The organism is Nocardiopsis ansamitocini, from assembly GCF_030268225.1.
Lineage (GTDB): Bacteria > Actinomycetota > Actinomycetes > Streptosporangiales > Streptosporangiaceae > Nocardiopsis_D > Nocardiopsis_D ansamitocini.
This window is the reverse complement of record NZ_BSQG01000012.1, coordinates 1-57,671: the sequence shown is the minus strand read 5'-3', so window position 1 is coordinate 57,671 and position 57,671 is coordinate 1. Positions and strand designations below refer to the sequence as shown.

General features: G+C 67.0%; 42 protein-coding genes (1 of these 42 running past the window's edge). 29 read left to right on the top strand and 13 right to left on the bottom strand.

Annotation, left to right across the window (positions count from 1 at the left end; translation table 11 throughout):
• The 6 genes from QSJ59_RS22435 to QSJ59_RS22410 form a co-directional block, all read left to right on the top strand.
• Positions 1-738, top strand: the 3' portion of a protein-coding gene (locus QSJ59_RS22435; protein WP_285761729.1) for an aldo/keto reductase. 144 nt of this gene lie to the left of the window's left edge; 738 of the gene's 882 nt are visible here — the last part of the coding sequence; the start codon falls outside the window, past its left edge; it ends in the stop codon at positions 736-738.
• 186 nt (positions 739-924) lie between these two features.
• Entirely contained in the window at positions 925-2,436 is a 1,512-nt protein-coding gene (locus QSJ59_RS22430; protein ID WP_285761728.1) for a flavin-containing monooxygenase, read from the top strand.
• 217 nt (positions 2,437-2,653) lie between these two features.
• Positions 2,654-3,460, top strand: a complete 807-nt coding sequence (locus tag QSJ59_RS22425) for an SDR family NAD(P)-dependent oxidoreductase (protein WP_285761727.1) — start codon at positions 2,654-2,656, stop codon at positions 3,458-3,460.
• 382 nt (positions 3,461-3,842) lie between these two features.
• The gene (locus tag QSJ59_RS22420) at positions 3,843-4,739 is read left to right on the top strand and encodes an ABC transporter ATP-binding protein (RefSeq protein WP_285761726.1); all 897 of its coding nucleotides are present in this window, start codon (positions 3,843-3,845) and stop codon (positions 4,737-4,739) included.
• A 25-nt stretch (positions 4,740-4,764) separates the two neighbouring features.
• Entirely contained in the window at positions 4,765-5,481 is a 717-nt protein-coding gene (locus QSJ59_RS22415) for an ABC transporter permease (RefSeq protein WP_285761725.1), read from the top strand.
• 199 nt (positions 5,482-5,680) lie between these two features.
• Positions 5,681-6,328, top strand: coding sequence for a GOLPH3/VPS74 family protein (locus QSJ59_RS22410; RefSeq protein ID WP_285761724.1), 648 nt, complete (start codon positions 5,681-5,683; stop codon positions 6,326-6,328).
• Between the two features lie 271 nt (positions 6,329-6,599).
• Here the strand turns inward: QSJ59_RS22410 and QSJ59_RS22405 are convergent, their stop codons facing one another.
• From QSJ59_RS22405 to QSJ59_RS22390, 4 genes are all read right to left on the bottom strand, one after another.
• Positions 6,600-7,103: a hypothetical protein gene (locus tag QSJ59_RS22405; protein WP_285761723.1), complete on the bottom strand. Its 504-nt coding sequence runs from the start codon at positions 7,101-7,103 to the stop codon at positions 6,600-6,602.
• Between the two features lie 177 nt (positions 7,104-7,280).
• Positions 7,281-7,823, bottom strand: a complete 543-nt coding sequence (locus QSJ59_RS22400) for a hypothetical protein (RefSeq protein ID WP_285761722.1) — start codon at positions 7,821-7,823, stop codon at positions 7,281-7,283.
• A 198-nt stretch (positions 7,824-8,021) separates the two neighbouring features.
• Positions 8,022-8,408: a hypothetical protein gene (locus tag QSJ59_RS22395; RefSeq protein ID WP_285761721.1), complete on the bottom strand. Its 387-nt coding sequence runs from the start codon at positions 8,406-8,408 to the stop codon at positions 8,022-8,024.
• A gap of 317 nt (positions 8,409-8,725) precedes the next feature.
• Positions 8,726-9,268 (bottom strand): copper chaperone PCu(A)C, encoded by a 543-nt coding sequence (locus QSJ59_RS22390; protein WP_285761720.1) that lies wholly within the window; start codon positions 9,266-9,268, stop codon positions 8,726-8,728.
• 644 nt (positions 9,269-9,912) lie between these two features.
• Here QSJ59_RS22390 and QSJ59_RS22385 point away from each other — a divergent pair.
• Genes QSJ59_RS22385 through QSJ59_RS22375 form a run of 3 tightly spaced genes read left to right on the top strand, consistent with a single transcriptional unit; the run spans position 9,913 to position 12,408 of the window.
• On the top strand, positions 9,913-10,542 hold the full coding sequence (locus QSJ59_RS22385; RefSeq protein ID WP_285761719.1) for a copper resistance CopC family protein: 630 nt from the start codon (positions 9,913-9,915) through the stop codon (positions 10,540-10,542).
• A gap of 56 nt (positions 10,543-10,598) precedes the next feature.
• Complete coding sequence (locus QSJ59_RS22380) at positions 10,599-11,147, top strand: copper chaperone PCu(A)C (RefSeq protein ID WP_285761718.1); 549 nt, start codon at positions 10,599-10,601, stop codon at positions 11,145-11,147.
• Positions 11,148-11,151: 4 nt separating this feature from the next.
• Positions 11,152-12,408 (top strand): Dyp-type peroxidase, encoded by a 1,257-nt coding sequence (locus QSJ59_RS22375; RefSeq protein ID WP_285761717.1) that lies wholly within the window; start codon positions 11,152-11,154, stop codon positions 12,406-12,408.
• 81 nt (positions 12,409-12,489) lie between these two features.
• On the opposite strand, the gene QSJ59_RS22370 is transcribed toward QSJ59_RS22375, so the two are convergent.
• Together QSJ59_RS22370 and QSJ59_RS22365 are read right to left on the bottom strand one after the other, a co-directional pair.
• A complete protein-coding gene (locus tag QSJ59_RS22370) occupies positions 12,490-13,932 on the bottom strand; it encodes a PepSY-associated TM helix domain-containing protein (RefSeq protein ID WP_285761716.1) in 1,443 nt (480 codons plus the stop codon).
• A 289-nt stretch (positions 13,933-14,221) separates the two neighbouring features.
• A complete protein-coding gene (locus tag QSJ59_RS22365; RefSeq protein ID WP_285761715.1) occupies positions 14,222-15,433 on the bottom strand; it encodes a hypothetical protein in 1,212 nt (403 codons plus the stop codon).
• Between QSJ59_RS22365 and QSJ59_RS22360 the strand changes: the two genes are divergently transcribed.
• Positions 15,423-15,800 carry a hypothetical protein gene (locus QSJ59_RS22360; protein WP_285761714.1) on the top strand — a complete coding sequence of 126 codons (378 nt, stop codon included), beginning with the start codon at positions 15,423-15,425 and terminating at the stop codon, positions 15,798-15,800. The two genes, QSJ59_RS22365 and QSJ59_RS22360, sit on opposite strands and share 11 nt — an antisense overlap.
• 411 nt (positions 15,801-16,211) lie before the next feature.
• Positions 16,212-16,514, top strand: coding sequence for a tetratricopeptide repeat protein (locus QSJ59_RS22355; protein WP_285761713.1), 303 nt, complete (start codon positions 16,212-16,214; stop codon positions 16,512-16,514).
• Between the two features lie 330 nt (positions 16,515-16,844).
• On the opposite strand, the gene QSJ59_RS22350 is transcribed toward QSJ59_RS22355, so the two are convergent.
• The 7 genes from QSJ59_RS22350 to QSJ59_RS22320 are packed head-to-tail and all read right to left on the bottom strand — an operon-like array spanning position 16,845 to position 25,251.
• A complete protein-coding gene (locus tag QSJ59_RS22350) occupies positions 16,845-18,269 on the bottom strand; it encodes a xylulokinase (protein WP_285761712.1) in 1,425 nt (474 codons plus the stop codon).
• Entirely contained in the window at positions 18,266-18,982 is a 717-nt protein-coding gene (locus QSJ59_RS22345; RefSeq protein ID WP_285761711.1) for a GntR family transcriptional regulator, read from the bottom strand. The genes QSJ59_RS22350 and QSJ59_RS22345 overlap by 4 nt, the downstream gene beginning before the upstream one ends.
• A complete protein-coding gene (locus QSJ59_RS22340; protein ID WP_285761710.1) occupies positions 18,982-20,190 on the bottom strand; it encodes a CaiB/BaiF CoA transferase family protein in 1,209 nt (402 codons plus the stop codon). Before QSJ59_RS22340 ends, QSJ59_RS22345 begins: the two co-directional genes overlap by 1 nt.
• 16 nt (positions 20,191-20,206) lie before the next feature.
• Complete coding sequence (locus tag QSJ59_RS22335) at positions 20,207-21,895, bottom strand: thiamine pyrophosphate-binding protein (RefSeq protein WP_285761709.1); 1,689 nt, start codon at positions 21,893-21,895, stop codon at positions 20,207-20,209.
• On the bottom strand, positions 21,895-22,902 hold the full coding sequence (locus QSJ59_RS22330) for a MaoC family dehydratase (RefSeq protein WP_285761708.1): 1,008 nt from the start codon (positions 22,900-22,902) through the stop codon (positions 21,895-21,897). Before QSJ59_RS22330 ends, QSJ59_RS22335 begins: the two co-directional genes overlap by 1 nt.
• Complete coding sequence (locus QSJ59_RS22325; RefSeq protein ID WP_285761707.1) at positions 22,899-24,257, bottom strand: MFS transporter; 1,359 nt, start codon at positions 24,255-24,257, stop codon at positions 22,899-22,901. The genes QSJ59_RS22330 and QSJ59_RS22325 overlap by 4 nt, the downstream gene beginning before the upstream one ends.
• 43 nt (positions 24,258-24,300) lie before the next feature.
• Positions 24,301-25,251, bottom strand: a complete 951-nt coding sequence (locus QSJ59_RS22320) for a MaoC family dehydratase (protein ID WP_285761706.1) — start codon at positions 25,249-25,251, stop codon at positions 24,301-24,303.
• 617 nt (positions 25,252-25,868) lie between these two features.
• On the opposite strand from QSJ59_RS22320, the gene QSJ59_RS22315 reads away from it, so the two are divergent.
• The 18 genes from QSJ59_RS22315 to QSJ59_RS22230 all read left to right on the top strand — a co-directional run bounded on the left by QSJ59_RS22315 (position 25,869) and on the right by QSJ59_RS22230 (position 57,408).
• A complete protein-coding gene (locus QSJ59_RS22315; RefSeq protein WP_285761705.1) occupies positions 25,869-27,785 on the top strand; it encodes a condensation domain-containing protein in 1,917 nt (638 codons plus the stop codon).
• A 113-nt stretch (positions 27,786-27,898) separates the two neighbouring features.
• Positions 27,899-29,962 carry a non-ribosomal peptide synthetase gene (locus QSJ59_RS22310; RefSeq protein ID WP_285761704.1) on the top strand — a complete coding sequence of 688 codons (2,064 nt, stop codon included), beginning with the start codon at positions 27,899-27,901 and terminating at the stop codon, positions 29,960-29,962.
• Between the two features lie 2 nt (positions 29,963-29,964).
• On the top strand, positions 29,965-31,197 hold the full coding sequence (locus QSJ59_RS22305) for a cytochrome P450 (RefSeq protein ID WP_285761703.1): 1,233 nt from the start codon (positions 29,965-29,967) through the stop codon (positions 31,195-31,197).
• Positions 31,194-31,967: a thioesterase II family protein gene (locus tag QSJ59_RS22300; protein ID WP_285761702.1), complete on the top strand. Its 774-nt coding sequence runs from the start codon at positions 31,194-31,196 to the stop codon at positions 31,965-31,967. The genes QSJ59_RS22305 and QSJ59_RS22300 overlap by 4 nt, the downstream gene beginning before the upstream one ends.
• A 152-nt stretch (positions 31,968-32,119) precedes the next feature.
• Positions 32,120-33,370 (top strand): condensation domain-containing protein, encoded by a 1,251-nt coding sequence (locus QSJ59_RS22295; RefSeq protein ID WP_349497232.1) that lies wholly within the window; start codon positions 32,120-32,122, stop codon positions 33,368-33,370.
• Positions 33,371-33,476: 106 nt separating this feature from the next.
• Positions 33,477-34,061: a cysteine hydrolase family protein gene (locus QSJ59_RS22290; RefSeq protein WP_285761700.1), complete on the top strand. Its 585-nt coding sequence runs from the start codon at positions 33,477-33,479 to the stop codon at positions 34,059-34,061.
• Positions 34,062-34,090: 29 nt separating this feature from the next.
• Positions 34,091-35,137 carry a hydrogenase expression/formation protein HypE gene (hypE, locus tag QSJ59_RS22285; protein ID WP_285761699.1) on the top strand — a complete coding sequence of 349 codons (1,047 nt, stop codon included), beginning with the start codon at positions 34,091-34,093 and terminating at the stop codon, positions 35,135-35,137.
• A 13-nt stretch (positions 35,138-35,150) separates the two neighbouring features.
• A complete protein-coding gene (hypF, locus tag QSJ59_RS22280; protein WP_285761698.1) occupies positions 35,151-37,526 on the top strand; it encodes a carbamoyltransferase HypF in 2,376 nt (791 codons plus the stop codon).
• Positions 37,523-38,929 (top strand): PLP-dependent aminotransferase family protein, encoded by a 1,407-nt coding sequence (locus tag QSJ59_RS22275; protein WP_285761697.1) that lies wholly within the window; start codon positions 37,523-37,525, stop codon positions 38,927-38,929. Before hypF ends, QSJ59_RS22275 begins: the two co-directional genes overlap by 4 nt.
• A gap of 23 nt (positions 38,930-38,952) precedes the next feature.
• Positions 38,953-39,660, top strand: coding sequence for a gamma-glutamyl-gamma-aminobutyrate hydrolase family protein (locus QSJ59_RS22270; protein WP_285761696.1), 708 nt, complete (start codon positions 38,953-38,955; stop codon positions 39,658-39,660).
• Between the two features lie 415 nt (positions 39,661-40,075).
• On the top strand, positions 40,076-44,797 hold the full coding sequence (locus QSJ59_RS22265; protein ID WP_285761695.1) for an AMP-binding protein: 4,722 nt from the start codon (positions 40,076-40,078) through the stop codon (positions 44,795-44,797).
• 402 nt (positions 44,798-45,199) lie between these two features.
• A complete protein-coding gene (locus QSJ59_RS22260) occupies positions 45,200-47,674 on the top strand; it encodes an ATP-binding protein (protein ID WP_285761694.1) in 2,475 nt (824 codons plus the stop codon).
• 38 nt (positions 47,675-47,712) lie between these two features.
• Positions 47,713-47,919 carry an MbtH family protein gene (locus QSJ59_RS22255; RefSeq protein ID WP_285761693.1) on the top strand — a complete coding sequence of 69 codons (207 nt, stop codon included), beginning with the start codon at positions 47,713-47,715 and terminating at the stop codon, positions 47,917-47,919.
• A gap of 12 nt (positions 47,920-47,931) precedes the next feature.
• Positions 47,932-51,192, top strand: a complete 3,261-nt coding sequence (locus tag QSJ59_RS22250; RefSeq protein ID WP_285761692.1) for a non-ribosomal peptide synthetase — start codon at positions 47,932-47,934, stop codon at positions 51,190-51,192.
• Positions 51,193-51,286: 94 nt separating this feature from the next.
• On the top strand, positions 51,287-52,285 hold the full coding sequence (locus QSJ59_RS22245; RefSeq protein WP_285761691.1) for a TauD/TfdA family dioxygenase: 999 nt from the start codon (positions 51,287-51,289) through the stop codon (positions 52,283-52,285).
• Positions 52,282-53,262, top strand: a complete 981-nt coding sequence (locus QSJ59_RS22240) for a TauD/TfdA family dioxygenase (RefSeq protein ID WP_285761690.1) — start codon at positions 52,282-52,284, stop codon at positions 53,260-53,262. The genes QSJ59_RS22245 and QSJ59_RS22240 overlap by 4 nt, the downstream gene beginning before the upstream one ends.
• Positions 53,259-54,635 (top strand): serine hydroxymethyltransferase, encoded by a 1,377-nt coding sequence (gene glyA / locus QSJ59_RS22235; protein ID WP_285761689.1) that lies wholly within the window; start codon positions 53,259-53,261, stop codon positions 54,633-54,635. The genes QSJ59_RS22240 and glyA overlap by 4 nt, the downstream gene beginning before the upstream one ends.
• Position 54,636: 1 nt before the next feature.
• On the top strand, positions 54,637-57,408 hold the full coding sequence (locus tag QSJ59_RS22230; protein ID WP_285761688.1) for a non-ribosomal peptide synthetase: 2,772 nt from the start codon (positions 54,637-54,639) through the stop codon (positions 57,406-57,408).
• Positions 57,409-57,671 lie beyond the last annotated feature (263 nt).

Sequence of the window (57,671 nt, the reverse complement as noted above, 5' to 3'; positions counted from 1 at the left end):
GCAGCCGCCTACGGCAACGAGAAGGAGGTCGGTGAGGGGATCCGCCGTTCCGGTGTCGCCCGCGACGACATCTTCGTGACGACCAAGCTGTGGTTGACCGATTACGGCTACGACTCCGCGCTGAACGCCTTCGACATCAGCCTCGCCAAGCTCGGCCTGGACTACCTCGACCTGTACCTGCTGCACTGGCCCGCCCCGGCCGTGCTGGACGCCACGGTCGATTCCTACCGGGCCGCGGAAAAGCTCCTGGCCGACGGCCGGGTACGGGCCATCGGTGTGTGCAACCACGGACCCGGGCACCTGGCGAACCTCGTGGAACGCACCAGCGTGGTCCCGGCCGTCAACCAGGTCGAGCTGCATCCGTTCTTCACCCAGCAGGAGGTGCGCGACTTCGACACCAGGCACGACGTCATCACCCAGTCGTGGTCGCCCATCGGCGGGGTGAACGTCTACTCCGCAGCCGATCCGCACGCGGCGAAGAACCCTCTGCGGCATCGGACCATCGTCGACATCGCCGACGGGCACGGCAAGACACCGGCGCAGATCGTGCTCCGGTGGCACATCCAGCACGGTCTGTCGCCGATCCCGAAGTCGGTCAAGGCGCACCGTATCGCGGAGAACTTCGACGTCTTCGACTTCGTGCTGCCACCCGACGAGGTCGCCGCCATCGACGCGCTCGACACCGGGGTGCGTGGTGGACCCGACCCCGACGAGGTCGGACCCGACACGTTCTCCTGAACCACGTTCAGCGTTCGGGTGCCGCTGCGCCGTGAACCAGTGAGTCGCCCCTCCGCGTGAACGCAACCTCCCCTCGACCGTCGTACAGGCCGCACCGTCCGAGGCGTTTCGGTCGAAGCCGTTGGCGGGGGTCGTGGTCGTACGCGACCATAGGGGCAGATCGGACGACGTGGTGTGGGGAGGCGAATGAGCGCGGAGCCAACGCAGACGGTCCCCCGTCATCGGGACGTGGTGATCATCGGTGCCGGCATCTCGGGCATCGGTGCGGCGCATTACGTGGCCGGGGAACTGCCGGGAAAGTCGTACACGATCCTGGAGGCGAGGGACTCCCCCGGCGGAACGTGGGACCTGTTCCGCTACCCCGGTGTCCGGTCGGATTCGGACCTGTTCACCTTCGGATACGGGTTCCGGCCGTGGCGGGAGGACGTATCCATCGCGAAGGCGGACCGCATCATGTCCTACCTGCGAGAGACCGTCGAAGAGGAAGGAACAGCCAAGCGGATCGAGTACGGCAGACGCGTCGTCGCCGCGTCCTGGTCGTCCCGGACCGCGTTGTGGACCTTGCGGGTCCAGGGCACCCATGGCGACGAGGCGGAGACGCTCACCTGCTCATGGATCTTCTCGGCGACCGGCTACTACCGGTACGACCAGGGGTACGCTCCCGCCTTCGAGGGTCGTGACCGGTTCCGCGGGCCGGTCGTCCACCCCCAACACTGGCCGCAGGACCTCGACCACGCGGGCAAACGCGTGGTGGTGATCGGCAGCGGCGCGACCGCGGTCACGGTCGTTCCCGCGATGGCGGCCACGGCCGGACACGTCACCCAGTTGCAGCGCACCCCGTCCTATGTGCTGGCGCAGTCGGCGCGGGACCCCTTCGCGATTGCGGCCAGGAAGCTCCTGGGTGACGGCCGCGGACACGCGCTGGCCCGCCGCAAGAACATCTTGGTGCAGCGCTGGGTCTGGAAGTTCTGCCAACGCTTCCCCACGGTGGCCCGCAGGTTCATCCGGCGGGCCACCGCGAAACAGCTGCCGAACGGTTACCCGGTCGACGTGCACTTCAACCCGCCCTACGACCCGTGGGACCAGCGGCTGTGCCTGGCACCGGACGGGGACTACTTCGCCGCGATCCGCTCCGGTCGTGCGTCGATCGTGACCGACCGCGTCCGAACCTTCACCGAGACGGGGATCGAACTCGAATCGGGACGCGCGTTGGAGGCCGACATCATCGTGACCGCCACCGGACTGAACGTGCTTCCCCTCGGCGGCATCCGGCTCGACCTGGACGGCGAGCCGGTGGACTTCGCCGAACACGTGGTCTACCGGGGGATGATGCTCGACGGAGTGCCCAACTTCGCGTTCGCGATCGGATACACCAACGCGTCGTGGACGTTGAAGGTCGGCCTGTTGTGCGAGTACCTCGTCCGGCTCCTGAAGTACATGGAGGCCAACTCCTGGGCCGTGTGCGCTCCGGTGCTGCCCGCCGACGCGGGGTCGACGCGACCGTTCCTGGACTTCGGGGCCGGCTACATCCAACGCTCGATCCAGGACCTGCCCCGGCAGGGGCAGGAGTCCCCGTGGCTGATGTCGAAGGACTACCACGACGACGTGCGGCTGCTGCGCCGTGCTCCGGTCCAGGACGGAAATCTCGCCTTCCGGCGTGAACCCGAGGGCGCGCCCTCGGGCAGAAGGACGGCATGAACGGCCGGTACCGCGATCCTCCGGGAAACCCTCCTCCCGGAGGATCGGAGCAAAATCCGGCGGCGGCGCTCCCGGTAGCCTGATCCGGTGACGCGGACGCGTGCGGTCCGTACACGGTGCCCGTTGCGCCGGGCACCGTCTCCCCGAGCCGTCGTCGACCGGGCCCCGCCCGACGACACCGCTGCTTCGAGCCCGAACCCCGCCGAGGAGTCAAGAAGTGAAACGCGTACTGGTCACCGGAGGAGCCTCGGGCCTGGGCCGCGCGCTGGTCGCGGCACTCGCGGCCCGAGGCGACCGCGTCCTCGCCACCGACCTGTCCGAACAGGCTCCCGAGGATCTCCCCGAAGGCGTGGAGTACCTGAGGCTGGACGTGACCTCCGACGACGACTGGGCGATGGCGCTCGCCCGTGTCGAGCAGCGTTGGGACGGGCTGGACCTGCTGGTGAACAACGCCGGTGTGGCCGCGGGCGGACGCATAGACGTGGTCACCCTGGAGGAGTGGCGGCGGATCACCGAGACCAACCTCTTCGGGGTCGTCCGGGGATGCCGTACCTTCACCCCGCTGTTCAAACGCCAGGGATCGGGCCACATCCTCAACGTCTCCTCCATGGCCGGGCTGGTCCACCCACCGCAGATGAGCTCCTACAACACGGTCAAGGCCGCGGTGGTGGCGCTCAGCGAGACCCTCGCCCACGAGCTCGCCCCCTACGGGGTCCGCACGTCGGTGACTTGCCCCTCGTTCTTCCGCAGCGGCCTCGCCTCCTCCCTGCGGGGGAGCGACACCGAGGTGGAGGCGGGAGCGGTGTCGCTGATCAACGGGTCCAGGCTGGGCGCGGACGACGTCGCCGCCCGGATCCTGCGGGGTGTGGACCGGCGCCGCCGGCTCATCCTCACCGACCGGGACGGGCGTCTGGCACTGCTCGCCAAACGCCTGACGCGCCCGCTCTACGACTACGCGATGGGGCGTGTCGCCGAGAACGCCCACCGCAGGCAGACGTCACAGCCGGCCCCGTCCTCGCGGTAGCCCCGGGGCGCTGGGGCCGACCCGCGCCGCCGGTCGGTCCGGAAACCTCTGCGACCTCGATCATCGAGGTGGCGCACGTACCGTCCCGTTCCCGCGCGCCGAGCCTCGCACAGGCACGGGACGGGGCCGGCCGCCGTTGGACTGCCGGGTGCCCCCCGGCGAGCGCATCGAGGGTGCAGAGGCCCTGGCGGGATGCGCGGGGGCGCGGACGGGCGTGCGGGACTCCCCGGAACCAGAACCACGGGGTTCGTCCCCGGTGTGCCGTCGGTCCCGTGAGGCCACCAGTGACACCACGTCATTGCTCCGCCGTGACATTCCTCCGGGGCAAGCCATGACGCGGCACCACTGACGGATCGACGCGCCGACGGCTGAGATGGACGGTATGTCCTCTACTCCAGTCATCGACGTCGAACGTCTGAACCTCGCCTACGGCGACTTCCATGCCGTCAAGGACCTGTCCTTCCAGGTACGGCGGGGCGAGTTCTACGCCCTGCTCGGCACGAACGGGGCGGGTAAGACCTCCACCCTGGAGGCCGTCGAAGGCCACCGCCTTCCCACCTCGGGCACCGTGCGGGTCTTCGGGCAGAACCCGCGCGACCGCCGCGCCGTGCGGCCCAGGACGGGAATCATGCTGCAGGAGAGCGGATTCTCACCGGACCTGACGGTGCGGGAATCGGTCCGGCTGATCGGAAGCCTCACCCGGCGCACGGACAAGGTCGAACGCGTCCTCGACATCGTCGGCCTCACGCGCAAGGCCGGCACCAAGGTGTCCCAGCTCTCCGGCGGCGAGAAGCGGCGCCTCGACTTCGCCACCGCCGTGTACGGGGCTCCGGAGCTGATCTTCCTGGACGAGCCCACCACCGGCCTGGACATCCAGGCCCGGGACGATCTGTGGGACGCCGTGGACAAGCTGCGTGAGGACGGCTCCACTATCGTCCTCACCACCCACTACCTGGAAGAGGCCCAGCAGCGCGCCGACCGCATCGGACTCATGCACGAAGGCGTCTTCCACAAGGAGGGATCCGTCGTCGAACTGACGCGGACCCTGCCGGCCACGATCCGCTTCTCCCTTCCGGTCCCCGCGCCGGAGCCACCGCTCCAGGCAGTGCGCGAGAGCGACGGGACGTTCCTCATCGAGACCCCCGACCTGCAAAAGGACCTGCACGCCCTGCTCCGCTGGGCGCAGGACCACGCCGTGGAGTTGCGGGAACTCGCAGCCGGACCGACTCGCCTCGACGACGTCTTCCGCTCCATCGGCAGCGACCAGACCACTTTTTGAACCTTCCGAGAAAAGGACCTTCACGATGCCCTCGATCGCTCTCGGCGAGCTGATCCAGATCTTCCGGAACCGCCTGGTTCTGGTCACCATGCTCGTTCTCCCCGCGGCGTCCAGCGCGTTCTACATCTACCTGAACCAGCAGTTCACGATCGTGGACCTCGGCGGGGTCGCCGCGATACTCGTGTTCCTCGTGGTGGCAATGGGGCTGTACGCCACCACGGTGACCACGCTCGCCTCCCGTCGGCAGAACCTCTTCCTCAAGCGGCTGCGCTCCACCGCGCTGGGCGATGCCGGTATCCTCACAGGGCTCCTGCTCCCCGTCACCGGCATCACGCTGGCCCAGGTGGCGGTGATCCTGACCGTGCTGGGCGTGGTCGCCGGCGGACCGGCCAACGTTCTCCTCCTGGCCGTGGCCGTCCTCTCGACGGTGGCCATGATGCTCGGCCTGGGGCTGGCCACGGCCGGACTCACCAACTCTCCCGAGCACGCCCAGGTGACCACGCTTCCCATCATGATCGGGACCCTTGCCCTGTCCGGCTGGGTGGGGTTCACCGGCACCGAGGAACTCACCCTGTTCAAGAGGCTGCTCCCCGGCGGCTCGGCCACCGAGTTGCTGGTCAACGCCTGGAACGGCGGCACCCCCGTCATGGACTCGCTGGTTCTCCTGGTGCCCACACTGGGCTGGGTCGTCGTCGCCGTCGCGCTGGCGGCCCGGATCTTTCGCTGGGAGCCCCGCCGATGACACCCCCGTTGAACCGCGCGATCGGTAAAGCGGCGCACCGCCCGTCCCCTTCACCCGCCGGACGCTCCAGCCGATGCGCCACAGTGGGATCGGCCCGGCCGACCGGGTGCCCTCGTGCGGGAGGCCGTGGGCGGGGTACCCACACGACAGCGCCCGCACGAGTCCGCGGGCGTGGGGAGACGATCCAGAGGAGAACCGCATGGACCTGACACTGCCGCAACGGCTCTACCTGATCAGCTACGACACCGACAAGGGCCGGTTCGACCCTGTCAGCACCACCTACCGCGGCCCGCTGCTGCGCGCCGCGGCACTGGCCGAGCTGATCATCGGCGGGCTGCTGCACGGCCGTGGGGGAAAGGCGGAACACACCGCGGTCCGACCGCCGGAGGACCCGTTCCTCGCCGAAGTGCTGGCCGACGTCGCTCCGAACGAACCCGGCCACTGGATCAACGCCGTCCAGCGCGGGACGGTGAGAGCCGAGGAGGCCGTGTGCGAGCAGCTCGTCGCGAACGGGTCGATCACGGTGGAGCGCGGCCGGATGCTGGGGGTGTTCCCCACCCGCACCGTCACCCCCAATGATCCCGGACAGGTCCGCCTGCTGCGCGAGCACACGCGTAACGCGGTCGTCGCGGGCCACGACCCGGCGACGGTCCCCATCGAGGACGCCGCGCTGGCCGTGATCGCGGTCGAAGGCGACATCTGGACCGTGTTCGGCCCGCAGGAGCGCGGCACGCACAAAGCAGCGCTCAAGGCGCTCCAAAAGCGCTTCGACTCGGAGGTCCCCGCACTCCGCAACGCGATCCTCACGACCGTCGTGAACAGCAGGGCGGGAATGCGGTTCGCTTGATGCCGGCTCCATGCGCCCTGCGGGTCCCCCCGACCGGCCGGGCAGTCACCGGCACGACGTCCCGTGAGCAGGACCGGCCTCGACATGAAAGTCATGAGTTGTCGGGGTGGTGCTTTCTCCGGGACGGGGCGTCGGTGGCAGCGATGGGGCGAGCGGGACGGCCGTGCAACGCGGTTCCCGGATCACAGGGCGGACGATCCTCCCCGCGCGTTCGGAAACCGCGTTGCGCGCCGGTCCTGCCCGGGAGTGCGGCACTCCCGGGCAGGAAGGGTCAGCGGCAGGGAATGGGCGGCGTCATGAACAGTCCCTGTCCGAGGACGTCCATCATCCCGATGACGTTTCCCGTGAGTCGGAGATTGTTCCAGCTGTTGGAACGTGAACCGATGGGGTGGTTCTGCCATACCCTGAAATGTTGGGATCCGCCGTGCTGGTAACCCAAGCGCCGGGTGATCGTGTTACCGGCGGTCTTGTTGTATCGGACCACGACATTCTGGCAGTAGGTCGTCTCCAGGTGAAGAACCCCGTTGGAGAGCGACGTATTGGTGCGGCCGAGTGTGGTCGGCGCGTCGGCAGGAATGATGGTGCCGTCGTCGTAGACGACGATGTCGATGGAGTAGGAGACCTTTCCGTTTTCAGTTCGGGTGAGGTCCCCGTAGGCGAGGAGTTCCTGGTCGGAGAATACGACCTGGTCGTCACCGCCCTGGGCGACTTCCTTCGAGTTTGCGGGAGGCGCGAGAAGTCCGATGCCCAGGGCAAGTGTTGACAGTACGGACACCAGGCGGGTCGTGCTCCTTGTTCTTTCGCCCATGTGCGAGTCGATCCAATTCTTCAGTCGGTGGGGATGGTGGACGGAAGGGCCCGTTGAGGCGTCGAGTCCCACCCGTCTTCGTGTTTCCCGTTTTTGCTTCGGTGGTGGGGGCGCCGTCCCCGGTCCAGGGGTCTGGGCCGGGGCCTAGCGGCATCCGATCGCGGGGGTGAGGAAGATCTGCTGGTTGCGCACGTCCAAGATCCCGGTCACTGTTCCGGTCAGCCGGAGGCCGGACCAACTGGAGGAGTGTGTGGTCAGATCACGCTGTGACCCCCAGCTCCGGTAGGACCGGACGCCGAGATGGCTGTACCCGAGGCGGCGTTCGATGGTGGCCCCGTTCAGTTTGGTGTAACTGACCTTCACGGAATGGCAGTTGGTGGTGGTCAGGCGAAGGGTGCCGTTGTGCAGTTCCGTCTTGGTGTCGCCGAGGGTCGTGGGCGCCTGGGAGGGCAGAACCGAGCCGTCGTCGTAGGAGGTCAGCTCGATCGAGTAGGTGACCGTCCCACTGTCGGACCGTGTCAGGTCGCCGTATTCCAGAAGCTCCTCGTCCGAAAAACCGGTGACACCTTCAGCGCGGGTATCAGTGCTCTCCGCGGCCGCCGGAGCGGCCATCAGGGAGATTCCCATCCCCAGTGCCGTGCAGGCTGCGAAAAGCCGGCCCGTGATTCCTCTGGAGGTTTTCTGCATGAATTCGCTCCCCAAGTTGGTTTTTCGGTGCCTTGCAATTTTGTTCGCCGCCGAATCGGCGGGGTGCGGAAAAATTCGAATCGTATGGACATGTGAGTATCTCCGGATGCGGCTTCTTCCGGAGTGGCCTGTTCCGGTGCGGGGAAAACCCAGGAAAAAGGGCCGGGACCCGTCCCGTCCCGGCCCGGTCGAACGGCCTCAACAGCCCGGGCTGATCTGGACCCCTCCGCCCGGGCCGTGCTGGTAATTCTTGTTTCCCCTCGTCCCGGGCCCCACGCGCAGGCATTCGCGAACGCCGCCCTCGCTCCTCGACACCAGCACCCGAACACTCACCAAATGTCCGCACGGGTTGGTGAAGTTCAGGTTGGTGGCGACGGCGCCGATCGGACGCAGGGTGAACTGCGCCCTCAGCCCCGGTTCCCCGTCGCAGGGGATGTACAGGGTCTGTTGGGCCGCGTCGGTCGAGGGCCGGGGAGCGGGCGCGGTAGAGGTCTCGGCCGCAGACGCCGGAGCGGTCGGCAGCACGCCCAGCAGGAGCAGCGCGGCACAGACCTTGACGGTCGCGGGCATTCTCGTAATTCCCACGCATTCCTCCTGGTGTTCGAGGGCGAGAGCAAAGGGCAACCGATTCGCGAGGAAATGTTTTTCGATCGGCCGAAAGCCAGTGGAATCGCTTGCCTTTGCAATTTTGGCAGGAATTCCAGGGCCTGGCCATGACCGAGAGGCGACAGGTCCTTGACGATGAGTGAACCCGGACCTCCGCAAAACTGGTTCCGGCCCGCCGTGTCGGTCGCCGGAGAAATACTGGATTTCCGGTAGAAGCGTTTTTCCGGACCCGGCGGGTCCGCCACGTCCCGTCGTCGCCTGTACGGGGGCGCTCGGAAGGCGCCGTGCCACCGGGTTCAGTGGTGGCCCGAGTGGTCGCCGCCCGCATCCCGCTCTTCGGTGTTGCCGGCGGTGCGTTCCAGTACGGGGGCCTCGACCTCCACCTCGGTTCCGCTGACGAAACTAAGCGTCAGGGTCACGGTGTCGCCCACCCCGACGGGGTCGGGGATGTCGTTGACCATCAGGTGGAATCCGCCCGACTTCAGTTGCGTGGAACCGCCTGCGGGGACGGGGATCTCCTCGACGACGCGCATCTGTGAGGCCCCGCTGTCGGTCGTCACCGTCGAGCACAGGTCGGTGTCCGGCGAGGCCGAGGTGGAGGCGTCCACGAGGGCGTCGTCCTCGGTGGAGTCGTTGGCGATCGTGAGGTAGGCGACCGACATCTCCGGCATCGCCGGTTCAGGGATCCACGCTTCCTCCACCCGGAGGTCGCCCGAACGCGCGGCGCCTTTGTCGGGGCCGGTGTGTCGGGTGTCGGAAGCGTCGCCGAGCGCGTCCGATGCGGTGCCGCCGCCGCACCCGGTGGCCAGTACGGCCAGGGGCAGGGCCGCCCATGCCACCACGAGGGAGAGGCGCCCCCTCCTGTCCGGCTTCGAGCGGCGGGGGCGGCTTCGGTGCGCGGCCGTCACGAGGCCCCCTCTGTCGGTGTCCGGGACGGTGGGGTGTCCGTCCGTGCGGTGACCGCGCCCGGCGCCCCGGCCCGCTCCGGCCTCCCGCCGCGACGATCGGTCCGCGACCGCGGCCCCGGCATCGTGATCAAGGGGTGACACGTACTGCCTCGTGCGTGCGAACACGTCTTCCTCTCCTCGCCCGTTCGGTTTCCCGCCGGCTCCTTCGCCGAGCCTCCCGCGGGTGTCGGCCAAGAAGTCGTGGCCCGTCGCCGAGAAGTTCCCGGGAATGTCCACGCGGCCGCGGATCGCGTCCACCGCCCCGTGTCGAAAGCGCCGGGCCGGAGCTCTCCCGTGCGGACGCCGTGCCTCCCGTGTCTTCGACCGAAGCGCCCGGACCCGGTGCACCCGCTGTCCGCTCCGGCGCAGGCGAACGTCGCTCCGACGAGGAGAGGGGACGCCCATCGAGTGAGTGGCGCACGTCACCCGACAGGCTTCGGGGTGGGAGGGAACTTCCGTGCTCCCGCAGCCGACTCCTGTCGAAGGAGAGCACGAACGGGCCGCTAGGCGCGGTCGCCGGTAAGGAGAAGCGGGGAATGCAGAAAAAGAAGGGGAGTGCCGACTCCCGTCGGGTGCGCCGGTCGCGCGCGCTCGCCCTGATGCTCGCGGTTCCACTGGCGGTGGCTGCGGTGGCTGCGGTGGGACAGGCACCCGCATCGGCCCACGACCGGTTGATCTCCTCGACGCCGGGTGACGGAGCCGAACTCGAAGACCCTCCTGCCGAGATCGTGCTGACCTTCAACAACACGGTCATGGACATCGGGGCCGCCGTCACCGTCCTGGACGGGGACTCCCAGGTGGTGGCGGAGGGCGAGGCCGAAGTCGAGGGACCCGACGTCACCCAGACGGTGCGGGCCGGACTGCCCGACGGCGGCTACGGGGTGCGCTGGCGGGTCATCTCCAGCGACGGGCACCCCATCAGCGGGAGTTTCACCTTCACCCTCGGCGACCATTCGGCCGCGCCCCCGGCCCTGGTCCCGCAGGAGGAGACCGGGCAGGCAACGGACCCCGCACCGTCCGCCGACGCCTCCGCCGTGGACCACCCCTCCGCCCTTCCACGGATGCTGACGCCGGCCGTGATCGGGGCCGGTGCGGGCGCGCTCCTCTACTTCCTCGCCGCGAAGACCTCCGCCAGGCGTTCCCGCACCACACACCCACCCGCATGACCCCAGACCGCGATCCACCATCAGCAACCACACGAAAGAACAGGGAGACACCGCACATGCGAACGACAGCCGTCACTCCACTGGCCGCCGGCACCCTTGCCGCCCTTCTCCTCACCGGCTGCGCCGGGCAGGACGGTGCACAACCCCAGGCCGACGCCGACCGGGCCGAACAGCACACGCAGGCCGACTCCTTCGCGATCGAGGACGCCTGGGTCAAGGCGGTGACCGCCGAGGACGGGATGACCGGTGCCTTCGGCCTGCTGAACAACCCCGCCGACGGCGACCTCTCCGTGGTGGCGGCGTCCTCGCCGGTGGCCGGCATGGTCGAACTGCACGAGGTCGTCACCGGCGACGACGGCAACGCCGTCATGCAGGAGAAAGACGGAGGCTTCCTCGTGCCGGCCGGGGACACCCACGTCCTGGAGCCCGGGGCCGACCACATCATGCTCATGGGCCTCACCGAGGATCTCGATCCCGGAACCGAGGTCGCTGTGGAACTGGAGTTCTCCGACGGATCCACCCTGGAGTTCAGCGCCCCGGTGAAGGACTACGAGGGAGCCAACGAGAACTACGACGACGGCGCGGGCCACGGCGAGGAGCACTAGGGAAATGCACCCCGACAGATCCCCGGAACCGGCCGCCCCCTCCACGGGGCGGCTGAGCCGGCGTCACCTCCTCCTGGGGGGCGCCGCGGCCGGTGTGGGCGCCGCGGCGCTGGTCGGCGCGGACTCCCTGCTCAACACGCGCTCGACCCCGCCCTTGGGGGAGACACCTGGCGCCGCCGCGCACGGAGGGCAGACCGTCCCCTTCCACGGCACGCACCAGGCCGGGGTCGAGACGCCCCCGCAGGCCCACGGAAAGTTCGTGGCCGTCGACCTCGCCGAGGACGTCGACGCCGAGAAGATCCGCCGCCTCCTCACCCTGCTCAGCGACGACGCCGCAAAGCTCACCCAGGGGAAGGCGGCGCTGGCCGACTCCGAACCCGAACTCGCCTTCGTCCCGGCCCGCCTGACGGTGACGTTCGGGTTCGGCCCCGGACTCGTCGACCGCGTCCCCGGAGTACCCGCGCCCGCCTGGCTCAAGCCGCTCCCGGAGTTCTCGGTGGACCGGCTCCGCCCGGAGTGGAACAGCGGCGACCTCCTGATGCAGATCTGCGCCGACGATCCGCTCACCGTCTCCCACGCGGCCCGCATGCTGATCAAGGACACCCGGGCCTTCGGCACCGTGCGCTGGACCCAGGACGGGTTCCGCCGCGCCTATGGGGCCGAACCCGACGGCACCACCATGCGCAACCTCATGGGACAGGTCGACGGTACCGTCAACGCCCGACCCGACACCGACGCGTTCGAGACGATGGTGTGGGAGCCCCGCGACAACCCCGAATGGCTGCACGGCGGCACCGGGATGGTGGTCCGCCGCATCGCGATGGACCTGGACGAATGGGACCGCCTGGACCGTCCGGGCAGGGAGGAGTCGGTCGGGCGCCGCCTCTTCGACGGGGCGCCGCTGACCGGCGGCACCGAGCACGACGAACCGGATTTCGACGCCCTCACCCCCCTGGGCTTCCCCCGCATCGCCGAGTACGCCCACATCCGCCGTGCCCGCTCGGACAACCCCGACGAACAGGTCTTCCGCCGCGCCTACAACTACGACGTCCCCACCCTCGGCGATGAGGGGCAGGACGCCGGACTGATCTTCGTCTCCTACCAGTCCGACGTCGACCTCCAGTTCGTCCCCATCCAGCGGCGCCTGGACGAGCTGGACCTCCTCAACGAGTGGATCAGCCCCATCGGTTCGGCGGTCTTCGCCGTTCCGCCGGGCTGCGCCGAGGGCGGTTTCATCGGGGAGACCCTGTTCCCGGCCTGACCGGAGGGCCCCGGTGCGCGCGCCGGGGCCCTCCCCGTGAGGAACCGTCGTGACCGGCCGAACCGGCGGCCGGTCGGTTGTTCAGTCCGTCTTGACGGTTCCAAAGCGCAGTCGTCCGAGCAGGGCGTCGACGACGAGGAAGAGCACCAGGGACACCCCCAGCACCGGCATCAGCCAACCGACCGCAACGGCCGCGACGGCCACGATCGCCTTCAACCACCACGGGAGCGCCTTCCACGTCCCCCGTCCAGGAGCACGGCCCAACGCCGGACCGCGACCGGTGGGGCGGCGCTGCCACCACATCCGGTAGCCCAGCACCATCACTGTGAGCAGCCCCAGCATCAAGGCGGTGAGGACGACCTGGTTGGCGACCCCGAACAGCAGCCCCATGTGCGCGTCGATGCCCCAGCGGCTGAACTTGGCCATCAGCGGATAGTCGGAGAACCGGACCTCGTCGACGACCGCACCGGTGCCGGGATCCACAGCCACGGCATCGGCACTGGTCGGCCACCGTTTGTCCAACTCGCTCACGGTGTAGGTGGCGCCGTCCGCCACCGGGTAGACGACCTCCACCCGGCCGTCGACGTCGAAGGCCCGGGCACTCTCCAGCACCCGGTCGACCCCCACGTCGACGCCGATCGGACCGTCGGAGCCGGCGGGGACCTCCGCGGTGACCGAAGGCGTCTCCCACGCGAGCGCCGCGCGGATGCCGGCCACGTTCTCCCCGGCGAACTGCGACCAGGTCAGACCGGTCGCCGAGAGGAAGAACAGGCCGGCCAGCGCCCAGACCCCGATCGCTCCGTGAAAGGACAACGTCCTGCGCAGCCCCCGCGCCGTCGGTTCGGGCAGGAGCACCCCCCGCACGCGCTTCCTGCGCCGACGCCGCGCCACCCACAACGCCGCGCCGCCCGCTGCTATCAACCACATCCAGCTCGCCGCGAGTTCGCTGTAGACCCGGCCCACGTCGCCCATGTGCAGGTTGCGGTGCAGCAGGTCGATCCAGGTGCGCACTGGAAGGGCCCCGCTGCTGCCGTAGGACACCAGGGACCCTCGGACCTCGCCGGTGTAGGGGTCGACGAAAACGGCCTGGCGGTGACTCTCGCCCAGCCCGTCGAGGTCGAAGAGCACTCGGGTGGTGTCGGAGGGGCCCTCGCCGGGACGAACGGCCCGCAGGGTTCCCGCGGGCAGTGCTTCCTCCGCGGCGGCCACCTGTTCGCGCAGGGGAAGCCGCTCGTCGCCGACCGGTACGTACAGCTCGTGGCGGTGGACGACCTCTTCGAGTTGCGGTGTCCAGACGTAGAGCAGTCCGCTCAGCGCCGCGACGAAGATGAACGGCGCCACCAGCACGCCGGCGTAGAAGTGCAGACGCAGTACCAGAGGGCGCAACAGGGACCATGCGGAGGTCGAGGACGTCGGCCCTTTTCCGGCCGGGGCCGGTCCGGGGGCCGGCTGCGGATCCTGTTGGCCGGGAGAGTCGGGAGGACCGGAAGGGACAGTGGGGGATGGTCGATCGTCGGTGGACACGCGCGGACTCCTGTGTGTGTTCCGCTCCGATGAGCGAAAAAAGGGGCAACGGGTAGACAAGTCGGGCCCCGGTCCATGGAAGTTCCCGGCCGCGCCGAGAAGTTCCGGCGTGCGCTCCCGTCGCATACACGTGGTGGAGCCGAGGAGCCTCTTCCCCGTCCCCCCGGGGCAGCGTGCGCCACGGCTCCGATCCCGGTCCGAGCCCTGACCGCGGCTCGGAAGTGGACACGGGGTCTTGCCGACGCAGGCCCTTCCTGAGGGGGACGATCGGATCGTGCCCAGGTAGCCGTCAACGACCGTCCCTCCGCGCCCAGAGCCCTGAAATGCCGCTCCAAAACATGCCCTGAACAGGGAGAACAGTTTCCCGGCGGTGGTCGTGGGTACATGGGGCGAACACGCTCTCATCACTCCTGAACGGCGACGAACCGGATATCCGGTGCGGGTGTTCGCGCCGTGGCCGACCGGGGAGATCGCATCCCCAGGAGGGCGTAGCGATCGCGGGGATGTGCCGCGAACCACGCAGAAGGGTGCCGGGAAGGTGAATCACAGTACTCAGGAGGCCGAGAACAGCAAGAGCCAGACCAGCCATGACAGTGAAAAGAGAACCCGGGAGGACGACGCGTCGGGGCAGGGGACCGTGGAGTCCGTACCCACGCAGGCGAAGCAGTCGCAGCGCGCAGAGAAGGTTCCGGAGCCCCGTCGCGCTCCCGTCGACCGTGTCGCCGGAAGCGGGGAGACGGACGTGCTCCTCGACGTCCCGACCCTGAAGGTCGACGAGATCGAACTCGAGGTCGAGAACCTGCTGGCCTCCGTCTCGCTCCAGGCCGAAGTGCTGGACCTGCTCAAACTGAAAGTGGGGGCGGACGTCGGACTCGGCCGTGTCCACCTCAACATCAAGGGGGTCGAGGCCCAGGCCCTGCTCAAGGTCCGGCTCGACAACGTCCGGGAAATCATTACGCGCGTCCTCCAGACCATCGACGCGAACCCGCAGATCCTGGAACACGTGGCCCGAGGGGTGGAATCCACTCTCGACCAGGTGGCGGGCGGCGCGGGGCAGGCCGTGGGAGCCCTGGGACAGGGTGCGGCTGGTGCTGTGGAGGATGTCGGTCGGGGTGCGGGCACCGCCGTCGGGGACGTCGGTCGGGGTGCGGCTGGTGCTGTGGAAGGTGTTGGTCGGGGCGCGGCTGGTGCTGTGGAGGATGTCGGTCGGGGTGCGGGCACCGCCGTCGGGGACGTCGGTCGGGGTGCGGCTGGTGCTGTGGAAGGTGTTGGTCGGGGCGCGGCTGGTGCTGTGGAGGGCGCCGGTCGAGGTGCGGGTGCTGCGGTCGGGGGCGTTGGTCATGGTGTGGCCGGCACTGTGGGGGACGTTGGTCAGAGTGCGGGCACCGCTGTCGGGGATGCCGGTCAGGGCGTAGCCGGCACCGTGGAGGGCGCCGGTCAGGGCCCGGGCGATGCGGGCGAGGACGGCGGCAAGGACGCACGGAAACACGGTGGAGGGCATCGGTCGGGGCGCAGGAACCGCGGTCGAGGACACCGAGGGGGCAGGCGGCGCGGCCGAGGACGCGGAGGCGGCGAAGAGGGCCGGAGTGGACGCGGAGATCATGGATGACCAGAAGGAACCCGAATACGACGTGGAGATCGGTGCCGCCGTGTCCGCGGACGAACTGACGTTCCACGAGGAGCCGGAAGTCCGGTCCCGGTATTGGGGGGAACCACAGTCGGAGGGCACTGCGGGCAGCACCCGGTCGGGTGTGCCCAGGCCCGTCGAACCCGGGGTGGTCTACGAGGACATCCACGTCGACTACCGGCTGGCCGGCCGCATCCGTTCGTCCGGGGAACGGCCGGAGGACGGCGCCGACGAGGAATGACCGCCCGGAGCTGTGCTCTCCACCGGCGTCCCGGACGCACACGGCGCCGCGCTAGCAGCCCCGCTCCAGCGTCGACATCGCATTGAGGGGGCGCGGGCAGCGGATGCGCGTCGATGGCACGACGATGCGTGGAGGGGGCGAGTTCAGACGTCCTCCCCCAAGCCCGGACGGACAGGGCCTTCGTGTGCGCGGGCTCTGAGCCCGCGCTGCCCCGTTGACGAGCCTGCCGACGAGTGCTCGACCGAGGCTGTCGAAGGCCGGCGCCCGGCACGGAGTAGCGCAGTACGCGGCCGCCGCTCCACGGCTGTCGGTTCTTCGGTCGGGCACCACGAGCTCCGGCCGCCAAGAAGTACACCTGCGCGGGCACCGGTCGGTGCGGCGTCGGTCCGTCCCGGACCCACACCCCACGCCATGACCACCGATCCGGATCATCTGCTCCACGAACGAGGAGGGGCCGCCGAGACCCGGGAGTGGTACCGACAAACCGTCGGAGCCGCCGATGCCGGCCACACCGATGCCATGATCAACCTGGGCAACCTGTTCCACGGGTGGGGTGATGTCGAGGACGCCCGGGAGTGGTATCGCCGAGCGGCCGAGACCGGCGACACCCTCGCCATGGCCAACCTGGGCACCCTCGCCCACGAACGAGGTGACGCCGATCAGGGGCAGCGGTGGTGGGCGCGCGCTGCCGAGGTCAGGGGCACCGGCCGATAGCGACCGGGTGTGTCGCTGCGGTCCTGGCGTCGAGGCGCCAGGACCGTTCACCGGTCGATGGCGGCCGGGAAGGGTTCGCGCCAATGGGGCAGTCCAGTGCTGTGCAGGCCGGCTTGCAGGACGAGCGGCCGTTTTCTCCGGCAGGGGCGTCCACCTGCTCCGGACGGGGCGAACCCGACGATCCGGGTGCGCCCCGTCCGGACGAGGGAATTCGCGTCGACCACCACCGCGGACTCACCGGCTGGGACGGCCTGTCGGAACCTACGGCCGGACCTCCGTGCCCCGCGCCCTTGACCGCGTCGCCTTCCCGGCATTGCGAAAGAGGTGAGATCAGGCGGCCGCCCGGTCGGACTCCCGCGCGGCGGTCCAGCGCGCGAACACCTCGTCGTAACGGGAACTGCGCCGTTCGTCCGGCGTCACCACGCTGAATGTGAGGCCGAGCCGGTCGCGCGCCTCGTCGAGGTCGCGCACTTCACCGATCCCCACCAGTGCCAGGGCGGCCGCACCGACCAGGGTCACATCGGGATTGCTCGCGACGTGCACCGCCCGCCCGAGGACGTCCGCGCGCAGCCGCGCCACCTGGGTGGAACGGGCAGAGCCCCCCGCGAACAGCATGGGCAGTCCACGGTGCGGATCCAGCAGATCGGCCCCTTCCCGAACGGTGAAGCCCGCTCCTTCCTGCGCGGCACGGAGAATCTCCGCCGGCCCGTGCTCCGGGCCCTGCCCGAGGACGGCGCCCCGCGCATCGGGCCGCCAGCGGGGGAACCTCTCACCGGAGAAGCCGGGGAAGACCAGCAGCTCGCGGCTGCCCACCGGCACGGCACCGAGCCTCTCGTCGTCGACCGCCCCCACCAACGACCGCCAACGGGCGACCGCGCCGCCGGTCATCCCGGTCGCGCCCCCGGCGGTCCACATCGCGCGAACCATGGACGGATTCACCACGGCCCCGTCCCGTGCACGGGCGGGATCATCGATCAAACGGGCCAGCACATCGGTCGTTCCCGCCACGTTCGCGATCCCCGAGGAGGTGGTGCCGAGCAGTACGCCGATGCCGACCGAGCCGTCCGGGCCACCCGAGACGACCGGTGTCCCCTCCGGCAGGCCGGTGCACCGTGCTCCGACACCGTGGACCTCCCCGACCACCGAGGTCGGTTCCACCTGCGCAGGGAACCAGCTTTTCGGGAGCCCCAGGGACCGCAGCGCGTCAAACTGCCAGGACCGGGCGCGCACGTCGGAGCCCAGGGTGTAGGCGGCATTTACCGTGTCCGAGGCCACGCGGCCGGTCAGCCGGGCCACGAGGAAGTCCTTCGGGCTCAGCAGCGCGTGGACCTGCTCCCCGGGACCGGACCCGCCCAGTGTCAAGGCGAGCGCGACAGCCCCGCCCGAGAGCGCGGGACGTCCGGCGGCGGCGAGCAGCGCCGCCTGCCGCGCACGCGGCAGGCGGCTCAGCAGGTCCAGGCCCCGGGTGTCGGACCACCCGCCGCCCGGCAGCACCGGATCGAGGCACGCGTCCACGGCGACACTGCCGATGTGCGCGGACACGCACAGCGCGCGGGGCCGGGACTCCACGGCGAGCTCGCGCAGCGATTCGCCGACCTCGGCGAAGAGCCCGGAGGCGTCGAAGAGGTCACCGACACCCGTGGTGCGCGCGACCCGTGCGGAGCGCAGCAACCCGCCGGAGAGGTCGAACAGTCCGGACCGCACCGCGGAGGTACCGACGTCGACGGCGACGACGGTCTGCTCGGAAGCGCTCATTCGGCGTCGATCCGCAGCAGGAGCGGGAATTCCGGGAGCGTCCAGCTGTTGGTGTACTCCACGGCGCTTTCGGTGTCGGAGTAGGTGATGCGGAGGGAATGCAGCACCGCTCCGCCCACCGGCGCCGAGAGCGCCCCCGCCTCAGCGGGTTCCAGCAGGGCCGCCGTCATCGTCTGATCCGCCCATCGGAGCTTCAGGCCGTGTCTCTCCGTCAGGGTCCGGTAGAGGGAGCCGTCCACCAGAGGGTCGCGCGCCAGACCGGGGGCGGCGGCGTAGGGCACCCACGCGTCCTGCACCGCCGCCGGCACCCCGCCGACGAGGCGCAGGCGCTTGATCCGGTTCACCGCGTCGTCGACCTCCAGGCCCAGTCCCTCGGCGACCTCCTGTGGAGCCTTTTCCTCGGTCGCCGAGAGAGTCCTGCTGGTAACGGCCACATCGGAGCCCGCGAGCTCCTGGGCGAACGAGCGCAACCGGTTGAGCCGCCGTCCACGACGCGGGTTCTCCCGCACATACGTGCCGCTGCCGCGCTTGCGCGTGACCAGCTCATCGGTGATGAGCAGGTCGAGGGCCTGCCGCACGGTCATGCGGCTCACCTGGTACCGGCGGGCGAGCTCGGGCTCGCTCTCCAGCTTCGCACCGGCCTTCAGCGCGCCCGAGGTTATCTGGGAAAGGATGTCGTCGTAGATCACCCGGTAGAGGACGCTCCGCGGCATCAGATGACGCCCTCGGCGCGGAGCTGCCGGATCTGTTCGGCGTTCAACCCCAGGATGCTCCCGTACACGTAGTCGTTGTCCTCGCCCGCCTGCGGCGGTGCCTTGCGCACCGTGGGCGGCGACTTCTCCATGTGGATGGGATTGTTCGGCATGCGGATCGTTCCCAGCGACGGATGTTCTGCTTCGACGATCATGCCACGCGCCGCCAATTGCGGAGAGGCCGCGACCTCGCGGACGCTGGCGACATTGGCGTAGGGCACCCCCGCCGCGTCGAGCCGGCGGGCGATCTCCTCACGGGTGAGCCCCTCGGCCCACTGCTGGATCGCCGACTCCAGGGCGGCCTGGTCGGCCATTCTGCCCTCCACCGTGGCGTAGCGCGGATCGGCGGAGAGCTCTTCGCGGCCCATCACCGAGCAGAGCTTCGGAAACAGTGACGCCGTCCCGGCCTGGATGTAGATCGGACCGTCGGCCGCCTCGTACACGTTCACGGGGGCGGTGAGGAGGTCGCGCGACCCCGAACGGGGCATCTCCAGCCCCAGCATGAGCTCCGCGATCAGCCGGGTGCCCAGCGCGGAGAACATCGTGTCGTAGCTGGCGATGTCGACCAGCTGCCCCTCTCCCGTGCGTTCCCGGTGCGTCAGCGCCGCCATGGCACCGATCGCCCCCTGGTACCCGGTGGTGTAGTCGGCGATGTAGGTCCCGCTCAGGGTCGGCCTGCCGTCAGGATCACCCGTCATGCTCATCAGGCCGGACGAGGCCTGGGAGATCGCGTCGAACAGGGCACGGGGCGATTCCGGCCCGGTCTGCCCGAACCCGGAGATCGAGACGAGGACGACGGATTCGTTGATCTCCTTCATCCGCTCGTACCCCAACCCCATTTTCTCCAGGGTGCCGGGCCGGAAGTTCTCGACGACGACGTCGGCCCAGCGCACCAGGTCCTCCAGGATCGCCTTGGCGCGCGGGTGGCGGGTGTCCAGGGTCGCGGCCTGCTTGTTGCGGTGGTAGAGGAACATGTAGATGCTCTCGCCCTGCCAGTACGGCCCGTGGTGACGGGAGTCCTCGCCGCTGGGGCGCTCGATCTTCACCACCTCGGCACCGAAGTCCCCGAGGATCTGGGCGCACAGCGGGCCCGCGATGAAGCGTGAGAGGTCGAGGACCTTCACGCCGTCGAGCGGTCCCGGGGTGTGCTCGCTGTCCTGCTGCTCCATGTCGGCCTCCTCGCCTTCAGCCCTCGTAGGGGGTGAACGCCTCGTAGGTCCAGGCGTTCGCCTCGCGGTCCAGCACGACGTCGACGACGAGGGGCGCACCGGAGGAGAAGCCCTCGCGTACCGCGCGCACCATCGACTCCTGGTCGGCCACCCGGACCCCTTCCAGACCCATGCCGCGCGCCACCTGGGCGAAGTCCACGTCCCGGAAATCCACTCCGACTGTACGTCCGTTGAAGTGCAGGACCTGCTCCTGGCGGATGTTGCCGTAGCTGGAGTCGTTGAGCACCACGACGACCACGGGGCCGCCGACCCGGGCGAGGGTCTCCAGCTCGCCGAGGCTCATGCCGAGGGATCCGTCGCCGATCAGGGCCAGCACGGGCCGCTCCGGGGCGTCGCAGACCGAGGCGATCGCGGCGGGGAGGGCGAACCCCATGTTCCCGAACCCAACCGGCTTGATGTAGCGGTAGGGGACCGGCATCTCCCACAGGAACGACCACACCCCGGGGTTTCCGGCGTCGGGGATCAGCACGGCGTCCTGGGGGGTGACGTCGCGCAGCCGGCGCACGACGACGGCCGGGGACACGGTCCCCGGGTTCTCCGGTTCGACGGCGGCGCTGAGCTCCCACCACTCCTGCTCGGCTTTCTGCAGTTCCGCTATCCAGCCGGCGCGGGAGCCGTGTGCCTGCCCGGCCTGCGCCGCGGTGGCCGCGGTGAGGTCCCGGGCGAAGGACGCGAGGTCGCCCACGACGCCGGTGGTCACGTCCGCGTAGTACCGGCCGATCATGGCCGGGTCGATGTCGACCTGCACGATCTCGGGGAGCCGGCGGCGCCAGCGCGTGGTGGAGACCGCGTTGAGGCTGTTGCCCAACGCCAGCACGAGGTCGGCCTCGCCGATCACGCGGGTGCTCAGGTTGGTTCCCATCCGGCTCAGTGCCCCGAAGACGAGTGGATGGGTGGTCGGGACCGCGCCCATGCCGTTGAACGTGGTGATGACCGGGATGTTCAGCGCTTCGGCCAGGGCGAGGACCTCGTTCGAGGCCTGGCCGCGGTTTCCGCCGTTGCCGAGCCAGATGACCGGTTTCTCGGCGGCGAGCACGCGGGCGGCGACCGCCTCGATCTGCTCGCTCGGGGCGACCGGTCGGGTGCCCACCCAGGAACGGGCGGGATGCACGGCGGGCACCGTCGGCGGGTTCTCCACCGGCTGCTCGATGGTGTCGCGGGCGAAGTCCAGGTGCACCGGCCCGGGGCTCCCGGTCATGGCGTTGATGTAGGCCTCTTCCATGGCCTGCTTGATCGAGGTGGCGTGTGCGACCAGCCGCCCGTATTTGACGTAGTTGCGGAAGATGTCGATGTGGTCGGCGTTCTGCGCGTCGTCCTTGTGGATGTTCTCGCCGTTGTTGTTGCAGGTGATGATGATCGCGGGGCTGGAGTCGCGGAACGCTCCGCCGACGCCGGTGAGCAGGTTCGTGGCGCCGGGCCCGGTGGTGGAGATCGCCACCGCGGGGCGGCCGGTGAGTCTTCCGTAGGCGTCGGCCATGACCGCCGCCGCGTTCTCGTGGCGTGTGTGGACGAACTCGATGGAGTCGGTGTCGATGATCGCGTCGGTGATGGCGAGCGTCTGCCCGCCGACCACGCCGAAGACGTGGGTGACTCCGAGCGATTCCAGCATCTTGACCACCAGTGCTCCGCCGGTCATCTCCGTCATTACTGTCCCTCTCGTTCGGTGGTTGTGCGGAGCGGCGCGCTTGCCCACCCCGCGGTGCTGAGCTTTCCGTCCGCTCGGCGCACCCATATCTCGAATTCGACGTTCTCCTCGTCGACCGCTGTGACGACGCCGCTCGCCTCGATCGGCTCGTGCACGTTCACGGTGTTGAGGAATTTGACGCGCATCCAGCCGCCGCTGAAGAACGCGGCGCCCGAAGCCCGGGTCAGCAGTTCCGCGAGTACGCCGAACTGTTGTTGCCCCTGCACGATCGGCACCCGCATTCCTGCGTCACGGGCGAGATCGAGGTCGTTGTGGATGTTGCGCACGTACTCCCCGATGCGGGAGAACACGGCCGCCTGCTCGGTGGTGATGGCCTTGACCAGGGGAGGCAGGACCTGGCCCGGTCGCGGTGCCACCGGGTCGAAGGCGGGGGCACCGGCCGGGACCTCGCCGGTGACGCGGCGCGAGTCCGGGCCGGGTGCTGAGGAGCCGCGGCCCGCGACGTCACCCGGTCGGGTGCGCAGGATCTCGACCCCGCGATGGCGCAGCACGCTGCGCCCGTCCTGGCCGGTGGCGGCGGCCTCCATGACGACGTAGCCCTGGCCGCGCCGTTCGTAGGCCTGCGTGTAGGCGCCTTCCAGGGTGACGGCCTCGTCGAGGAACGCCGGGGAGTCGAACCACAGCTGTTCCTCGGTGTGCAGCCCGACGACCTCGCTGGCCGCGTAGACCGTGGTGAACAGCTGGACGAGGTCGTTTCCCAGCAGCGCGGCGTGGCCGATCCGCCTGCCCTCGAAGGGGCTGGACTCCAGGTGCCACGGGTGGTGGTCGTCCTGGGTGAAGGCGAACCGCTTGATCTTGTGGTCGTCGATCAGCACGGTCACCGGGCCCAGCCGCTCCGGGATGTCGAGGTTCTCGAAGAGCGGTTCCTTCAGGCCCGTCTCGGGGCTCTCCCCGGTCTCCGCCGCTCGGGGATCGGTGAGGTCCCGCCAGGAAGCTCCAGCGCTCATCGGGCCTCTTCCCCGATCTCGTTGATGTCCGACCGGTTGGTCTCCGGGGCGAGGTAGGCGCAGAGCAGACCGATGCCCAGGGAGACCACGGTCAGCAGTGCGATGGGCCACGGGTCGCCGTTGGTGGCCGCGAACAGCGCGGTGGCGAGGAAGGGCCAGAAACCGACCAGGATGGAGGGGATCTGCGCTGCCAGGGAGACCCCCGTGTAGCGGACCTTGGTGCCGAACAGTTCGGAGAAGAACGCCGGCTCCACCCCGTACACCGCGCCGACGCCGATGGCGTAGGCGAGTGTGTAGACGACGTACATGAGCACGATGTTGTCGGCGGCGAGGACCCAGAAGAAGGGGAAGACGACGGCGGCACCGAACGCGGAGCCGAAGATGAACACCGTGCGCCGCCCGACCCTGTCGCTGATCTTGCCGAAGAAGTAATAGGTGTAGATCGCGAATCCGGCGGCGACCGACGAGGCGATCAACACGTGCGTGCGCGGGATGTCGGTGTAGTTCTCCACGAAGGTCAGGCCGATGGTCAGCACGATGTAGCCGAAGACCGCCTCACCGAAGCGCATGCCCATCGCCAGCAGCAGCGGCTTCTTGAAGTGCCTGAAGATCTCGGCCAGCGGCATCTTCTCCTTGACCTGCACGGCCGCCTGCTCGGCCTCCACCTGCGCCTGCGCGGCCTGGAAGGCGGGGGTCTCGGTGAGCTTGAAGCGGATGAACAGGCCGACGACGATCAGTACGGCGCTGAGCAGGAAGGGAATCCGCCAGCCCCAGGAGAAGAGCTGTTCGTCGGGGAGAAGGGAGACGACGGCGAAGATGCCGGTGGAGAACACGAGTCCTATGGCGTTGCCGATCTGCGGGAAACTGCCGTAGGCGCCGCGTTTGTCCTCCGGGGCGTACTCGACGGCCACCAGTGAGGCCCCGCCCCACTCGCCACCCACGGCGAAGCCCTGGATGAGCCTCATCAGCACCAGCAGTGCCGCGGCCCACATACCGATCTGCTCGGCTGTCGGCAGCAGGCCGATGAGGAAGGTGGAGACGCCCATCATCATCAGGGTGGTGATGAGTGCGACCTTGCGGCCGAATTTGTCCCCGAAGTGACCGAAGACGACGGCACCGAGGGGGCGGGCGACGAATCCGACCCCGAACACGGCGAACGCCGAAAGGGTGCCGAGGATGGGGTCGTCGGGGTTCGGGAAGAACAGGCGCCCGAAGACCAGGGCGGAGGCCGTGCCGAAGATGAAGTAGTCGTACCATTCGACGGCGGTGCCGACGAGGCTTGCGACGGCTGCCCGTTTGGCGAGTTTGGCGCGTCCTTCGGGCGTTTGTGGGGCTGATGGGTCGGTGTTGGTCATGGTTGGTTCCTCTGGCGTCTGAGGGATGGCCGGAACGAGCCGGTCAGATCAGTTGGACAGGGCGCGCCGTGTCCTCGTCGATCGCGGCTGAGGCCCAGCCGACGGCGGTTTTCGTGCCCTGGCCGTTTTCGACCCATACTTCGAGTTCGAGGCGGCCGTCCGTCTCGCCGAGGACCGCACCGGTGGTGGTGAGCACGTCACCGACGTAGGCGGGGGAGACGAAGCGCAGGTCCAGCTCGCCGCTGGTGAACCAGCTTGCTCCGAAGACGTCCACGAGGTTGGCGATGATGTGCCCGGTCTGCTGCTGGGCTTGCACGATGGTGCGGTCGAGGCCGCTCGCGGCGGCTTTCTCCGGGCTGGTGTGCACGTTGGAGTAGCCCTTGCCGGCCCAGGAGAACAGCGACATCTGGTCCTGGGTGAAGGAGACGGTCCGTGCGGGGATCCCCGCACGCACGGGAACGTTGTGGGCGGCGACGGTGATCGCGGGGACGCTCCCGTCGACGAGTGCCTGCACCGAGCGCTTGCGTGCCGCCCCGGCCGAGCGGCCCTTGCCGACGACGTCGCCGGCGACGGTACGCATGATCTCCTTGCCCGTGTGCTCGACGAGCACACGGCCGTCGGCGCCGCGCGCCGTGGCCTCAAGGGTGACGTAGCCCTGGCCCCGGGCTTCGTACTTCTCGGTGTAGCCGCCCTCGACGGTCACCGTCTCGCCCACCGCCGCCGGGGAGTGGAAGCGCAGTGTCTCGTGGGTGTGCAGCCCCTGGGCGGTGTTGCCGTCGTAGCCTTGGTAGAAGAGGAACAGCAGGTCGTTGGCGAGCACGAGGGGGTGCCCGATCGGTCCGCCGAACGGGGACCCGTGGAAGTACCAGTCGCCGAAGTCGCGCTGTGCGTAGGCGTAGTCCAGGACTTTCTGCCGGTCGACGTCGAGGGTGACCGGGCCGAAGCGCTCCGGGATCTCGACCAGTTCGTAACGGGCTTCCTTCAGGGATGCCATAGGTCCTCCGTCGGGGTGAAGCAGGACATTGTTAACGCAATGTGTCTAGACAACTAGATGGGAGGTTATGTTTGTCGGGTGCAGAGTGTCAAGGGTCACAAAGGATGCTCTTCTCCCTCGTCACGGGGCCGCCGACGCCGCGTGGCGGGGGTCTGCCCCATGCGGGGCGGGATGGAGGCCTGCGATTGCCGTGCGGCGCGAGGGGTCTGCCGGTGCCGAGGGAACGCCTCCGCCGGGCCGCGCGGACGTGTTTCCCGGGCGGTCGGGGAGGTCTGCCGAAGGGGCGGCCCCGGGCCCGCCCGGAGCCCGGGGGCTGGGAGGCAAGGCCCGCTCCAGCCGGGCCAAGCGGGAGCATCCGAGGCGCTGCGCCACCGAAGCGACGATCGCTGAGTCCCGTGAACAGCGCGAGCACCGCAAACGCAGAGGATCGACGGGAGGTCGGCCCCGGCTTTCGACCGGGTGGCCTACCGCGACCGCGACACAGTGCGAGGCGCGAGGCGCGAGGCACGGTAGTCGGGAAGAGCACCGACTACCGTGCCTCGCGCGCGTTGGCCGACCATCCTCTTGAAGCCTGACCGCGAGCCCGGTCGCTCGGAGGCCAGAGGGAGGAGAGGCCCGTGTCCGATGGCGCAGTCGACGCACTGGCGGTCCAGACGTCGTTCGCTCAACAGAGCCTGTGGTTGCAGCACCAGATCGACCCCGATCTACCGACCTACAACGTCACCGGGATACTGCGGCTGAGCGGTCCGCTGGACACGGCCGTCCTGGAGGCCGCGCTCAATCTTGTGGTGGACCGGCACGAGGTCTTGCGGACGGTTTTCGAGCTGAGGGACGGGGCGCCGGTCCAGATCATCCGGCGGCACCGTCCGCTGACCGTTCCGGTTTCGCGGATACGCCCGACAGACCTGTCACAAGCGGTCAAGGCCGAAGCGGGTCGGCTTTTCGACCTCGGGGAAGGACCCCTGCTCCGGCTCAGCCTGCTGCGGTTGGGCCAGGAAGCACACGTGGCCCTCTTGGTGATGCACCACATCATCACTGACGGAGTGTCCTCGACCTTGCTGTTGGACGAGTTGGCCGCCCAATACGAGGCACTGCTCAGTGGCATGCCGCTCGAATTCCCGGAGCAACCGATCCAGTACGCGGACTTCGCCGTGTGGCAGCGGAACCTGCTCAGCGGTGCCCACCTCGCCCGGTTGAACGGCTACTGGACCGATCGCCTCGCAGGGCTGGCCCCGTTGGAACTGCCCGCGGACCGGCCGCGTCCGGCGGTTCCCAGCGGTCGGGGTGCGGTTCACCGGTTTGTGATGCCCGCCGCTCTCATCACCCGGCTCCAGGAACTGGGCCGACGTCGAAGGGCCACCCTGTTCATGGTGATCCTGGCCGGTCTGAACGTTGTGCTGGCACGTTGCAGCGGTCAGCGGGATGTCGCCGTCACCACTCCGATGGCCGGCCGGATCCGGCCCGAACTCGAATCCTTGATCGGCTGCTTCGTCAACCCGACGGTAGTGCGAACAGCCGTGGCCGTAGAGGCGTCCTTCGGTGACCTGCTCGAACAGGTCAAACACAATTGCACGGGCGACTTCGACCATCAGGAGATGCCATTCGACCGGGTACTCGAACTGGCACGAGCGCAGAGGAGCGACGCCGACCCCGCACGGGTGATCCTCGCGCTCCAGAACATGGGGCGTCCGGTTCTGCGAGCAGCCGGCCTGGTGTTCGAGCAGTTGGACGTGGACACCGGCACGGCCAAGGCGGACCTGTTGTTCGACATCGAACCCGGGGCGGGCGATTATCCCGCCCGATTGGAGTACCGCACGGATTTGTTCGATCGGTCCACAGCGGAACGGATGGCCGCGAGCCTGCTGACCGTGCTGGACACGGTTGCGTCAGATCCGAGCCTGCGCCTCTCCCGGATCCCGTTGCCCGAACCGGTTCGAGGCCGAAGAGCCATCCGTGCCGGAGGTTCGGCTCCCTCCGAGCGGGAGGCTGCCACCGGGGGCCGACAGGCGGACCCGGTCGAGACGCAACGGGTCGTCGCCGAACTCCCCGGGGTCGAGGCCGCTGCCGTCGTCATTCAGGAATCGACGCTCGTCGCCTTCGTGGTGCCGGAACCAGACACCCGATTCGATGGGGGAAGGCTGCTCGATCTTGCCGCGGAGCGACTCCCCGATGGGAAAGTCCCGGAAAGATTCGTCGAACTCGAAGAGCTGCCCCGGTTGTCGTCGGGCGGGATCGACTATGGCCGATTGGCCGGTGAAAAGGCAGGGCAGACTAATTCCCCGAACGGCTATGTGGCGCCACGAACTCCGTTCGAGCGGGAAATCGCTTCTATGTGGGCCGAATTGCTCGACGCCGACCGTGTAGGCGTGCACGACGGTTTCTTCGAGCTGGGAGGCCAGTCCTTGATCGCCGTTCGCCTGACCGCCAGGATCCTTGACGAATTCGATGTCGAACTGACCGTTCGGGACCTCTATATGAATGACACCGTCGCGGAAACGGCTTGGCTGGTAATGCGACGGATCGTCGAAGAATGAGGTGGATGGGTGTGGAACCAGTCCGGTTGGCGCCGGCCGCAGCGGATCTGCCATTCCGTGAAATACTCGCCGCGTTTGTGGCGGTGATGCACCGGCGCACAGGGAGCGACCATGTGCCGGTCCGCTGGGCTACTGGCAGCATCACGGTCGCGTTCACGCCGCTCACCACGCTCGGGGACCTGGCCGAGGGATTGCCGGAGGCGGACGGGGCCGTAGTGGACGGCGTGGAACTGGTGACAGGCCCCGCCCTGAGGTCCGCGACCATGAGCCGGCCGGATGTGGAGCTCACGGCCGGTCTGGTCGGTCAAGCCGCCCTTGCCCCGGCTGAGCAGCCGGTAGCGACCATTCCTTTCACCGGACCCCCCGGGGTCCCCGATGAAAACGACTCATCGCTCTCGCACGGGTGCCTGCACCACATGGTCGGGGAATGGGCCACGCGTACGCCAGAGGCGGTCGCCGTGACTTCTGAGGCCGACGGTTCCCTTACATTTCAGGAGCTGACCGAACAGGCCGAAGGGCTGGCCCAGCGGCTGAGAGAGCGAGGGGTACGCGAAGAGGAGGTAGTGGGCGTCCTGGCCGAACGGTCGCCGCGGTTGGTGGCCGGACTGCTCTCCGTGCTCAACGCGGGGGCCGCCTACCTCGCACTTGACCCGGAGTCGCCTCCCGAACGGCTGGCCGCTCTCATCAGGCAGGCGGGGGTTCGGGTCGTCCTGTCCGATCGCGCGCTGATTTCGCGGCTCGCCGAGTCGGGAGCCGACGTCGTGCCACTGGAGCCGTCCGCCCGCGCTCCCGGTGCGGAGTTCGTCGGGGCACCGGGAAACCTCGCGTACGTCAGCTACACATCCGGATCTACCGGGGTGCCGAAGGCAGTCGCTGTTCCGCATTCGGCGGTGACACGGCTGGTACGTCGCCCGGACTGGGCCGACTTCCAGCGCAACGACGTGTTCTTGCAAGCCGCGCCGATCGCTTTCGACGCGTCCACACTGGAGCTCTGGGCGCCGTTGTGCAACGGTGGCCGGCTCGTGTTGTTCCCGCCCGGCCGCCCGGATCTGAGCCGACTCGGCGCGACCATACGCGATGAGGGCGTCACGGTGCTGTGGTTGACCTCCGGCTTGTTCCATCGGTTTGTCGTCGCACATCTACCGGATCTGGCCGGGGTACGCCACCTGCTCGTCGGAGGCGACGTGGTGGACCCGTCTGCCGCGGCCCGTCTGCTGGAGGCCTATCCGGACATCGAGTTCACCAACGGCTACGGACCGACCGAGAACACCACTTTCACGACTTGCGCGAGGATCCGATCTGTCGACCCGGATGCGCCGTTGCCTATCGGTGTACCGATCAGGGGGTCACGAGTCCTGGTACTCGACCCGGACCTTCAGACGGTTCCTCCGGGGATCGCCGGAGAGCTGTACGCCGGTGGATCGGGGCTGGCCCGCGGTTATCTGGGCGATCCCGCGAGGACCGCGAATCGATTCGTACCGGACCCTACCGGCAGGCATCCCGGTTCCAGGCTCTACCGGACGGGAGACATGGTCCGCGCCAGGCCGGACGGACAGCTGGACTACTTGGGCCGCCTGGACCATCAGGTCAAGGTGAACGGCTACAGGGTGGAGCCCGGTGAGGTCGAAAACGTGTTGAACCAGAATCCCGCCGTGGCGGGGTGCGTGGTGGTCGCGTTTCCTGCGCGGAACGGCAAAGAACTCGTTGGCTACCTGGTCGCCGAGGATGAAGGCCAGGGGGATCTGGCCGGTCGGGTACGAATATGGCTGCGCGAACGGTTGCCGGAGCATCTGGTCCCGTCCAAGCTGGTCGTAATCGATCAGGTGCCGCTCACGACTGCCGGAAAGGTGGATCGAGCAGCGCTGCGCCCACCAGACGATTCCCTTTCCCGACCGTCGCCAAATCCGTATGTACCTCCGGTCGGATTCGTCCAGCGGTATCTGTGTGAGCTATGGGCCGAGCTGTTCGAGATCGAACAGGTCGGAGTCGAGGACGACTTCTTCGAACTCGGAGGACATTCCCTGACCGCTGCGGAGTTTCTTGATCGGCTCCAGAGCGACCGCGGGATCCAAGTGTCGGCACGGACGTTCTATCTCCGACCCACCGTGCTGGAGCTGGCCGAGCTGATCGATTCGTTTGATGCGTCACCGGCCGGAAAGAACGGGGGAACACCATGAGGATGGCTTGCCCGCCACATGCCGGGGAGATCGATCTCGACAGGGTCGACCTGGCCGATCCCTCACTGTACGCGCACGGCGACCCGCACCCGGTGTGGCGCGAGATGCGACTGCGTGAGCCTGTGCGCTGGCAGGAGACGGACCGCGGTCCCGGGTTCTGGTCGGTGACCACACACGAGCTGGGCATCCGGGTACTGCGCGATTCGGCCACGTTCACCTCCGAACGCGGTACCCTGCTCAATCTGCTGGGCAAGTCTGATCCGGCTGCCGGTCGGCAGCTGGTGGCCACCGACCCGCCACGACACCGACAGATGCGCGAGCCGTTGCGCAGGGCGTTGGCCATGCGGTCGATCGATCGGCTCCGGGACGATCTCACCGCCCACGTTCGGCGTTTGCTGCTCCCTGCCAGAAGCCAGGAACCCTTCGACTTCGCGGACGCGATCGGCGGGCTGCCCGTGGCCGCCGCTGGTTCGCTGCTCGGGTTGCCCGAGGCCGATTACCCTGAGATTTCCCGGTTGTCCCTGATGGCGGTTGCCCCAGACGACCCCGAGTACACGGTGGACGGCGATCCTGGGAGCACTCTGGTTCGCGCGCATCGAGAGTTGTTCGCCTATTTCTCCGACACCATCCGGGACCGCCGTCGAAAACCACAGCGCGACGACCTGATCGGTCTGCTGCTGGGAATGGAGGTCGACGGCCGCGCGGCGGCCCCGGGCGAGGTGGTCGCCAACTGCTACAGCCTGCTGCTGGGGGCCCTGGTGACCACACCGTACGTGCCCACCGCGATGCTGGCGGAACTCGCCGGCACGGACGTACTGACGCGGATGCTGGCCGGGCCGGGGATCGACGATCCGGCCATCGAGGAGGCGTTGCGCTGGTCGTCACCGGCGAATCACTTCATGAGGCATGCTCAGAGCGATCTGGAAATGGCGGGCCGCCGCATTCGTGCCGGCGACGCGATCGTCGTTTGGATCGGTTCGGCCAATCGGGACGAAGAGGTGTTCGAAGCGCCGTACACATTCGACCCCTCCCGCAAGGGCAACAGACACATCGCGTTCGGCAGCGGTGCGCACTACTGCGTCGGCCATTCGGTCGCCAGACTTTCCCTGAGAGTGCTGTTCGACGAGCTGGACCAGTCCTTTTCGAATTTCGAACCGGCAGGGGAGAGCGAGCACTTGCGCTCGAACTTCATCGCCGGCATCAAACATCTCCCATTGGTTGCCAGGAGGCGATGACTATGCGGCCGAAGTCGGTTCGGTCCACCCGATGGCTCCTGAGCCAGCCCTCCGAGTGGGTGGCTGCCCGTCTGTTCTGTCTTCCCTATTCGGGATGCGGTGCGAGCATGTACCGGCATTGGCCGAGGTTCATCGGCGAGGACGACGAGGTGGAACTGTGCGCGGTCCAGCTGCCCGGGAGGGAGAACCGGTTGCGAGAGCCGAACTTCTCCTCGTTCGATGCCCTCGCAGAGGAGATGGTCGATGCTTTGACGCCTTACCTGGACCGTCCGTTCGGGTTCTTCGGTCATTGCAGCTCGGCTCTGCTCGCTTATGAAGCCGTCCTGCGGACGGCCCGCAACGGTGCCTCCACGCCGGCCCGATTGTTCGTCTCGTCGCAAGTCGCGCCTCACGACGGGCCATACGGCCGGTTCCTGTCGATGGCTCCCCACGAACTCGCCGAGGAAGTACGGGGCCTGCTCACGAGGCTCGGTGGTGAACCACGGGCGGACATGGTTTCGTTGACCCTTGACGTGCTGCTCTCCGACATCGAGGTGCACAGGGCATACCGCGTCGAGCGACCGGCAAGGGTGGCCTGCCCGATCACGTCGATCGGATGGGACCAGGACGTCGAGGTTCCGCACCAACTCATGGGCGGGTGGTCGGAAACCGGAAAGACCACCTTCCGGCTCTTGGGCGGGAACCACCACAGTTTCATCGACGCTCCTCCGGAGCTGATCGCCTTGTTCGCCGACGGCCTGTCGCCGGCGCGAACGGAGGAACGAGCATGAGCACGTCACGGGTGGACGCCTCGGACTTCGCAAAGCGAGGGGAACTTGAGGCCGAGCTGTTGCGCTCGCGGAGAGGCAGGGCCGAGCGGATCCCGTCGCTTCCCCGCCAGCCGGGGGAATCCCGGTTCCCCGCGGCCGTGTCCCAACAAGGGATGTGGCAAGGGATCGAACGGCGGCCCGGTCCGGCCCTGGCCATTATCAGCGGATTGCGTTTGCGCGGCCAGCTCGACGTGGGAAAATTGACGGACGCGTGGAACATGGTGATCGCCCGACACGAGACGTTGCGGACCGCGCTCTGCATGGAGCACGGCCAGTTGACACAAGTGATCGCGGATCGGCTGAGGGTCCCGATCGAGGTTACCCGTGTGTCTGGCCTGGCGGAGTGTGATGAGATCAGTCGACAGGAAGTCGACCGGCGGTTCCCGCTCGATCAGCGTCCCCTGGCCCGGTTGCGATTGCTCCGGTTGGCCGACGACGACCACATCGCACTCCTTCTCGTCCATCACATCATCGCCGATGCCAGGACTCTGGAGGTATTGGTCCGGGACCTGGCGGTGTGCTACGGCGCTGTTGTAAGCGGAACCGAGCCGGTGCTGCCCGCGCTGTCGGTCCAGTGGTCCGATTTCGCGTCGTGGCACGCCCGACGCCTTGCCGGTGCGCGGGGGGCCGAGCTGACTGCCTACTGGTCCGAGCGGATGGCAGGCGCGCTGCCGGCGGAATTGCCCACCGATGTCGAGCCGGGGGACGAGACACCGGAAGAGGCGCAGCTCGGCGGCATGGTGAATATGCCTGTCGGCTGTTCTCTGTTCGCCGAGCTGTGGAAGACGGCGAAGAAACGGCACACGACGCTCTACACAGTGGGGCTTGTCGCGTTCGCTGTCTTGTTGGCCAGGAACTCCGGACAACAAGACATTGGTGTGAACGCACCGATCTCCTATCGGGACCGCACCGAACTTCGCGACCTGGTCGCGGACTTCTCCAATGACGTGATCGTGCGCGTCGACCTGTCCGCGAACCCGACCTGGGACGAACTGATCCGGAGGACCCACGATCAGGTCGTCCGCGATTTCCTCCACAATGACCTGCCACCGCACTTGTTGGCCCCCCACCTCGACGGAACCGACTTGATGGAGCGAATGGCCCAGGTCCAGTTCACGGCGGAGCGCGAACCGGAAATCGTGGAGAAGGCCCTCGGCCTTCGAGTTGAACGCGTCAACCCGCCCCGCCAATACGTGCTGCGTCCGTTGAGCCTGCGGTTGAGGCACGATGATCAAGACGCGTTCGTACTGCTCCGTTACCGGGCGAACAGGTTCACCCACGCCAGAGCCGAACAATTGGCGACCGACTACATAGCGTTGCTCGGCGAGTTGGCCGCGCAGCAGCACAGACGAGTATTCGACTGAGATCGTAGCGTCTGTCAGGGTTTCGCCCGACTACTGAATGCATCTGGCCGATGCCAACGTGTTGTACGAAACGTCGCGCATCGCCGTATCAAGGGTGGGAGTCCTCATGGGCAAGGTCGCAGTGCTCACCAACGATTTGCAGTACGACCTGGTGAACAAGAACGAAGAACGGATCAGAGCGATCGAGGAGGCGACTCCGAGTTTCTCGCGATTCCTCAACGAGATCCGCCGTCGTGGACACCACGTACTGCATCTTCAGCTCGTCAACCTGCCGGATGATCCCATCGCCGAACGCTACGAGGGCAGATTGCCGGCGCAACGCGGTACTCAGGGAGTCGAGATCCTGCCCGTTTTCCTCGACGAGTCCGACATCCTCGTCGAAAAGAACAAGGACAGCGGATTTTTCGAGACCGACCTTCACGAGCGCCTGCAGTCGCTTGGCGTGGACACCGTCATCGTGACCGGGATGCAGGGGCAGATCTGTGTCCAGACCACCGCCGCGGATGCCTTCTTCCGCGGTTACAACGTCTGGGTGCCCAGTGACTGCGTGGTCTCGGCCCGGGACAAAGACCGGATCAGGGCACTGGACTGGTTGGACGGCTACTGCGCCACGGTCGCCGAATCCGACGAGATCCTTCGGACGTTGGATGTCGAAGGCGGGCTGCCGCGCAAGGTCTTCGTCACCCCCTGACCCGTACCGATCATGTATCCGACGCACCGATGGACGGGAACCGCGTGCTGACAGGAACACGTTCTTTCGCAGGCCGGCAGATCGTGCTCGACCACGGGACCGGAGCCCGGCTCAGCCGTGAGCTGGTCGAGTACGTCGTGGCTGTGCTCGGCGATGTCTATATCGGACAGATGGAAGACAGCGCCGTCCTCTCCGTCGCGGCCGGACAATTGGCGATGACCACCGACTCGTTCGTGGTGGACCCGCCGTTTTTCGGAAACGGGGATGTCGGAAAGATCGCGGTCTGTGGGACGGTCAACGACCTGGCTGTAATAGGCGCCACCCCGAAGTACCTCACGCTCGGCATGATCATTGAAGCCGGTCTTCCGGTCGCGGCACTGACCCGGGTGCTCGAGTCGATCCGGGAGACCGCACGTCAGGCCGGTGTGCTGATAGTGGCAGGCGACACCAAGGTCGTCCGTCCGGGAGAAGCGGACCAGATCTACCTCAACACGACCGGGATCGGTGTGTTCGAGCGGACGCCTTTGCGGATGACCGACGTGCGAGCGGGCGATCAAATCGTGTTGAGCGGACCGATCGGCAATCACACCGTGCATTTGCTGTCCGTTCGTGAAGGCCTCGGCTTCGAGAGTCGGGTATCCAGCGATTGCGCCCCACTCAACGGTCTGATCACCGAAGCGTTCGAGTCAGTCGAGGACGGCGCCGTGAGGTCCGTTCGGGACGTGACCCGTGGTGGCCTGGCGGCGGTTCTGCATGAGTACGCCAAAGCGCTGGGAGCCGGGCTGCGAATCGATGAACAGGCGCTACCGGTCGACCCGGAGGTCAAAATGGCGTGCGACATGCTGGGTATCGACCCCCTGAACACCGCGAACGAGGGCTGCGTGTGCCTCTTCCTCGATCCAGGAGCGGTGGAACGCGTCCTCGCCGCACTTCATAGCCATCCATATGGTCGCCGAGCGGTCGTCGTCGGTGAGGTGGCGGATGACACCGAGTCAGCCGTGCGAATGCGGGACCGGGACGGCCATATTCGGATACTCGAGGAATTGCAGGGCGCCGAACTGCCGCGACTGTGCTGAGCGGATGGGACACATGCGGCATCAGAACATCCGTCATCCTGCTGAAGCGGATCCGGGAGCGCCTGTCGAGCGTTGGTCGATCGAGGTCAACGGGGTCGTCCAAGGAGTAGGGTACCGGCCCTTCGTCTACCGGACGGCCACCGCGATGGGGTTGACGGGTTGGGTGCTCAACGACACCCTTGGCGTCAGGATCGAAGTGAACGGTTTCGTTCCGGTCCTCAAAAAATTTCTTGCCGCGTTGACCGAACAAGCTCCATTGTTGGCGCGCGTCGATCGTATTTCGCTCGAGACAGCTGTCCCGGTCGACACCGCGACAGCGCCGACCGGATTTGAGATCAGGAAAAGCGTTCGCACCGTGCGGGCACGGACATTCGTCGCGCCGGATTCGCACGTGTGCGGGGATTGCCTCCAGGAGGTCCTTGATCCGGCCGACCGCCGTTACCGTTATCCGTTCACCAATTGCACCCACTGCGGTCCGAGGTACTCCCTCATCCAGAAGTTGCCCTACGACCGCGCGCAGACGACCATGGCCCGGTTCGCGATGTGCCCCGACTGCGCAAAGGAGTACACCGACCCGGGCGACCGGCGGTACCACGCCCAGCCGAATGCCTGCCCTGCCTGTGGCCCAAGGTTGACGCTCGCTGGGCCGACAGGTGATTTCGCCGAAGGCGAGGACGCGCTTCGGCTGGCCAGCGACGCGTTGGCCAACGGTCGGATCGTCGCAGTGAAAAGCGTTGGTGGTTTTCACCTCGCAGTCAACGCACGCGACCGGGACGCGGTGCTACGGCTGCGGCGTGCCAAGCGACGCGACTCCAAACCGTTCGCCCTGCTTGCCGCGGACCTCGCAGGCGTCTCGGGCTTCGCCGAGTGGGGCCCGGCCGAGGCGGAGCTGCTCATCGCACCTGCGCGCCCGATCGTCCTGCTGCGAAAGATACCGGGCGCGATCCCCGAAGAGGTGGCGCCGCGCAATCCCAGTCTCGGGGTGATGCTGCCCTCCACACCGTTGCACCACCTGCTGTTGCTACCCCCTGGCCCGGACCTGCTGGTGATGACGAGCGGAAACGCCTCCGGTCACCCCATCGAGTACCGCAACCACGAAGCCCTTGCCCGGCTGTTCTCCGTCGCCGACCTCGTACTCCACCACGACCGGGACATCCAGATCAGGGTCGACGACTCCGTGGTGCGCTGTTCGGTCCACCCGGAACTCGACGAACCGTTGGTCAGTTTCCTGCGAAGGTCCAGAGGGTACGCGCCCTATCCGGTGCGCGTGGACGATTCCCAGGAGCCGGTGGTCGCACTAGGGGCGGAATTGAAGACCACCGTGGCGGTGGCCGACGGGAAATCGGTGTTCATCAGCCAGCACATCGGAGACCTGAAGAACGACGCCACCTTCTCCTCACATCAGACGACCGCCTCCCACGTGGCCGCGTTGCACGAATTGCAGCCACGGTACATAGCCTGCGACTCCCACCCGTCGTTCAGAGCCACCAGGACGGCCGTGGAACAGGACGTGGCCGAGGTGCTGCCGGTGCAACATCACCATGCGCACATGGCCGCCTGCATGGCGGAGAACCGGTTGTCGGGAACCACGCTTGGAGTCGTCTTCGACGGTGCGGGTTATGGAGGGGACGGAACGATCTGGGGCGGCGAGTTCCTGCTCGGTGATTTCGAGCGTGTCGATCGAGTTTCCCGGTTGCGGTACCTGCCGTTGTTGGGAGGCGACAAGGCGGTGCGCGAACCGGTCCGGACCGGTTTCGCCCTTGCGTTGGACGCTTTCCGCACCTCGGAGGCCGCGTGCGCCGCTTTCCCGGCCCTCCGTGACCTGTCGCAGCGGGAGAGGCATGTTTTCACCACGATGATCCGCAAAGGGGTCAACGCGCCACCGACATCCAGTATGGGGCGCTTGTTCGACGGAGTCGCCGCGTTGCTGGGTCTTTGCACCCGGGCCGAATACGAGGCGCAAGGGCCGATAGAGCTGGAAGGACTGCTGGATCGAGACCTCGCCTTGACCGAGTCTTATTCGTTCGATCATGTCCCGCGGGCCGACGGTGTGGAGGTCGACCCGCGCCCGGTGGTTCGACAGATCGCGGTGGACCTCGCGGCCGGCGAAACGCTTTCGGTGATCAGTCGCAGATTCCACTCAGGAGTGGTCGGGCTGGTCGTCGACCGGTGCCTCGCACTTCGCGCTGCCCGGGGAATCCGGCAGGTCGTGCTCTCCGGTGGCGTTTTCCTCAACGAGTTCTTGGCGGTGAACTGCCTTGTGAAGCTGCGTCGAGCCGGTTTCCACGCGTACGGCCACCGGTTGGTGCCGTGCAACGACGGCGGGATCTCACTCGGTCAGGTGATGGTTGCCGGAGCTCTGATCCGGGCCCGGCAGGAGAACCAGTGAACGAACCCAAGGAGGCAGGGATGCAGAAACCGGATCTCACCGTGGAAGACGTTCTGCGAATGCTCGTGGCCAATGAGCGGGCGGCCTCTCACGTCCTGAACATGGTGCCGTCCGAGAACGCCATGTCCGGTCTGGCGAAACTGCCCATGCTCACCGATGCCTATCACCGGTATTTCTTCAACGAGCAGGGGAACCCGGACCGCTGGAACTTTCGCGGGGGACAGAACCTGTGGGAGTTGGAGACGAGTCTGACCGTGCCGTTGCTGGCCCAGTTGGGAAAGGCCGGGCACGTGTCGGTTCGGCCGCTGAGCGGACTGAGCGCGATGGCATTGGTCTTGGCCTCGCTGGGCGGCTCGCCCGGTTCGACGGTGATGACGATCTCGCCGGAGAACGGCGGCCACTACGCGACCGGTTTGATCGCCGAACGGATGGGTTTAGGCGTCGACTGCCTCAGCGGACCCGACCCGCATTGCCTGGACCTGGAGCACGCGGCCCAGTTGTTGGCTGAGAAACGCCCTTCCCTGGTCTACGTCGATCAGTCCCATTGCCTTTTCCCGGTGGACATCCCAAGCCTCGTGCGGACGGTTCGCACTGCCAGTCCCGAAACACTGGTACACGTCGACGCGAGCCACTGGTTCGGTCTGGTCCTCGGCGGTGTGTACGCCAACCCCTTGGACTGCGGCGCCGACAGTTTCGGCGGCTCCACCCACAAGACCTTTCCCGGGCCGCAGAAGGCGGTCTTCCTGACACGGAGTCCCAAGGTCGCCGAACGGGTCGAGCAGACCCAGGACTATCTGATCAGCAGCCACCATTTCGCCACCACCATAAGTCTCGGTATGGCGCTATTGGAATTCCGTGATTTCGGTGGTGAGCAGTACGCGCGCGCGGTCGCCGACAACACCCGGCGGTTCGGCCGGCTGTTGGTCGAGCGCGGAATCCCCGTGGTCGCCGCCGATCGTGGATGTTCGGCAGGGCATCAGTTGTGGTTGGACACGGCAGCGGAAGGTATCGCGGCAAAGGTGGCAAGCCACCGCCTGTTCCAAGCCGGTATCCGGGTGAACTTCATGACAGGTCTGCCCGGTTTCGTGGAGGCCGGAGTCCGTGTCGGTCTGAACGAGCCGACCTACCGCGGTATCACGGTGGACGACTTGCCGGAACTCGCGGACATCTTTGCGGACGCGGTCCGTGACACCGGACACCCGTCCGCGTTGTCGGCGCGTGTTGCCCGGTTGCGCGGGCGTCCCGGGTACGGCTTCACCTTCGAACCGGACTCACCGGTGCTGAGTGATGCGGCTTCTCTGTACACCGAGGCCGTCACCGCCGGCCATGACAACTCCGACAACCCGGGGTTGCCCGGTTGGCCGGATATCCGAAGCGGTCGAGAGCAGGTTTCAAGGTCGTGATGAATCGCGGTACACGTCGACCCGTGATCGGTATCGCCGGCTATTGTGAGTCGGCTCGTTGGGATATCTGGGACTCCCAGGCGACCCTCATCCAGCACTCTTACGTCCAAGGGGTCACGGATAATGGCGCTCAAGCGGTGGTTCTACCGCCAGGCGCCGTCGAGGCCGACATCCTCGACCACCTTGACGGGTTGTTGCTGCCGAGCGGTGCCGACATCGACCCCGCGCTCTATGGCAGCCCCCGGCACAGTGCCACCGACCGGGCTCGTCCGCAACGAGACGCCACAGAACTACTCCTGCTCAGAGCGGCTTTGGCCAAGGGGACACCGGTCCTCGGCATCTGCCGCGGCATGCAGCTGCTTGCGGTCGCGACAGGGGGAAGCCTGTACCAGCACCTACCGGATTCCTTGGGGAACGAAGAGCATTGCCCACGGGAAGGGGAAATGGGGGAGCACGAGGTTCGATTCGTTGTCGGAAGTCGTGCCGCGGACCTCTTCGGCGAGCGTGCCTCGGTCAACTCCCATCACCATCAGGGGGTCGCGGACCCCGGCAAGATGACGCCGACCGGCCACACCGGGGACGGTCTGATCGAGGCGCTGGAGGATCCGGAAGCGCGATTCGTCCTCGGGGTGCAGTGGCACCCCGAGATCGCGAAAGGCGAAGAGGTGTTCGCGGCGTTCGTCGCAGCGTGTTCTCCGGTCACGAACGATCGGGGTGGAATGCGTGGATGAACGCGATCGCCGATTCCACGGGCCGGTACGGCGGTGCCTGTCCGCTTCTCCTGGCGGGGGCGCCCCGCCTCGGGACGAAGGTGAACTCCACCGTGGTCGGTTTGTGCGCAAGTGGGAGAAAGGGGCAGCCGCGGCCGGCATGGCGCAAAGCGAACTCTGACCGATCGCACGAGAAGGGCCGGTTCGTGAGCGGATAAGAAGATCGTCCCTGGGGCAAGAAATTTTTTGCCCTGAAGGTCCGGGGAGACCGGTGTCGGAACACGGATTCCACTGTCAAACGAATGGCCCTGACAGGGGTGCGCGTCGAGAGGACGACGCGCGGTTTTGGGTGAGCGCCTGGAATCCGATCACTTTCCCATAGCGAGGGACTGATCATGTGGCTTCACCGGTTCAATCGGTTGGAGGAGTGCCAAGCGTGATTTTTTCTTCCACGACCCACCAAACCATCGTCGACGTACTGCGTGAACGTGCCGCGAACACGCCGGCACGGCTGGCCTTCGAGTTCCTCGAGGCGAACGGGGCCACCCGCTCGATCACCTACGGCGAATTGGACATGAGGGCCAGGGCGGTCGCGGCAGGGCTCGGCCGGGCGGGGCAGCGTGCCTTGCTGCTGTACTCGCCGGGAATCGATTACATCGTCGGGTTCTTCGGCTGCCTGTACGCCCGAGTGATCGCCGTACCCGTCTATCTGCCTACTGGGCAGCGAGGGCTTCCCGGCATGATCGCGGTCAGCGGTGACGCGGGCGTCACCGTGGCCCTCGGCGACCGGGCGAGTCTGACGGCAATACGGTCCAGGCCCGACTCCGCCGCCGCGATAGCCCAACTGGCCACCCTGGTCACCGATGAGGTGCCGGACGAGGCCGCCGATGACTGGTCCGGGCAGGCGCCGGGGAGTGAGGACCTGGCTTTTCTGCAATACACGTCTGGGACGACCGGAGCGCCGAAAGGCGTGATGGTCCGGCACGCCAACCTCATCCACAACTCCGCCGTCATCAGGGACGTGATCGGAGCCGATCCTGACAGCCGATGCGTGAGCTGGCTGCCGCCCTATCATGATATGGGGCTCGTGGGCGCTATCCTCCAACCGGTCTACGCGGGCTACCCCTCTACGCTGCTCGCCCCTATGACGTTTCTTCGCAAGCCGATGGTCTGGTTGGCCGCGATCAGCCGGACGCGCGCCACAGCATCGGTCGCGCCGGACTTCGCGTACCTGGAATGCGCACGACGGATTGATCCCGAGCAGCGGGCCTCGTTGGACCTCAGTAATTGGCGCCATGCGCTGACCGGTGCCGAACCTGTTCGGGCGAGCACGATGGCGGAATTCGTGGAGGCATTCGCGCCATCCGGTTTCCGGCGGTCGGCGTTCGTTCCGTGCTACGGACTCGCTGAGGCCACGTTGTTCGTCTCCGGAAATGCCGGCCGCGAATCGCCTCCCGCCGTCATCGAGGTCGGCCGGGAGGAACTCGCGTCGGGGCGTGCCGTTACGGGGATCGATGCGTCCGGAAAATCGGTGGCTTTGACCAGCTGTGGCCGGCCTCGCTCCGATGACCTTCTGATCGTCGTCGGAGAGGAAGGGGAAGAATGCGAACCCGGGACGGTGGGCGAGATCTGGGTCAGCGGCCGGGGGGTGACCGCCGGGTATTGGGGGCGTCCTGAGGAAACCGAAAGGGTTTTCGGCGCCAGGTCGCCCGGTCATGGCGAGCGCGCTTTTCTCCGTACAGGAGATCAGGGTTTCGTGTTGGCCGGAGAGCTGTTCGTCACCGGCCGGAACAAGGATCTGATGATCGTGCGCGGCCGTAACCACTACCCGCACGATTTGGAGCACACGGCCGAACGTGCCCATCCGGATCTGCGTCCATCGGGAGGGGCCGCCTTCTCGGTGGATGACGGTGTGTCCGAGCAAGTGGTGCTCGTGCACGAGGTTGTCCGGGGATTTCGCCCTGAGAAGGCCGAAGCCGTCGTCGAGGCCGTCCGCGAGGCTGTCGTCGCAGAACACGGTCTTGCGCTGCACGACGTCGTCCTCGTCCGGCGCGGCGCCATCCCGCGCACCACCAGTGGGAAGATCCGGCGTGGTTCCTGCCGTCACCGGTGGATGGAGCGCAGTCTGCCGACGGTTTCGGCAAGTCCGACGGTGGAGCGTCCCCGCCCGCTGGTGAGGCTGCGGAACCCCGATCTTGCCGACACCGTCGGCGCGGTGCTCGGGGTGAGCCCCGGCAAGGTCGGGGCGGACACCTCACTGGTGGCCAACGGCCTCGACTCGCTCACAGCGGTCCGACTGGCGGGTGCCGTGCGGGATTCGTTCGGTGTCGAGGTTCCTGTGGACCAGCTCCTCGACGGCATGACGCTTTGCGGCCTCGACCATTGTGTGAACACGCTGCCCAAGACGAGCGGACCACCGCGGCAGGAGCCTCCAGGGCGGGTCGGGGCGACCCGGGCCCAGCAGTGGATGTGGCTGCTGGACCAGAGGATCGGCGCCAGCGGAGCGTGTCATGTGGTGGGGGGCGTGCGGTTGACCGGCGGACTGGATCCGCTGCTGCTGTGGAGGTCCCTGAACATCCTGGTGGACCGGCACGAGGCATTGCGCTCGGTGTTCCGGCTCCGAGCGGACGGAGGGATAGGCGTCGAGGTCCTGGACGAGGTCGTGCTCGAACCCACCCAGGTGGACGTATCGGGAACGCCCGAGCCCGACCTGTCGGTCCGCGCGGTGATCGACGAGCTGGCCGAACAGCGGTTTCAACTGGAGGAAGGGCCACTGCTGCGCGCTGTCCTGATCCGTGGCGCCGATGACGACTGGTTCCTCGGTGTGTGCGCCCACCACATCGTCGTCGACGGGTGGTCATTGGGTCTTCTTTTGAGTGAACTCGGCGCGTGCTACCGACTGCTGGTCTCGAAGGAAGCCCTGCCAGCCCTCCCGAGTCCTGCCTCGGCCATTACCGACAGTCCGCTTTCCCAGGCCGACACGGTCGGGGCGGAGCGATTCTGGCGGGAGCACCTCAACGAGGCGCAGGCCGTTGATCTGCCTCTCGACCACCCGATGCCGACCGAGCCGAAGTGGAAGGCCGACTCGCTGCCGTTCGGATTGAGCCTTGCGCAGACCGAGCGGCTCAAGGCGTACGCGGCCGCGCACGACGCCACGCCGTTCATGGTCCTGATCGCCGGGCTCGGCGCGGTCCTGGCCCGGTGGACGGGACAGGACAAACCGGTGATCGGAACTCCGTCCACCGGACGGGATCCAGCTACCGCGGAGCATATCGGGATGTTCGTCAACGTCGTGCCGACCGCCCTGGACATGTCTGGGTCTCCGACGTTCGGGCAACTGGTCGACCGGGCACGCACTGCCTCCCTGTCCTCCTACCCGCATCGGAGACTGCCGTTCGAGCAGATCCTGCGGTTGGCCGGACCGGAGAAGCCCTCCTTCCGAGCACCGTTGGTCCGAGTGGTGCTCGTTGTGCAGAACGTGCCCATGTACCCATGGCAGGTAGGGGATGTGAGGGCCGAACCGTTCGAACGCCCCGCTCCCGGGGCGCAGTTCGAGTTGTATCTGAGGGTGGCCGAGCATCAGGACGGCAGGATCGCTGGTCATGTCGTCTATATGTCCGAACTCTTTGAAAGTGCGTCGATCCAGGCGCTGCTCGACGCCTTGCGGAACCTGCTCGACACGGCGCCGACCCTTCCGGACGTTCCCGTGGCGGATCTTCCTCTGTTCGTCCCGACCGAGGAGCGCGGGCTCTCTCAGCCTCCCGCGAGCCTTCCCCAACGGTTTCTGCACGAACGGGTGGAGGAGCGGGCCGTCCGTGAAGCGGACGCTTGCGCGGTAACGGTGGGAACCAGGAGCCTCAGCTATCGGGACATGGAAGCCGACGCCAATCGGCTCGCCCGTCTGCTGCGCGACTACGGAGTCGGTCCGGAGGACACCGTTCTGGTGGAGACGCCCATGGTGGTGGAGAGCGTCGTCGCGGTTCTGGCGGTACTCAAAGCCGGGGCGTGCGTCGCACTGGGGGCATCGGAGGTTCGCCCGAAAGCTGTGCTGGGCGTTCGAGGGGGCGCGACCGGAGAACGGTGGGGTGACGCCGTCAAGGTGTGGCTTGATACCGAGCCGCAGGCCGGTTATTCCGCGAAGCGCGTCGAAGCGGCGGTCTCCCCGCGGTCGCTCGCGCTGGTGGACGAGTCGGGATTGTTGTTCGATCACACCGCTGCGGTCAGTCGGATGGCGGCGCTACCCACGTTGGGGGCAACAGAGGTCGTACTCGCCCAGCCGTCTGTCGTGGAACTGATGTGGTTGCTCGGCGCCGGTGCCACCGTCGTTCTCCGGCGGGAAGGCGATTCGGTTCTCGACTTGATTGTCGAGCATGGCGTCACCACCTTGGTCGGGTCGGCCGACTCGGTGGACAGGCTCCTGGCTTTTCCAGACCCCTCCGTCGGGATGCTCCGGCGAATCGTCTGCCGCGAGCCCCTCCCGTTTTCTCTGGTGGATCGGGTACGGACCGTGCTGCCGTCTGCCGAACTGGTGGAGCCGGCCATCGTTGCGCGGGCGGATGTCTTCGATACGAAAGGACGTCTCCTTCCCCTCGGAGCGGTAGGGGAGATCCGCATCGGAGGAGAAGCCGTCCCACGGGGATACGCAAACGGACCCGCGCGGACGGCGGAACGCTTCCCGCCCGATCCGGTGACCCATGGCTCCAGGCTGTACCGCACCGGTTGGCAAGGGCGTTGGACAGCGGCGGGAAAAGTGGAGACGGTCAGGCCGACCGATCGGCCGGTTCCCGTCGGACAAACGGCCATGGAGACGGACATCGCGCCGCGCAACCAGGTCGAGCTCAGGCTCGCCGGAATGTGGAGCGAAGTTCTTGGTCTGGCTGAAGTCCCGGTGAACAGGGATTTCTTCGAACTCGGAGGACACTCGCTTCTCGCCACCCGAGTCGCCGTCCGCATCCGGAGCGACTTCGGGGTCGATGTTCCGGTGGCCGCGTTGCTGGCCGGAGGGCTTACCGTCGCCGGACTGGCCGAGCGGGTTCAAGCCGATCAGTTCGACCGGGCGAGCGCCAATGATCTGGCGGAACTGCTGGAGGGCATAGCCGGGATATCCGATGAACAGGCAGCTCAGCTGCTTTCGGGCAAGACGGAATTCGATAGTTGAATGAATCGCTTTCGTGTGCGGGAAGTTTTTCCGGGGAAGGTGGATCTTACCGTAAATCTTGACGGGGCCACTACGCGAGGTTACTATTTGGTTGCAGTTATTTTCAGAAAACTTTGATTCGGGGAATGCTCGCTCGTGAAGCTGGTTCTTCGGGAGGGTCCGGCCTCTGTGGTTCGCGCCCAAATTTTTGCGTGAGGTTTCTCGGCCAAACCGTAGCCTGAAGTTGTCCCAAAATAGGGTGGACGTAATTCATCTTCCACTTCAATTGCGTTTCGAAGAGTGGGGTATTGGGGCGGGACACTCGCACCCGTAGCGTTTTCAGGTCAATTGTTCCCCGGCTGCCTACAGTCGTTTATGGACAACAGCGACCGTGGCGCTGAGCTTACTGGAGGGGCTTCATTGATGATTCTCGGCGCGCTGCCCGGTTCGTGTCCCGGGCTCAAGTCCGAGCCAATCGCCCAAAGCCGCCCCGCGGCTCTTGCTCGATTCGAGCACCTATTGAACTGCGGACCGCCAAAGGCCCGGCTGATCGAGATCAGCGGAGACCGATGGAGCGAGAAGACGGCGTTGATGAAGGATTGCGCCAAGGTCGCGACGAACGCGGGCTGGCAGGTGGCAGCGGGGTCCGCGGCTTCACCGCCCCAAGGAGTGCCGTTCGGGGTCTTCGCCGAAGCGCTGGACGGACTGATCAGTCGTTTCGGTTCCGAACTGGTGGCCGACTGTCCACCTGAGCACGTGCGCTGGCTGGGTGGGGTCTTCCCCGCTTTGGCCAGCACGACCTCACTCGCCGCCCCGGTGGGGCCGAGCCAGATCTACCACGTGTTGCACGCCATCCGTCAGTTGATCAGCGCGGTCGGCAGATTCGGAAACCTGCTGCTCTTGCTCGACGACATGCATTGGGCCGATGAGAAGTCGATGGCGTTGCTCGCGCACCTGCTGCGACATCCCCCTGACGGCAACGTCTTCATCATGACCGCGCAACGACCGCGACAGTTCCACGGGGTGCTCCCCAGCCAGGTCGCCAACGCGGAGAGAAACGGAACGGCGCTGCGTATCCTGCTCGCTCCGCTGTCCGAACGGGACGCGGCGGCTTTGCTGCCCGGCGACCTCAGCGCTTCTTGTTGCGCGGAGCTTCTGGACGAGTCCGGTGGCAACCCCGGGCTGCTTCGGACGTTGGTCTCGTTGAGAACGGCCCGGTATCTGTCCTGCGGTCCGCCACCGCAGTTGCCTTCCGACGTGTTCGTCGACTGTCTGCGTGACTTCCGGGAGCTTTCCGCCAACGGCTGGTTGGTTGCCAGGTCTGCTGCTGTGCTGGACGATCCGTTCGAGCCCGGACTGCTCAAGGAAGTGGCCCAACTCGACGACGACGACGTGTGGGCGGCCCTCGACGAGTTGATCGCCGAAGACGTGATCCGTGTCGAAAGCCAATCGAGCCGACTGAGATTCGCCAACAGGCTGCTGCGGGCAACGGCTTATCATTCGGCCGGACCGGGGTGGATGCTCGGAGCCCACACGAGGGTCGCCGATGCCCTGATCGCCCGTGGGGAAGCGGTCGAGCAGGTCGCCGGGCATCTGGAACACGCTGTCGTGAATGGTGACGAGGAGGGTGCCAGAATACTCCTGGACGGTGCGCGGGAGTGTTTGTGGACCGACCCGCTGAAAGCGGTCTCCTGGGTGAAGGCCGCGGCACACCTGAACGTCCAGTCCGTCGAACACCAGCTTGACCACCGTTTGCTTCTCGCCAAGGCGTTGGCATTGGCCGGGAAGTTCCTGGAGGCGTCACGTGTATTGGACCCTCTGGTGGAGGGCGGACGGGAAGAGGCCCATCGGGGAGAGGCGATGTGGTGGCGTGCCTGGGTGCGCGACCTGACCGGCAGGTTTGACGATGCCGGCTCGGATCTGGACGCCTTGCTGGCGGCCACCCCGCCGGATCGGTCCGCCGCCCCGGTTTACCGGGCGAAAGTCGTACTCGCCCTGCGTTCGGGCAAGGCGGACCGGGAGGCCGTCGAGCTCTTGACCGAGACACGGCCGGAGCCGTCCGGCGCCGGAGCCGGTCACGTGGCCGCCGTTCTGGCCGCGGCAGCCTGTCGAGAAGGTGATTACGAGCAGGCCAGGCGGTACGCGACCACCGCCCGGAGCCTCACCGCTTCGCCCGACGCCGACGTCGAGGTGGACATCGAAGGCGTTTATTGGCTGGCGTACACCGAGACGGAGCTCGGCGAGTACACCGCGGCCATGGCACAGTACGAGCGCGGCCTGAGGATATGTGAACAGCGCCAGCTCGACAGCATGGTTCCCCATTTCGCCGTCGCCCTGGGGAGTCTCCAATCGCGGATGGGCGATTTCGACGGAGCCGTGAGGCATGCCGCGTGTGCGGGGAAAGCGGCCACCAGGACCGGTAATGACTACCTACGGGCCCTTGCCGCTGATCTCGGGCGAATCGCCGGAGCGGCCCCGGAAGGCACACGGGGGCCCATGCGACGTGGTCCGGCCCCTTCGGAGGGGAACGCCGGCCGTACGCGTGTGGTCGATTCGTGTGTCTGGGACGGCAAGGCGACGACCGGTCCGGAGAGAAGGTCCGAAGACGAACTGGAAAGCCTCAGCGGGCGGGAAATGGAGATCGCGCTCCTGGTCAGCGACGGAAGGACCAATCAGCAGATCGCCAGAAGGCTGGAATTGAGCCACAAGACCGTCGAGACGTACCTGGCCCGAATCTTCAAGAAACTGGTCGTTTCCTCACGAGCGGAAGTCGCCGCGACAGTCGGCCGTAGCGGGCAGTCCACGGCGACGATCGGCGGGCCGTCGGCTACCGCCGCGCCCACCGTCGGGCGAACCCCGGACATCACAACAGTGGGCCGCGTGCGCAAGTCTGCTTAGACGAGGCTGGGACACCGACCCCGCGTTGGAGGTTACTCATGGCTGACGAGCAGACGTATCACGTCGTTTTGAACGAGGAACTGCAGTATTCCATCTGGCGAGCGGACTTGGCCATACCGAACGGCTGGCGGCCCGAGGGAACGAGCGGCACGAGGGAACAGTGTCTGGCGCACATCGATGAAGTATGGACCGATATGCGGCCGTTGAGCCTTCGGCGGCAGATGGAACAGACGGAACGGGCGTGAGGGGAGCCTCGGATGCGCCTGCAGTTCACAGAGAACCAACGCCGGATGCTCAATCGCCTGTTGGACGAGAACGGGATCGCGAAGGCTCCGGACGAGATCCGTCCGTGGACCGGGGACCGCTCGTGCGCGCCGCTGTCGTTCGGCCAGGAACGGCTGTTCTACTTCGATCAGCTGCATCCCGGTTCGGCCGCCTACCACGTGTGCGGCGCCTTGCGGCTGTGCGGAGCGTTGGACACGGACGCGCTACAGGCAGCAGTACACCAACTGGTGGTTCGGCACGAAGTCCTGCGCACAGGGTTCACCGACGGGGCGGGAGCGCCTCACCAGGTCGTGTACTCATCCGAGCAGTCCAGGGTCGACATCCACCAGTCGGACATCGACAGCGACCGGGTACGCGATCGGGTGGCCGAACTGGCGCGGACCGGCTTCGACCTGGCTCGGCCACCGCTGGTGCGCGCGGAGTTGTTGAGGCTGCGGGACTCTGAACGACCCGAGTGGGTCTTGGTGCTATGCGTGCACCACATCGTGGTCGACGGATGGTCGTTGGGGTTGTTGATCGACGAGTTGAGCGAGACCTACGCGGCGCTGCATGCGGACCGCCCACCGAGGCTTCCAGAGTTGACGGTCCAGTACGTGGACTTCGCGGTTTGGCAACGGGAACGGCTGACCGAGGCGATCCTGGCCGACCAGTTGAATTTCTGGCGGGAAGAGCTCGTCGACCTGCCTGCCGGGGACCTTCCCACCGACCGGCCCCGGCCCGCGCGCAGGTCCTATGCCGGGGACGTCGTTCCGTTCAGGGTCCCTCCCCAGGTCGTCAGCTCGTTGAGAGGCGTTGCCGACGGTATCCGGGCGACGCTGTTCATGGTGCTGTTGTCGGCGTTGAGCGTGGTCCTGGGACGTTGGGCGAATACGCCTGACGTGGTGATCGGGACGCCTCTGGCCGGCCGCCAACGTTCCGAGTTCGAACGTGTGGCCGGCTTCTTCGTCAACACCATCCCTCTGCGTATCCGGTTCGACGACAACCAGTCCTTTCGAGAACTACTGGCAAATATCCGCGAGATCTGCACGCGCGCCTACACGCATCAGGACGTCCCGTTCGAGCAGATCATCAACGAGCTGCAACCGGACCGGGACGAGTCGGGACAGACCTCGTTGGCCCGGCACTGGATCGTGCTGCACAACACGCAGCCGCCGAAATTTCAGCTTCCGGATCTGGAATGTGCTGTGGAGCCCGCGCTCGTCGGCTCGGTGCGTTGCGACCTTTCCTTTCAGCTCGTCCCGTGTGCGGAAGGCGGGCTCGACGGATGGTTGGAATTCTCCACGGAACTGTTCGATCCGCCGACCGCGCATCGGTTGGCCACTGCTTTCCTGACGGTGCTGGCCGCTGTCGCCGCTGACCCTGACGTTGTGGTGGCCGAGCTGCCCGTGATGCCTGCCGAAGTTCTGGACGAACTGCTCCGGCTGTCCACGATCGAGATTCCCGTTCGCCAAGGTGCTCCCGATATCGCCGGGCGGTTCGAGGCTCACAGGGACGCGGCTCCGGACGCAACGGCGGTGATCGAGCCCTCCGGTCCGATCACCTACCGTGAGCTGGAAGAACGGGCCAATCGTGTCGCCCATCTCTTGCGTGCCCGAGGAATCGGTGTCGAAGACCGGGTCGGTGTGTGCTTGGAGGGCGGCGCCGACCTGGCGGCGGCCCTGCTCGGTATATACAAAGTGGGAGCCGCCTACCTTCCCATACACCCCGGCTATCCGCAGGCGCGTCTCACCCAGCTGATAGCCGAGGGGGAACCGCGGCTCGTCATCACCAGTGCCGAACCGGCCGGACTGTTCGCGGACCACTCGGTCGCCGTTCTGCCGGATGACGTCGAACAGTATCCGGTGGACCGGCCGCCCAGGGCCGTACCCCCGGTCGACGCCACCGCATACTGTCTGTTCACCTCCGGCTCGACTGGTCGCCCCAAGGGGGTACTGGGCACGTATCGGGGACTGCTCAACCGGCTCGACGGCATGCAGCAGGAGTATCGAATCACCGCGGATGACCGGGTGCTCCAGAAAGCGCCCATCGGGTTCGACGTGTCGCTGTGGGAAATGCTGTGGCCCCTGACGCAGGGGGCTTCCGCCGTCTCCGTGCGACCGGGAGGACATCGTGATCCCGACCATTTGCACGAGGTCGTCGAGCGTCACCAGGTAACGGTCTGCCATTTCGTCCCCTCGATGTGGCAGGAATTCGTCTCCGGCCCCACTCACGCATGTCTGCGTCTGCTGCTGAGCGGAGGCGAACGAACAACCGTCGATCTGGCCGAACACATTCTTGAGCGCTATCCGGACGCGGTGCTGTACAACCAGTACGGCCCGACCGAGGCTGCGATCGATGTGACAGCGGGTCGGATCTCCGCCCCTTCAAAGGACGGGGTCCCGATCGGACGCCCGGTTCCCGGGAGCCGGGTACATGTCCTGGACGACCGGCTGCGTCCGCAGCCAGCCGGTGTGCCCGGTGAGCTGTACATCGGTGGTCCACAACTTGCACGCGGCTACTTCGACCAGCCCGGTCAGACCGCCGACCGGTTCGTCCCGGACCCCTACGCCGCGACACCGGGCGAACGCCTTTACGCCACCGGGGACCGGGCCCGGTTGTCTCCCGACGGGGCGATCGAGTTCCTCGGCCGGTCGGACAGCCAGGTGAAGATCAGCGGCAACCGCGTGGAAACAGGAGAGGTCGAAGCGGTTCTCCGGAATCACCCTGACGTCGTCCGGGCCTTAGTGGCCGTCCGGGCGGAATCGGAGCCGGTCCGCCTGGTCGCGTATGTTTCCGGCAGCACGGCATTGACCGGCCCCGGTCTCTCCCGCTATCTGGCTGAACGGTTGCCCGGACCGATGGTGCCGGCTCACGTGGTCGTGCTCGACGAATGGCCGCTCGGCCCACACAACAAGGTCGACACAAACGCGCTGCCAGACCCGGAGGGGTGGCGGGCACCTGTCGACGACCACGTCGGTCCGCGAAACCCGTTGGAGCAGAAGGTCGCGGACATCTTCAGCGAACTACTGCAACGGGAACAGGTCGATGTGCATGACTCGTTCCTCGAACTCGGTGGACATTCGCTCCTGGCCATTCGTGCGATCGCGCGAATCAGAGCGGCCTGTGATGTGAGTTTGCGAATCGGTGAGTTTTTTCAGGCTCCCGACGTCGCCTCGGTGGCGCGACTGATCGAACGGCGAAAACCGGAGCCCCACGTCGCAACCGCTCCCATTCCGCGTATCGACCGAAGCTGACAACGAGCCTTCGTTATCGAGTCAGGGGTTGTCCTGACTCCTCCCCATCGGGCGGAGGCCACCACGATGGAAACCGACGAATCTGGAGTTCATCATGAGGTATTCGCCCGAAGCGGGGCCGCCCCCGATCACGGTCCGGGAGCGCATGTCCCAAAGCGCTTTGCCGGCGCTTGTTCGGGCCGAGATCGAGGGCGCCGACCTGAACACATGGCTAAGGGCGAACAAGGACCTGGTGGACGGACTCGCGCACCGGGCGGGAGCGGTTCTCCTGCGTGGGTTCGCCGTACACGGAGCGGCCGGGTTCCGGACCGTAATGGACGTTCTATCCGATCGTGTTCTCGAGTACGGGGAGCGTTCGTCACCACGGACCAAGATCTCTGCCGGGGTCTACACGTCCACCGAGTATCCGGCCGACCAGTACATCCAATTGCACAACGAACAGTCCTACACCACTGACTGGCCGGTCCGGATCGTCTTCTGCTGCGAGTTGCCCCCGACCAGCGGCGGCCGTACGCCGCTGGCCGATTCGCGTCGTGTACTCACCCGACTGCGGCCGCGGACCGTCGCCAAGTTCGAAAATCTGGGGGTCCGGTACGTGCGCAATTATCTGCCCGGTATCGGCCTGTCGTGGCAGGAAGCGTTCCAGACCGACCGCAAGGCCGAGGTCGACGCCTACTGCGCCGAGGCAGACATCGTCGCCGAATGGGTCGACGGGGGACACCTCCGTACCCACCAAGTCCGTCCCGCCGTCCGTGTTCATCCGTTCACCGGTGAGCGCAGCTGGTTCAATCACGCGGCCTTCTTCCATATCACCTCGTTGCCCTCCGAGGTCAGCGCGGGGCTTCTGGAAGTGCTTCCAGAAGAGGACCTGCCCCACAACACTTACTACGGGGACGGCAGCGCGATCGCGGACACCACGTTGGCAGAGATCCGTGCCGCGCTTGACGAGGAGACCACGGCTTTCGAGTGGCGACAAGGCGACGTCCTGGTCGTCGAGAACATGATCACCGCGCACGCCCGGGAACCGTTCAAAGGTCCACGCCGGATTCTTGCCGCTATGGCCGACCCGATCAGCGAGGTGCCGCCGCGATGATTCCCGACGAGAACATCACCTGTCGGCCGTTGCACGACGAGCCGTTCCTGTTGCGGGTGAACGGAGGGGGCGCGGAAGAGCGTCTGGATGCCTGGATCGCGGCTCGCCGCGAATGGGTGATCAGCCAGCTCAACACCTACGGCGCCGTGCTGTTCCGTGGTTTCTCGGTAAACGGCCCAGAAGAGTTCGGACGAGCTGCCAGAGCTCTCTCCCCGGAGTTGCTCGACTACCTGGAACGTGCCGCGCCGCGGATCGAGGTCGCCGACCGTGTTTTCACGTCCACAGAGTTCGCTCAGGACCAGTGGATTCCGTTCCATCACGAGATGTCCTATTCGCACAACTGGCCGAGCCGGCTGTACTTCTACTGCGACGTGCCGCCCGCGACAGGCGGCGCGACACCGGTCGCCAGTGAGCGAGCCGTGCTCCCGCAGATCCCGCAGAGCATCCGACAACGGTTCGAGGAGCGGGGAGTCCGGTACGTCCGCAACTACGGACCGCATATCGACCTGCCTTGGCAGGAGGCGTTCCAGACCACCGACCGTGCCGAGGCCGAGGAGTACTGCCGCCGGGCAGGAACCGAGTTCTCCTGGGTCGGGAACGACGGCCTGCGGACCACATCGGTACGTCAAGCGGTGAGTGCGCACCCGGTCACCGGTGAAGCCGTTTGGTTCAACCACGCCCACCTGTTCCACGTTTCGAATCTCCCGGCCGAGATTTCCTCGATGCTCGTCGAGGAGTTCGGGTTCGAGGGCCTACCACGCAACGCCTACTACGGGGACGGGGAGCCGATCGAGGATGAGGTCGTCGACCTGATCCGCGAGCTCTACCGGGACGCGGCGGTCTCCTATGACTGGGAACGGGGGGACGTTCTGGTGGTGGACAACTTTTTGGCCGCGCACGCCCGGGAACCGTTCACCGGTAAGCGCAGGATCCTTGTAGCCATGTCGGATCTTCACACGAATCGAGGGCATCAGTGACTTCAGCCGGGACACCACTCGGCGATTTCGTCCTTTCGGCGGTGGAACTGCTGGCGGGTGATGACCCCGAGCTCCACGACGCCCTGTGCGGTGAGCACGAACGCCAGGAATCCGCGTTGTCGTTGGTCGCGTCTTCGAGCGTGACCGACCCCTCGGTCTTGGCCTGCCTCTCCTCCGCCGCGATGAACGTCACCGCGGAGGGGTACCCCGGGGCCCGCTACCATGCCGGCTGCGAGCAGGCCGACGTGATCGAGCGGCTCGCCGTGGATCGGGCCAAGGAGGTCTTCGGGGCCCAGTACGTCAACACCCAGTCGCATTCGGCCACCACCGCGAACTACACGGTGCTCTCCAGTCTGTTGAGACCAGGGGACACGATCATGGGGATGCGGCTTGACCAGGGCGGGCACCTGACTCACGGTTCCCGAGCCGCCTACTCCGGAACGTATTTCCAAGCGATCGGCTACGGCTTGGACGCCGACGGCCTCATCGACTACGACGAGGCCGCCGCCTTGGCGGCGTTCCACCGGCCGAAGCTCATCATCTGTGGTGCGACCGCGTATCCGCGAAACGTGGACTGGGCCCGGTTCCGCCGTATCGCAGACCAGGTGGGTGCGCTGTTGATGGCCGACATCTCGCATACCGCCGGCCTCGTCGCGGCCGGATTGAACACCAGCCCCATCGATCATGCCCATGTCACCACGACCTGTACGCACAAACAGCTCGCCGGTCCGCGCGGCGGTCTCATCATGTGCGGCAAAGACGCGGGCACACCCTTCGGCGACACCGGACGAACCCTGGCCGAACAGTTGGCCCGGGCGCTCTTCCCATACTTCCAGGGGGCGCCGATCCTCCCGATGATCGCCGCGAAGGCCCGTGCGCTCGGGCTAGCCCGGACCGCGGCTTACCGGCGGACCATGCGAAGGACAGTGGACAACTCCCGTGCGCTCGCCGACGAGCTGACGGCCCTCGGCTACACCGTCGTCTCCGGCGGGTCGGACAACCACATCGTCCTACTGGACCTGACAGGAAACGCCCTCAGCGGGCTCGTGGCCGAGAAGGCATTGGAAAGTGTCGGGATCATCGTCAACAAGAACCGGGTACCGGGAGACCGCCGATCGGCCTCGACATGCAGCGGCATCCGGATCGGCACGAATTCGGTCGCGCAGAGGGGCTTCGGCGCAGCGGAGATGCGCCACTGCGCAGAGCTGATCCACCAGGTGCTCGAAGCGGTCCGCCCGAACGGCGACCGCGCCTACGCACTGGACGATTTCGCGGCCGATTTCGTACGTGCGGAAGTTCGCAAACTGATGTCGGGATTTCCACTTCCCCGTTACCCCCGACTGTTGGGCGAACCTTCTGGGAAGAGGCAGTGACATGGTCGTGCTCTCGGTGGCGCAACGGAGAAGTCTTCGTCAGTGGCTGAAAGAACCCGACGACGGTTCGGCCAACCGGTCGCTGGTGCTCAGGTTGCGTGGCCCACTCGACCGGGAACCGATCATCTCGGCACTGCACACGCTGTTGGACCGCAACCCGGCGCTGCGCACATGTTTCCGGACGGCCGATGAGGACCCGGTGGGGGTTCTGCTGCGGACCGAACAGTTGGGCGTGGAACAATTCCGGGCCGAGGACGACGAACCACTGGATCTGGTCAGACGCTATGTCCGTGCCAGGTTCGACCTGGCGTCGGCAACGGCTCGGGCAGCGCTGGTGGAAGTCGGCCCGGAAGACCACCTGGTGGTCCTGGCCGCCCACCCCGTCACGGTCGACGCTCGGTCGATGGATGTTCTCTGCGGACAACTCACGGAGATCCTGCACGACGCCACCCCAGGGAACGAACCCATCGCGGAGGCGGGCCAGGACGGCGACTATTTCTGGCGGGCCGCTCTCGAAGGCGCCGACGGGGCACTGGATCTGCCCACCGACCGGTTGCGGCGGCAGGGACCACGACATACGGTCGGGACAAGGAAACGCGGACTCGGTCCCGCGGCTCACGGTCTGGCGACCACCGAAGCGGTGCCGACCCGGGCCGTACTGATGGCGGCACTGGCTGTGGTGCTGCGGCGCTACACGGGCAAGGACGACATCCTCGTGGGTGTCACCACGGACATCCGCAGGAACCCCCGGTTCGTCGGTGCCGCGACCGCGCCCCTGATCCTGAGAATACGGATCAGCCCGGGCCAGAGCGTGCAAGAACTAGTGCGCGCGGTCGCACGCGACGGCGCCGCCGCCCACGGACACAGGCACGCCCGGCTCGACCGCGTCATAGGAGTCGGCGCGGTCCCGTATCAGGTTCTGGTCGACCACCAAGGGCCCGGACGCGCACCGAAGTGGCCCGGTCACCAGGTGGAGCGCGTGGATGTCGAGCAGGATCCGCCGGCGCTGCCCGCCGGGGTCGACGTAAGCCTGCTCTTCGCGGACCGGGGCGGGGGCGTGGCGGTCAGCTGCCGGTACGACGCGGACGTCTTCTCCGCCGAACGGATCGATCGCCTGCTGGCTCATCTCGACCAGACGTTGAACGCGATGGCTGACGCGCCCGGGTCCCAGGTGTCGGGACTGCGCATTCTGACAGAGGAGGAGCACCGGCGGGCGGCCGAGACGTGGAACGCGACCGAACCGGAGTTTCCCGCCTCGGCCACCCTGCCGGAGCTGTTCACGCGCCACGTCGGCCGAACACCTGGGGCGACGGCCGTACGGACCGCGAGCGGTGAGCTGTCGTACAAGGAGTTCGCCGAGCAGGCGGACGGCCTTGCCGCACGTCTGCGGTCGGAAGGAGTGCAGCGCGGGGACGTGGTGGGTGTGGCTGTCGGGCGGACCCCGGATCTTCCCGTCTCGCTGATGGCGGTACAGCGGGCCGGTGGTGCGTGCCTTCCGCTCGACCTGTCCGATCCGGACGAACGTCTGCGATTGATGCTTGACGACGCCGGCGCGGTCATGGTGGTGGCGGACGAGAAAGAGCATGAGCGGCTCGCGCCGTTCGGGGTACCGCTGATCGCACTGCGGGAACAGAGCCCGGCAGCGGCCGAACCTCCCGGGGCGACGACCGTCGAGGACCTGTGTTACGTGATCTACACGTCCGGTTCGACCGGCCGCCCCAAGGGAGTCCTGCTGGCGCAACGCGGACGGGTGAACAACTTCGGTGATTTCAACCGGAGATTCGAGGTCGGTCCGGGCGACGCGGTGCTCTCGGTTTCCTCGCTGGGCTTTGACATGACCACCTACGACCTGTTCGGGATGCTCATCGCCGGCGCGGCGACCGTACTGCCCGATCCGGGGCGGGACCGTGACCCGGCACACTGGCTGGACCTGTTGCGCACGTGCGGCGTCACCATATGGCATTCGGTTCCTGCGCTGCTCGACCTCGTGCTGTTCGCGGCGGAGAAACTCGGTGTGCGAAAGCTTCCCGGGCTGCGGTTGGTCCTGCTCGGAGGTGACTGGATACCGGTCGGGCTGGCGGACCGGGTGCGCGCTCTCGCCCCGTTTGCCCAAGTGATCAGCCTCGGGGGAGCCACCGAGGTGTCCATGGACTCCGTGATCTATCCAATCGATCAGGTCGCCCCTGACCGGCGCAGTGTTCCCTACGGTCGTCCAATGGCCGGCCAACGTGCCTATGTGGTTGATGTCGATGGCCATTTGGCGCCTGTGGGGGTGCCTGGTGAACTCTACCTCGGAGGAGTCGGACTCGCCTGGGGATACACGGGTGCCGCTGCGCGAACCGCCGAACGATTCGTTCCCGACCCTTTCTCCCCTTCGCCAGGCTCCCGGATGTACGCGACCGGCGATTCGGCGGAGTATTTCCCCAACGGTGTGCTCAAGCTGATCGGACGGCTGGATTTTCAAGTCAAGATAGCGGGCAACCGGGTCGAGCTGGGGGAGGTCGAGACCGCCTTGCGTGACCAACCGGGTGTCGAAGCCGCCGTCGCCGCTGCTCCGCCGGTAAACGGTATTCGGACACTGGTCGGATACGTGGTGGGAAGAAAGGGTCGCGGACTCGATCCGAACGAATTGCGGCAAGTGCTGCGGTCCCGTTTGCCCGCGTATATGGTGCCGTCGGTGATTTTCGTGCTCGACGGTTTCCCACTCACCCGCAACGGGAAACTTGATCGGGAAGCGTTGCCTTTGCCGCGTTCGACTCCCGGTTTCGGCTGACCTCCTTGGCCGTGGTCAAAATATTTTGAATTTCAGGACCGAAAACGCCTGTATCGTCGAGGATGAGCAGACAATGGTCAAGTAAACGGCCCCAAGCTCTGTCCCGTCTTGAGGCGCCTTGACGCCGCTTCAGAAACGCACCCTCCGGAGGGAACCCCCGTGCCCGATCTCGTCATCCGGCCGCTCGGCGTCGGCGAGGACGCTCTTTTCGACTCCCTGCCCGACCCCGGCCTGGTCGGCTTCGCCGCGTTCGGCGACACCTA

Coding starts and splice junctions, on each gene's coding strand:
- QSJ59_RS22375 (WP_285761717.1), top strand. CDS start 11,152: ATGCACCCCGACAGATCCCCGGAACCGGCCGCCCCCTCCACGGGGCGG.
- QSJ59_RS22420 (WP_285761726.1), top strand. CDS start 3,843: ATGTCCTCTACTCCAGTCATCGACGTCGAACGTCTGAACCTCGCCTAC.
- QSJ59_RS22350 (WP_285761712.1), bottom strand. CDS start 18,269: ATGAGCGCTTCCGAGCAGACCGTCGTCGCCGTCGACGTCGGTACCTCC.
- QSJ59_RS22240 (WP_285761690.1), top strand. CDS start 52,282: ATGATTCCCGACGAGAACATCACCTGTCGGCCGTTGCACGACGAGCCG.
- QSJ59_RS22330 (WP_285761708.1), bottom strand. CDS start 22,902: ATGAGCGCTGGAGCTTCCTGGCGGGACCTCACCGATCCCCGAGCGGCG.
- QSJ59_RS22345 (WP_285761711.1), bottom strand. CDS start 18,982: ATGCCGCGGAGCGTCCTCTACCGGGTGATCTACGACGACATCCTTTCC.
- QSJ59_RS22410 (WP_285761724.1), top strand. CDS start 5,681: ATGGACCTGACACTGCCGCAACGGCTCTACCTGATCAGCTACGACACC.
- QSJ59_RS22365 (WP_285761715.1), bottom strand. CDS start 15,433: ATGCCCTCCACCGTGTTTCCGTGCGTCCTTGCCGCCGTCCTCGCCCGC.
- QSJ59_RS22385 (WP_285761719.1), top strand. CDS start 9,913: ATGCAGAAAAAGAAGGGGAGTGCCGACTCCCGTCGGGTGCGCCGGTCG.
- QSJ59_RS22430 (WP_285761728.1), top strand. CDS start 925: ATGAGCGCGGAGCCAACGCAGACGGTCCCCCGTCATCGGGACGTGGTG.
- QSJ59_RS22245 (WP_285761691.1), top strand. CDS start 51,287: ATGAGGTATTCGCCCGAAGCGGGGCCGCCCCCGATCACGGTCCGGGAG.
- QSJ59_RS22295 (WP_349497232.1), top strand. CDS start 32,120: ATGTGGCAAGGGATCGAACGGCGGCCCGGTCCGGCCCTGGCCATTATC.
- hypF (WP_285761698.1), top strand. CDS start 35,151: ATGCGGCATCAGAACATCCGTCATCCTGCTGAAGCGGATCCGGGAGCG.
- QSJ59_RS22320 (WP_285761706.1), bottom strand. CDS start 25,251: ATGGCATCCCTGAAGGAAGCCCGTTACGAACTGGTCGAGATCCCGGAG.
- QSJ59_RS22305 (WP_285761703.1), top strand. CDS start 29,965: ATGGCTTGCCCGCCACATGCCGGGGAGATCGATCTCGACAGGGTCGAC.
- QSJ59_RS22325 (WP_285761707.1), bottom strand. CDS start 24,257: ATGACCAACACCGACCCATCAGCCCCACAAACGCCCGAAGGACGCGCC.
- QSJ59_RS22230 (WP_285761688.1), top strand. CDS start 54,637: ATGGTCGTGCTCTCGGTGGCGCAACGGAGAAGTCTTCGTCAGTGGCTG.
- QSJ59_RS22355 (WP_285761713.1), top strand. CDS start 16,212: ATGACCACCGATCCGGATCATCTGCTCCACGAACGAGGAGGGGCCGCC.
- QSJ59_RS22335 (WP_285761709.1), bottom strand. CDS start 21,895: ATGACGGAGATGACCGGCGGAGCACTGGTGGTCAAGATGCTGGAATCG.
- QSJ59_RS22260 (WP_285761694.1), top strand. CDS start 45,200: ATGATTCTCGGCGCGCTGCCCGGTTCGTGTCCCGGGCTCAAGTCCGAG.
- hypE (WP_285761699.1), top strand. CDS start 34,091: ATGGACGGGAACCGCGTGCTGACAGGAACACGTTCTTTCGCAGGCCGG.
- QSJ59_RS22400 (WP_285761722.1), bottom strand. CDS start 7,823: ATGCAGAAAACCTCCAGAGGAATCACGGGCCGGCTTTTCGCAGCCTGC.
- QSJ59_RS22380 (WP_285761718.1), top strand. CDS start 10,599: ATGCGAACGACAGCCGTCACTCCACTGGCCGCCGGCACCCTTGCCGCC.
- QSJ59_RS22300 (WP_285761702.1), top strand. CDS start 31,194: ATGACTATGCGGCCGAAGTCGGTTCGGTCCACCCGATGGCTCCTGAGC.
- QSJ59_RS22415 (WP_285761725.1), top strand. CDS start 4,765: ATGCCCTCGATCGCTCTCGGCGAGCTGATCCAGATCTTCCGGAACCGC.
- QSJ59_RS22290 (WP_285761700.1), top strand. CDS start 33,477: ATGGGCAAGGTCGCAGTGCTCACCAACGATTTGCAGTACGACCTGGTG.
- QSJ59_RS22340 (WP_285761710.1), bottom strand. CDS start 20,190: ATGGAGCAGCAGGACAGCGAGCACACCCCGGGACCGCTCGACGGCGTG.
- QSJ59_RS22250 (WP_285761692.1), top strand. CDS start 47,932: ATGCGCCTGCAGTTCACAGAGAACCAACGCCGGATGCTCAATCGCCTG.
- QSJ59_RS22255 (WP_285761693.1), top strand. CDS start 47,713: ATGGCTGACGAGCAGACGTATCACGTCGTTTTGAACGAGGAACTGCAG.